This is a genomic window from Paraclostridium sp. AKS73, assembly GCF_025671395.1.
In the GTDB taxonomy this organism is placed as follows: Bacteria; Bacillota; Clostridia; order Peptostreptococcales; family Peptostreptococcaceae; genus Paraclostridium; species Paraclostridium benzoelyticum.
On record NZ_JAIXHU010000024.1, the window covers coordinates 1 to 46,867 of the forward strand.

General features: G+C 26.8%; 54 protein-coding genes, 6 pseudogenes and 3 other annotated features. Of the genes and pseudogenes, 36 read left to right on the forward strand and 24 right to left on the reverse strand.

From position 1 onward, the window contains the following. Positions 1 to 129: 129 nt before the first annotated feature. Complete coding sequence (locus LEQ07_RS12830; RefSeq protein WP_025163037.1) at positions 130 to 378, reverse strand: DUF1659 domain-containing protein; 249 nt, start codon at positions 376 to 378, stop codon at positions 130 to 132. A 176-nt stretch (positions 379 to 554) separates the two neighbouring features. Here LEQ07_RS12830 and LEQ07_RS12835 point away from each other — a divergent pair, with 176 nt between their 5' ends. From LEQ07_RS12835 to LEQ07_RS12920, 18 genes and pseudogenes are all read left to right on the forward strand, one after another. Beyond that, on the forward strand, positions 555 to 854 hold the full coding sequence (locus LEQ07_RS12835; RefSeq protein ID WP_263330941.1) for a hypothetical protein: 300 nt from the start codon (positions 555 to 557) through the stop codon (positions 852 to 854). Positions 855 to 1,084: 230 nt separating this feature from the next. Then, on the forward strand, positions 1,085 to 1,732 hold the full coding sequence (locus LEQ07_RS12840; protein ID WP_263330942.1) for a hypothetical protein: 648 nt from the start codon (positions 1,085 to 1,087) through the stop codon (positions 1,730 to 1,732). A 61-nt stretch (positions 1,733 to 1,793) separates the two neighbouring features. Next, positions 1,794 to 2,210 carry a hypothetical protein gene (locus LEQ07_RS12845; RefSeq protein WP_234249272.1) on the forward strand — a complete coding sequence of 139 codons (417 nt, stop codon included), beginning with the start codon at positions 1,794 to 1,796 and terminating at the stop codon, positions 2,208 to 2,210. Positions 2,211 to 2,348: 138 nt separating this feature from the next. Continuing rightward, positions 2,349 to 2,852, forward strand: coding sequence for a GNAT family N-acetyltransferase (locus LEQ07_RS12850; RefSeq protein WP_263330943.1), 504 nt, complete (start codon positions 2,349 to 2,351; stop codon positions 2,850 to 2,852). 512 nt (positions 2,853 to 3,364) lie between these two features. Then, positions 3,365 to 3,987 (forward strand): annotated as a pseudogene (gene catA, locus LEQ07_RS12855) (type A chloramphenicol O-acetyltransferase). 230 nt (positions 3,988 to 4,217) lie between these two features. Then, positions 4,218 to 4,532 (forward strand): DUF6442 family protein, encoded by a 315-nt coding sequence (locus LEQ07_RS12860; RefSeq protein ID WP_150887169.1) that lies wholly within the window; start codon positions 4,218 to 4,220, stop codon positions 4,530 to 4,532. A 6-nt stretch (positions 4,533 to 4,538) separates the two neighbouring features. Further along, positions 4,539 to 4,748, forward strand: coding sequence for a helix-turn-helix transcriptional regulator (locus LEQ07_RS12865; RefSeq protein WP_150887168.1), 210 nt, complete (start codon positions 4,539 to 4,541; stop codon positions 4,746 to 4,748). Positions 4,749 to 4,952: 204 nt separating this feature from the next. Further along, on the forward strand, positions 4,953 to 5,210 hold the full coding sequence (locus tag LEQ07_RS12870) for an NUDIX hydrolase (protein ID WP_332843177.1): 258 nt from the start codon (positions 4,953 to 4,955) through the stop codon (positions 5,208 to 5,210). A 293-nt stretch (positions 5,211 to 5,503) separates the two neighbouring features. Next, a complete protein-coding gene (locus LEQ07_RS12875) occupies positions 5,504 to 5,749 on the forward strand; it encodes a hypothetical protein (RefSeq protein WP_263330944.1) in 246 nt (81 codons plus the stop codon). 665 nt (positions 5,750 to 6,414) lie between these two features. Then, positions 6,415 to 6,612 carry a hypothetical protein gene (locus LEQ07_RS12880; protein WP_263330945.1) on the forward strand — a complete coding sequence of 66 codons (198 nt, stop codon included), beginning with the start codon at positions 6,415 to 6,417 and terminating at the stop codon, positions 6,610 to 6,612. Beyond that, positions 6,600 to 6,899: a GNAT family N-acetyltransferase gene (locus tag LEQ07_RS12885; protein WP_263331006.1), complete on the forward strand. Its 300-nt coding sequence runs from the start codon at positions 6,600 to 6,602 to the stop codon at positions 6,897 to 6,899. The genes LEQ07_RS12880 and LEQ07_RS12885 overlap by 13 nt, the downstream gene beginning before the upstream one ends. A 722-nt stretch (positions 6,900 to 7,621) precedes the next feature. Then, positions 7,622 to 8,758, forward strand: a complete 1,137-nt coding sequence (locus tag LEQ07_RS12890) for a replication initiation protein (RefSeq protein WP_263330946.1) — start codon at positions 7,622 to 7,624, stop codon at positions 8,756 to 8,758. Positions 8,759 to 9,568: 810 nt separating this feature from the next. Then, positions 9,569 to 9,936, forward strand: a pseudogene (locus LEQ07_RS21615) (replication initiation protein); the annotation flags it as partial. Next, a complete protein-coding gene (locus LEQ07_RS12900) occupies positions 9,919 to 10,665 on the forward strand; it encodes a replication initiation protein (protein ID WP_332843183.1) in 747 nt (248 codons plus the stop codon). The pseudogene LEQ07_RS21615 and the gene LEQ07_RS12900, both read left to right, overlap by 18 nt. A gap of 353 nt (positions 10,666 to 11,018) precedes the next feature. Further along, positions 11,019 to 11,195, forward strand: a complete 177-nt coding sequence (locus LEQ07_RS12905) for a hypothetical protein (protein WP_263330948.1) — start codon at positions 11,019 to 11,021, stop codon at positions 11,193 to 11,195. A 74-nt stretch (positions 11,196 to 11,269) separates the two neighbouring features. Beyond that, on the forward strand, positions 11,270 to 11,821 hold the full coding sequence (locus LEQ07_RS12910; RefSeq protein WP_263330949.1) for a Fic family protein: 552 nt from the start codon (positions 11,270 to 11,272) through the stop codon (positions 11,819 to 11,821). A gap of 76 nt (positions 11,822 to 11,897) precedes the next feature. Then, complete coding sequence (locus LEQ07_RS12915; protein ID WP_025162423.1) at positions 11,898 to 12,089, forward strand: hypothetical protein; 192 nt, start codon at positions 11,898 to 11,900, stop codon at positions 12,087 to 12,089. Between the two features lie 356 nt (positions 12,090 to 12,445). Next, complete coding sequence (locus LEQ07_RS12920; RefSeq protein ID WP_263330952.1) at positions 12,446 to 12,793, forward strand: four-helix bundle copper-binding protein; 348 nt, start codon at positions 12,446 to 12,448, stop codon at positions 12,791 to 12,793. An 85-nt stretch (positions 12,794 to 12,878) separates the two neighbouring features. On the opposite strand, the gene LEQ07_RS12925 is transcribed toward LEQ07_RS12920, so the two are convergent. Further along, positions 12,879 to 13,121 carry a hypothetical protein gene (locus tag LEQ07_RS12925; RefSeq protein WP_046822968.1) on the reverse strand — a complete coding sequence of 81 codons (243 nt, stop codon included), beginning with the start codon at positions 13,119 to 13,121 and terminating at the stop codon, positions 12,879 to 12,881. A gap of 184 nt (positions 13,122 to 13,305) precedes the next feature. On the opposite strand from LEQ07_RS12925, the gene LEQ07_RS12930 reads away from it, so the two are divergent. From LEQ07_RS12930 to LEQ07_RS12940, 3 genes are read left to right on the forward strand one after another with little or no spacing between them, the layout of a single operon-like run. Beyond that, positions 13,306 to 13,473 (forward strand): FMN-binding protein, encoded by a 168-nt coding sequence (locus tag LEQ07_RS12930; protein WP_263330953.1) that lies wholly within the window; start codon positions 13,306 to 13,308, stop codon positions 13,471 to 13,473. Between the two features lie 44 nt (positions 13,474 to 13,517). After that, positions 13,518 to 15,023 carry a flavocytochrome c gene (locus LEQ07_RS12935; protein ID WP_263330954.1) on the forward strand — a complete coding sequence of 502 codons (1,506 nt, stop codon included), beginning with the start codon at positions 13,518 to 13,520 and terminating at the stop codon, positions 15,021 to 15,023. 32 nt (positions 15,024 to 15,055) lie between these two features. Beyond that, entirely contained in the window at positions 15,056 to 15,694 is a 639-nt protein-coding gene (locus tag LEQ07_RS12940; protein ID WP_263330956.1) for a nitroreductase family protein, read from the forward strand. A 36-nt stretch (positions 15,695 to 15,730) separates the two neighbouring features. Here the strand turns inward: LEQ07_RS12940 and LEQ07_RS12945 are convergent, their stop codons facing one another. After that, positions 15,731 to 16,180: a MarR family winged helix-turn-helix transcriptional regulator gene (locus tag LEQ07_RS12945; RefSeq protein WP_263330958.1), complete on the reverse strand. Its 450-nt coding sequence runs from the start codon at positions 16,178 to 16,180 to the stop codon at positions 15,731 to 15,733. 720 nt (positions 16,181 to 16,900) lie between these two features. Continuing rightward, positions 16,901 to 17,116: a binding site (T-box leader), on the forward strand. Positions 17,117 to 17,227: 111 nt separating this feature from the next. Here LEQ07_RS12945 and LEQ07_RS12950 point away from each other — a divergent pair. Both LEQ07_RS12950 and argH read left to right on the forward strand, forming a co-directional pair. Continuing rightward, on the forward strand, positions 17,228 to 18,418 hold the full coding sequence (locus LEQ07_RS12950) for an argininosuccinate synthase (RefSeq protein WP_263331008.1): 1,191 nt from the start codon (positions 17,228 to 17,230) through the stop codon (positions 18,416 to 18,418). A gap of 137 nt (positions 18,419 to 18,555) precedes the next feature. After that, on the forward strand, positions 18,556 to 19,872 hold the full coding sequence (gene argH, locus LEQ07_RS12955) for an argininosuccinate lyase (RefSeq protein WP_263330959.1): 1,317 nt from the start codon (positions 18,556 to 18,558) through the stop codon (positions 19,870 to 19,872). A 103-nt stretch (positions 19,873 to 19,975) separates the two neighbouring features. On the opposite strand, the gene LEQ07_RS12960 is transcribed toward argH, so the two are convergent. Then, positions 19,976 to 20,320: a hypothetical protein gene (locus LEQ07_RS12960; protein WP_263330960.1), complete on the reverse strand. Its 345-nt coding sequence runs from the start codon at positions 20,318 to 20,320 to the stop codon at positions 19,976 to 19,978. Positions 20,321 to 20,506: 186 nt separating this feature from the next. Here LEQ07_RS12960 and LEQ07_RS12965 point away from each other — a divergent pair, with 186 nt between their 5' ends. The 5 genes from LEQ07_RS12965 (at position 20,507) to LEQ07_RS12985 (ending at position 22,457) form a co-directional block, all read left to right on the forward strand. Then, positions 20,507 to 20,746 carry an ATP-binding cassette domain-containing protein gene (locus tag LEQ07_RS12965; RefSeq protein ID WP_263330961.1) on the forward strand — a complete coding sequence of 80 codons (240 nt, stop codon included), beginning with the start codon at positions 20,507 to 20,509 and terminating at the stop codon, positions 20,744 to 20,746. Beyond that, positions 20,743 to 21,309, forward strand: a complete 567-nt coding sequence (locus LEQ07_RS12970) for an ATP-binding cassette domain-containing protein (RefSeq protein WP_263331009.1) — start codon at positions 20,743 to 20,745, stop codon at positions 21,307 to 21,309. The genes LEQ07_RS12965 and LEQ07_RS12970 overlap by 4 nt, the downstream gene beginning before the upstream one ends. Then, entirely contained in the window at positions 21,303 to 21,464 is a 162-nt protein-coding gene (locus LEQ07_RS12975; protein WP_263330962.1) for a hypothetical protein, read from the forward strand. Before LEQ07_RS12970 ends, LEQ07_RS12975 begins: the two co-directional genes overlap by 7 nt. Positions 21,465 to 21,535: 71 nt before the next feature. Continuing rightward, complete coding sequence (locus LEQ07_RS12980; RefSeq protein WP_263330963.1) at positions 21,536 to 22,051, forward strand: hypothetical protein; 516 nt, start codon at positions 21,536 to 21,538, stop codon at positions 22,049 to 22,051. Between the two features lie 10 nt (positions 22,052 to 22,061). Next, complete coding sequence (locus LEQ07_RS12985; protein WP_263330964.1) at positions 22,062 to 22,457, forward strand: YxeA family protein; 396 nt, start codon at positions 22,062 to 22,064, stop codon at positions 22,455 to 22,457. Between the two features lie 152 nt (positions 22,458 to 22,609). Here the strand turns inward: LEQ07_RS12985 and LEQ07_RS12990 are convergent, their stop codons facing one another. Next, a complete protein-coding gene (locus LEQ07_RS12990; RefSeq protein WP_263330966.1) occupies positions 22,610 to 23,044 on the reverse strand; it encodes a hypothetical protein in 435 nt (144 codons plus the stop codon). A 234-nt stretch (positions 23,045 to 23,278) separates the two neighbouring features. On the opposite strand from LEQ07_RS12990, the gene LEQ07_RS12995 reads away from it, so the two are divergent. After that, positions 23,279 to 23,614, forward strand: coding sequence for a hypothetical protein (locus tag LEQ07_RS12995; RefSeq protein ID WP_263330968.1), 336 nt, complete (start codon positions 23,279 to 23,281; stop codon positions 23,612 to 23,614). A gap of 227 nt (positions 23,615 to 23,841) precedes the next feature. Here the strand turns inward: LEQ07_RS12995 and LEQ07_RS13000 are convergent, their stop codons facing one another. Both LEQ07_RS13000 and LEQ07_RS13005 read right to left on the reverse strand, forming a co-directional pair. Next, positions 23,842 to 24,588, reverse strand: a complete 747-nt coding sequence (locus LEQ07_RS13000) for a CPBP family glutamic-type intramembrane protease (protein ID WP_263330969.1) — start codon at positions 24,586 to 24,588, stop codon at positions 23,842 to 23,844. 299 nt (positions 24,589 to 24,887) lie between these two features. After that, positions 24,888 to 25,280: a DUF6608 family protein gene (locus LEQ07_RS13005; protein ID WP_263330971.1), complete on the reverse strand. Its 393-nt coding sequence runs from the start codon at positions 25,278 to 25,280 to the stop codon at positions 24,888 to 24,890. Positions 25,281 to 26,155: 875 nt separating this feature from the next. Between LEQ07_RS13005 and LEQ07_RS13010 the strand changes: the two genes are divergently transcribed. Further along, positions 26,156 to 26,734 (forward strand): helix-turn-helix domain-containing protein, encoded by a 579-nt coding sequence (locus LEQ07_RS13010; RefSeq protein WP_263330973.1) that lies wholly within the window; start codon positions 26,156 to 26,158, stop codon positions 26,732 to 26,734. A gap of 41 nt (positions 26,735 to 26,775) precedes the next feature. On the opposite strand, the gene LEQ07_RS13015 is transcribed toward LEQ07_RS13010, so the two are convergent. The 4 genes from LEQ07_RS13015 to LEQ07_RS13030 all read right to left on the reverse strand — a co-directional run bounded on the left by LEQ07_RS13015 (position 26,776) and on the right by LEQ07_RS13030 (position 28,592). After that, a complete protein-coding gene (locus LEQ07_RS13015) occupies positions 26,776 to 27,066 on the reverse strand; it encodes a DUF4177 domain-containing protein (protein WP_263330974.1) in 291 nt (96 codons plus the stop codon). 188 nt (positions 27,067 to 27,254) lie between these two features. After that, positions 27,255 to 27,458, reverse strand: coding sequence for a helix-turn-helix transcriptional regulator (locus tag LEQ07_RS13020; protein ID WP_234249286.1), 204 nt, complete (start codon positions 27,456 to 27,458; stop codon positions 27,255 to 27,257). A gap of 7 nt (positions 27,459 to 27,465) precedes the next feature. Next, entirely contained in the window at positions 27,466 to 27,831 is a 366-nt protein-coding gene (locus LEQ07_RS13025) for a DUF3796 domain-containing protein (protein WP_263330977.1), read from the reverse strand. Between the two features lie 296 nt (positions 27,832 to 28,127). Beyond that, positions 28,128 to 28,592 carry a GNAT family N-acetyltransferase gene (locus tag LEQ07_RS13030; RefSeq protein WP_263330979.1) on the reverse strand — a complete coding sequence of 155 codons (465 nt, stop codon included), beginning with the start codon at positions 28,590 to 28,592 and terminating at the stop codon, positions 28,128 to 28,130. Positions 28,593 to 28,754: 162 nt separating this feature from the next. Continuing rightward, positions 28,755 to 29,017, forward strand: a binding site (T-box leader). 60 nt (positions 29,018 to 29,077) lie between these two features. On the opposite strand from LEQ07_RS13030, the pseudogene metG reads away from it, so the two are divergent. Both metG and LEQ07_RS21620 read left to right on the forward strand, forming a co-directional pair. After that, a pseudogene (metG, locus tag LEQ07_RS13035) lies at positions 29,078 to 30,507 on the forward strand (methionine--tRNA ligase). Beyond that, positions 30,468 to 30,707 carry a hypothetical protein gene (locus LEQ07_RS21620; RefSeq protein ID WP_332843179.1) on the forward strand — a complete coding sequence of 80 codons (240 nt, stop codon included), beginning with the start codon at positions 30,468 to 30,470 and terminating at the stop codon, positions 30,705 to 30,707. The pseudogene metG and the gene LEQ07_RS21620 overlap by 40 nt, the downstream one beginning before the upstream one ends. Positions 30,708 to 30,788: 81 nt before the next feature. Here the strand turns inward: LEQ07_RS21620 and LEQ07_RS13040 are convergent, their stop codons facing one another. Next, positions 30,789 to 30,992, reverse strand: coding sequence for a hypothetical protein (locus LEQ07_RS13040; protein ID WP_263330980.1), 204 nt, complete (start codon positions 30,990 to 30,992; stop codon positions 30,789 to 30,791). Between the two features lie 285 nt (positions 30,993 to 31,277). Between LEQ07_RS13040 and LEQ07_RS13045 the strand changes: the two genes are divergently transcribed. Next, positions 31,278 to 31,727, forward strand: a complete 450-nt coding sequence (locus LEQ07_RS13045) for a VanZ family protein (protein ID WP_263331010.1) — start codon at positions 31,278 to 31,280, stop codon at positions 31,725 to 31,727. A gap of 136 nt (positions 31,728 to 31,863) precedes the next feature. Here the strand turns inward: LEQ07_RS13045 and LEQ07_RS13050 are convergent. After that, a pseudogene (locus LEQ07_RS13050) lies at positions 31,864 to 33,015 on the reverse strand (MFS transporter); the annotation flags it as partial. A 203-nt stretch (positions 33,016 to 33,218) separates the two neighbouring features. Between LEQ07_RS13050 and LEQ07_RS13060 the strand changes: the two are divergent. Then, entirely contained in the window at positions 33,219 to 33,779 is a 561-nt protein-coding gene (locus LEQ07_RS13060) for a hypothetical protein (protein ID WP_263330986.1), read from the forward strand. A gap of 209 nt (positions 33,780 to 33,988) precedes the next feature. Here the strand turns inward: LEQ07_RS13060 and LEQ07_RS13065 are convergent, their stop codons facing one another. Together LEQ07_RS13065 and LEQ07_RS13070 are read right to left on the reverse strand one after the other, a co-directional pair. Beyond that, complete coding sequence (locus LEQ07_RS13065) at positions 33,989 to 34,291, reverse strand: NfeD family protein (protein ID WP_263330987.1); 303 nt, start codon at positions 34,289 to 34,291, stop codon at positions 33,989 to 33,991. A 283-nt stretch (positions 34,292 to 34,574) separates the two neighbouring features. Continuing rightward, a complete protein-coding gene (locus LEQ07_RS13070) occupies positions 34,575 to 34,871 on the reverse strand; it encodes a hypothetical protein (RefSeq protein WP_263330990.1) in 297 nt (98 codons plus the stop codon). Between the two features lie 373 nt (positions 34,872 to 35,244). On the opposite strand from LEQ07_RS13070, the gene LEQ07_RS13075 reads away from it, so the two are divergent. Together LEQ07_RS13075 and LEQ07_RS13080 are read left to right on the forward strand one after the other, a co-directional pair. Then, a complete protein-coding gene (locus LEQ07_RS13075; protein WP_263330992.1) occupies positions 35,245 to 35,439 on the forward strand; it encodes a hypothetical protein in 195 nt (64 codons plus the stop codon). Then, positions 35,426 to 35,593 (forward strand): hypothetical protein, encoded by a 168-nt coding sequence (locus LEQ07_RS13080; protein ID WP_263330993.1) that lies wholly within the window; start codon positions 35,426 to 35,428, stop codon positions 35,591 to 35,593. The genes LEQ07_RS13075 and LEQ07_RS13080 overlap by 14 nt, the downstream gene beginning before the upstream one ends. A 65-nt stretch (positions 35,594 to 35,658) precedes the next feature. On the opposite strand, the gene LEQ07_RS13085 is transcribed toward LEQ07_RS13080, so the two are convergent. From LEQ07_RS13085 to LEQ07_RS13125, 9 genes and pseudogenes are all read right to left on the reverse strand, one after another. Further along, on the reverse strand, positions 35,659 to 36,192 hold the full coding sequence (locus tag LEQ07_RS13085) for a ClbS/DfsB family four-helix bundle protein (protein WP_332843184.1): 534 nt from the start codon (positions 36,190 to 36,192) through the stop codon (positions 35,659 to 35,661). A 1,403-nt stretch (positions 36,193 to 37,595) separates the two neighbouring features. After that, entirely contained in the window at positions 37,596 to 39,011 is a 1,416-nt protein-coding gene (gene nhaC / locus LEQ07_RS13090) for a Na+/H+ antiporter NhaC (RefSeq protein ID WP_263330998.1), read from the reverse strand. A gap of 203 nt (positions 39,012 to 39,214) precedes the next feature. After that, positions 39,215 to 39,455, reverse strand: a binding site (T-box leader). Between the two features lie 376 nt (positions 39,456 to 39,831). Then, positions 39,832 to 41,004, reverse strand: a complete 1,173-nt coding sequence (locus LEQ07_RS13095; protein ID WP_263331001.1) for a S41 family peptidase — start codon at positions 41,002 to 41,004, stop codon at positions 39,832 to 39,834. An 813-nt stretch (positions 41,005 to 41,817) separates the two neighbouring features. Next, positions 41,818 to 42,551 (reverse strand): annotated as a pseudogene (locus LEQ07_RS23075) (ABC transporter permease). Positions 42,552 to 42,858: 307 nt separating this feature from the next. Next, positions 42,859 to 43,281 (reverse strand): ABC transporter permease, encoded by a 423-nt coding sequence (locus LEQ07_RS21635; RefSeq protein ID WP_332843182.1) that lies wholly within the window; start codon positions 43,279 to 43,281, stop codon positions 42,859 to 42,861. Then, the gene (locus LEQ07_RS13110) at positions 43,274 to 44,197 is read right to left on the reverse strand and encodes an ABC transporter ATP-binding protein (protein ID WP_263331003.1); all 924 of its coding nucleotides are present in this window, start codon (positions 44,195 to 44,197) and stop codon (positions 43,274 to 43,276) included. The genes LEQ07_RS21635 and LEQ07_RS13110 overlap by 8 nt, the downstream gene beginning before the upstream one ends. 185 nt (positions 44,198 to 44,382) lie before the next feature. Then, positions 44,383 to 45,306 carry a sensor histidine kinase gene (locus LEQ07_RS13115; RefSeq protein ID WP_263331005.1) on the reverse strand — a complete coding sequence of 308 codons (924 nt, stop codon included), beginning with the start codon at positions 45,304 to 45,306 and terminating at the stop codon, positions 44,383 to 44,385. A 2-nt stretch (positions 45,307 to 45,308) separates the two neighbouring features. Next, positions 45,309 to 46,003, reverse strand: a pseudogene (locus LEQ07_RS13120) (response regulator transcription factor). Between the two features lie 435 nt (positions 46,004 to 46,438). After that, positions 46,439 to 46,741, reverse strand: a complete 303-nt coding sequence (locus LEQ07_RS13125) for a hypothetical protein (protein WP_046824130.1) — start codon at positions 46,739 to 46,741, stop codon at positions 46,439 to 46,441. Between the last annotated feature and the right edge of the window lie 126 nt (positions 46,742 to 46,867).

The window sequence follows — 46,867 nt, forward strand, 5'->3', positions numbered from 1 at the left end:
TCTGATACAAATAAGCTTACTTTTCTTCCAAGAGTTGTAGAGAAAACCATTAATAATCTAGTTTCTATATTTCTCATTTTTTAATCCCCTTTCTTATTTTTTAGCAACGGATAAAATCCGAAGCACATTTTAATTTTCTGGTGTTAATTCTGTGTTGTCTATTTTTACTACAGATAGTACGTCATGCTTTTGTAGACCATTTAATATCTCAGCTACATTGTAAACATCAACAACTTTTGCATCGTGTTTAATGTTTGAAAAACTTCTAGTTTTAACTATTGTTCTTCCATTTTCACCTAAACCACAATCATATTTGATTCTTAAAGCTGACATTTGAGCAACTTCTGAAGCGTTTGGAGCTAATTTCATATCTGGCATTTTCATTCCTCCTTTTAAAATTAATTTAACTTAAGTGTAATTTAGACAAATGATTAAGTCCCAAAAGATATTTGAGAATTATATAGGTAAAAAATTTTTCTGAAAAAAGTTTTTGAGTGCATTTATGTTTTATAATTTATAATCATAAATAAAACAATGAATTAAGGAGACATCTAATGAGTAAATATACTGACCAACAAATAGAGGATACTTTAAAAATTATAAAATCTACAATTATTAACTGTGAAAAAATACAACCTAAATTCAAAGAAGGTTCGCCACAACTATCTCTTTCTAGAAATCGTATAAAAGCTTTATCTATTTCACAGTCTTTAATTACAAATCAAAATAATGATTATACACAAGATGAACTTTTAAAAGCAGTAATTCAAATAACATCTATTATCAATAAAAGCAAAAAAGCTATGCTTAATTCAAAAGAAGGAACAGGAACATATACTCGTCTAAAAAAATAATTGATGCAATGACAATTTCATTGTCATATATTCAAGATGCGATCAAATAGAGGTAGTTAATAAAAATGGAGAGATAAATAAGTGCATATAATTTGGGTTCACATATTTATAAAAATAAGCATCTTAGCTTATATCTTTTTAATTTACAAGTTTTTACATAATGATAAATAGAAATTTTAAAGTGGATTTAATTGAAAATATATAACAAACACTAAATAGGAGGGTACCTAATGAATATTATAAAAATAGATGGACTCCCAGGATGCTATCCTGAGCAAATAGAAGGAACAACAGAGTGGTATTTTTGTAAAGAGGGTGAAGATACATCTTGTGATTTATATGATGCTGAAGAAACAATTAAATCGGGTAAAACTTTTTCAGGCATGAATTGCCATTTGATTCATTTTCCAGATGGTACTGTTCATAGTCCATTTGAATCTAGTGAAAACGTATATATAGAACGTCCAGTTTGGGATAATGGTAATCTATTCTTTCTGAGTATTGATTTCTGTAAACAGATAATCCATATAACCTGTTATTTTCCTGATGAACAAAGACTTGAGACTATTGAAGAATTACAATTAAATGTAGTTGAGAATTGCTATAATCTTATGTTAAAAACATCTCCTCTAATGCTTTGTAGAGATTCAAATAATGGTATATACGAAATTGTATGGCCAGAGAATAAAAAAATAGAAATAGGTCAAACAGAGGGACTACTATTTCGTAATGGTGAAGATTTATACTTTTCTGAGTGGTATGAGGATCCTGATTATCATGAAAACGTAATAATACGAGACTTGAATACAGGAAAGATAAAGGATAAATTTGAGGGATATTTATGCAAATTGCCAAACGGAGTTTATTGGAAGATTTAAAATTTATACAGAATAATTTAAAGATGCATATACATTAAAAATATGTTTTAGGGAGGTTTTTATGAAAGAGATAGAACGTAAAAATATTATAGATTTACCATACAGTTTACATGATGCAAAAGTTAATAAAATTGAAATAACATCAGACAAAGTAATTCTTTATTTTAATGAAGGTTATTATAAAATAGATAATGATTGTAATCTAACAAAGGGTTTTATAGAGTTTAATAATGTTGATTTAGATTATTGTTCTGTATGTATATTTAATTTAGAAGGTAATTTGGGTAAGTTCTCAGGAGAGAAATTTAGTTTACAAGATTTTGTAGAAAAGTTTAATACTATAAATTTCGAGATTATTGATGAGACTTATGGATATAACCAATCAAAATTTTTTGGATACATATATGAAGGAGACATAACTAAAGAATTTATTATTGAAATATATCATTTTAGTAACATGAAATATGTCACAAAATAATAGGTTTAATTTTTAAAGTAATGATTTAAATCTATTTAAACTAGCTAAAGAAAAGGGATTTGAAAGTGCTTATGTAATTAATAATTATCGTAGTTAATTTTTAATTACATAAGTCTACATAGTTAGGGGGGATTTGTTTTGGATATATTAATTAGAAATATGATTGAATCGGATTCGTTAGAGTTTTATAAAGCTTTTAAATCTCAGGGGTGGAACAAGCCTGTTTCATTATTTGATCAGTACTATAGTGAACAACAATCTGGAAAACGTAAAGTTTTTGTTGCTGCTTGTAATAATCAAGTATTAGGGTATGCAACCCTTGTTCAAAATGCTGAAAATGGTCCCTTTGCAAATAAAAATACTCCAATCATTTATGATTTCAATGTACTTGAAAAATATCAACGTAACGGAGTTGGAACAGCTATACTTGAGTATATGGAAAATAAAGTTAAAGAATATTCTAATGAAATATGCTTAGGTGTTGGACTCCATTATGGATATGGTTCTGCTCAAAGATTGTACGCAAAGAGAGGGTATATTCCTGATGGAAGTGGTGTTTGGTACAATGATAAAGTTTTAGAACAATATTGTGATTGTAAAAATGATGATGATCTAAACCTGTATCTATCTAAGAAGTTATAATAAATAAGCTATATTAGCTATCTTCGTAATTAATAAATGTTGTCGTACAAACTTTGATAAATTCACTTCATGATGGCTTCAAGGGATGGTAAATTCCTTTGAATTGTGCATCAAAAAAATATAATGAATGTTGTGTATAATATAATCAAGTTGGCAATTGTTACATACTATTAGGGAATATAGGAGGAATACGAATGAATAAAAAGGGGAAATTGTTTCTTATAACTACAATATTAATTTGCGTAGCCTCTATCCAAATCAGTTTAAATGGTTTGCACGATAATAAATTGACAAGTAGTTCATGGTTCACTTTATTAGGGGGGTTATTTATATCTATTGTTATTTTCCAATAAATAAAAAAGATGAAAACAGTTACTATGCAATGGGTAATCTAGTAATAATTGTAACAATAGTAGTTTGTTATATGATTCCTCAATTGATTAGGTACATATAATTAATTTATTACCAACTAAGTATATAAAATTATATAAATTAGAAAGGAAAAGTTATTAATGAGCTTTAAAATCATAAATAAAGAAACTTGGGATAGAAAAGAGTATTTTGAACATTACTTTTCTGACGTTCCCTGCACATACAGCATGACTGTTAAATTAGATATTACAAAAATTAAAAATTCAAATAAGAAAATATATCCAACAATGTTATATTTCATTACAAAAGTAGTTAATAATCATAGTGAATTTAGAACTGCTTTTAATATGGATGGAGAGTTAGGTGTTTTTGATGAAATGATTCCTTGTTATACAGTATTTAATCAAGATACCGAAACCTTTACTAATATTTGGACAGAGTACTCTGATGATTATGATGCCTTTTGTAAGTCATATGAAAAGATATAGAACTCTTCAGTTCAGTAAAAGGCATGATTGCAAAACCGAATATACCTACAAATAATTTTCCAGTGTCAATGATTCCATGGACAACATTTGAGGGATTCAACTTAAATTTACAAAAAGGATATAATTATTTATTGCCTATTTTTACAATGGGCAAGTATTCTGAAGTAAATGGACAATATCTGATGCCGTTAGCAATACAGGTTCATCATGCAGTATGCGATGGTTTCCATGTATGCCGTTTTGTAAATGAATTACAAAAGTTAATAGAAGAATAAGTTAAATTTAATATGTTTTAAAATATTGAATTTACATAACAAACAGTACATGAAATTAAAATTATATTTTCATGTACTGTTTGTTTATAAATAAGTTTAATTAAAATACTTTTTATTACAAAACTTTTACATACTCTTATATAAAAACCATTGACAATAAAACTTGGCATTAAGTATAATTTAATTACCAAGTAAACTTGGCATAAAATAAAGTCAAAAGAGGGGATATAGTGAATAATAAAGAAGAAATATTAAAAAGAAGCCGTAACTCAAAACGAGATGAGGGCATGGAGTTTGTTGAGAATAAAGGTCGCACAATAGGTTTTAGGGCTCTTTGTGTTATATTTATTTTCATAGTATTATTTAATTTATTTATGGGTAAAAGAAGTGATGAAGTATCTGCATTATTTTGGGCTTACTTAGCATTTGAATCTATCCCTAAGTACAAATTCACACATGAAAAAGCATATCTTGTAACAACAATATTTGGTATAATTGCTTCTCTTGCATCATTATTGAATTTTATTTTAACATCATTGAGGTAGAAAAATATGAATGAAGAACTAGTATTAAAAAATAATTTAAAACAAGAACGTGCTAATAAAAAATTATCTCAAAGTCAACTTGCAGAAATGGTGGGAGTTTCCCGCAATACTATTAGCTCTATTGAAACTGGGCAATTCAATCCTACTGCAAAACTAGCATTGATTCTTTGCATAGCACTTGATAAAAAGTTTGAGGAATTGTTTTATTTTGAGTAAATCTATAGATAAGTGATATAAAAAGCTGTACATGAAATTAAAATTACATGTACAGCTTTTTAATTTAAATTAAGTTAAATTAATCAAAGAAAAGGAGTTTGAAAATACATATATAATTTAAATATAAATGCCTATAAAGGATTCTTTTGGACATTCCTTAAAACATATTTAGGTACAATTGTATCTATTCTGAGAGGTGAACATATGGAAATCTGGGATTTATATGATAAAGACAGAATTAAAACTGGTGAAACAATGGTAAGGGGTAACCAATTTAAAGAAAACACTTATCATCTAGTAGTTCATGTATGCATTTTTAATTTAGAAGGCAAAATGCTAATTCAACAAAGGCAGCCATTTAAAGATGGATGGCCAAACATGTGGGACATTACTGTTGGAGGTAGTGCTGTATCAGGGGATACAAGCCAATTGGCAGCAGAGCGTGAAGTTTATGAGAACTAGCAAAAACTCACATACTAGATAAGTTAAATTCTATATATAGATATATAATTTTGATCTAATAATTATTCAGTTAAACATGTTTAGGAAAAGAAATTTAAGTCAATTATTTAATAAAACTAGAAAAGATCTTAGAGATTTTTAAATTAAATAAATTGAGATTATAAGAAAGTTTATGAATTAAAGTTAATTTTTTAGGTATTAATATTAAAAAAGGGTGATTATATGGTAGTTAAAAATATAAGAATAGATTTAATCTATAAAACATTAACAATATTGTGATGGTGCATGATAGTTTGGTAAATATACTGGATGTCGATAGCAGGCTTTTATATGCCCTTATTTCAAATTTTGAAGATGGTATTGATACAAAATACATATATGAGCTTATGGAGCCTAAAGGATGGACAAGAGAGGTTTTAGATAATAATATAAATTTACTTTTAGATTTAAATTTTATAGAAGATGTCGGAGAAAATATAGATCTAAATAAAATCAAAACAGAATTTGAAAGTTTTAAAAAACAATTATTTAGGATTTGATATTAGACACATAAAAATATGTGTCTTTTTTTATGCTTATGAAAATTACTCTTACTAAAAAATAATCAATTTGATTTTTTTTAATTTAAATGTATTATTATAACCTAAATAAAATTTTAGATTTTTAACAAATAGTAATAAAAAGAGCTCTTTAATCTATTTTTAGATTATGGAGCTCTTTTTATATGCACTATGTTAATTAGCTAATTAACAAACTCTTTATTAAAATTGAATTTTTATTGATTTTCACGTACTAATTTAACTTTAAACATTGTTACATAGCTAGTTAAAAAAATATTTATCTATATAAAAATTAATTATTTTAAAACTCTAATTAAATATGTTTTTCTATAGTTCTTTCAATACAAAATTTATTGTTGATTTGCAACTTCTAACTCACTACTTACTAATGCAGCCCCTACAGCTAATATAAATGGAGCTATGATTAAACTTCCTAATAATATTGTCATGTGTAACTCCTCCTCTTGATCTGTTTTATTTGATAAATTCATTATACCTGGTTCATCTTAAAATAGCCTGACACTAAGCTTAAACATTTCTTACATTTTTGAGAGGTGCTATTAAGTTTTAAAATTCATATCCAATATGGATTTTTCCTAATTGGTAGTATACAATTTATTGAAAATTACATTAGGGGGATTTCTATGAATTTAAATCCAGTTAAGTTTAATGAAGAATTAGCTAAAGAAATAACTACATGGAAATACGAAGGGGATTGTAGTATATACAATTTGCCTTCATGGGATGAGGTTATTAAAAAACAAATATCATTATGTAAAAAGAGAAAAGAGAAAATTTCATTGGATATGCAGACAGTAATAATAATCTTATTGGATTTGTAAATTTACTAGATGAGGGAAAATCTGTATTCTTTGGTATAGGTGTTAAACCAGAATATTGTGGGATTGGAATAGGCAAACAAATAGTTAATATGGCTTTAGATGAATGTAAAAGAAGATATCCTAGTAAACCAATTGTATTAGAAGTTCGAAGTTGGAATAAAAGGGCTATTAGATGCTATGAATCTCAAGGTTTTAAAGTGATTGATATAAAAGATCAAGAAACTTATTTGGGCACCGGTGAATTTTTCATTATGGAGTATATAAAAAATAAGATGGAATACTTATGAAGAAACGCCCTTAAAATCCATTTATTTGGATTCTAAGGGCATTTTATCTAAAATACATAATCTAGTTAGCTTATACAAAATAATCGCCTTTTAAACGTAATTTTTAATTATTTTGTATATATCTACTTTTTAATCGTATTTTTTGCTGAAACAACAAACGTATAAATAACAGTAAAAATTATCACTATAATTGCAGCTGTAAAAGTCCATTGTATTTGAAATGTAATACATACTTGTTAATAATGGACCCTTTTGTTTAAATGCAAATAATGAGTAAATAAAAAATATAACTGCCATAATTAAACATATAATTCCTTCTATCATATCTATCCCCCCCTTTATTATTCTAATTTATTTTGAAAAGAGTTTTAATGCTTATTTTACTTTATGAAAAAATAGAAAAGAAAAATGACCTTTACTAGTCTTTACTAGTATTTAAGAAAGTATTTAATAGTATTTATAGTATTTAGACATATATGTAAGTATTGGGATTGCTTAAGTTGAGGACTCTAAATATGACAAATGGGAAGCGAACTATGACATTTGGGAAGTTTAATATGACAAATAGGAAGTTCAACTATGACATTTGGGAAACTTAGTATGACAAATGGGAAGTTAATTATGACATTTAGGAAGTCTAACTATGACATTTTTAAAATAATTGTCATAGTTAAGTGATTATAGTATTATTTATAATATAATCAAAATATAAGAGGTGGAAAATGGATAAAGAAGAGTTAAGGAGTCATTTTGGAACGGATGAAGATATAAAAGTGTTAATGAAACACAATTCTTTGGTTAAAGCTAAGTACAACTTAACATTGGTTCAAAATAGAGTGTTTGAACTTTTATTATATAAATTTCAAAAGGAAAAAGATGGTATTTTAAGTTGTGAAATTCATAGGAATGAACTTAGAAATTTAATAGGCAAAGAGAAAGATAAAACTATAAAAGGAGTAAGTGATTTATTGGAATCACTTAGATTAAAGGAAATCTTAATTGCTGAAAAGATAAAAGATAAGGATAAATATAAATGGCATAGATTCGGGCTTATAAATGGTTCAACTTATGATGAAGATAGAGATACTTTTATAGTAAAGGCTACAGAAGAAATATATACTTTAATCCAAAATTATTATGACAAAAGGGAAGGACACACACCGATTAATTTAATTGTTAAACTTGGAATGAATAATTACTATGCTCAAAGGTTATATGATTTACTAAGGGTTTGGAGTGGAACTAAACAAGTTATAAACTATGAAGTATCGGAGTTAAAAGATCTTCTTCAAATAGATGAGAAATATAATTTATATGGAGATTTTAAGAGAAGGGTTATACTTCCAGCAATAAAGGAACTTAATAAAACTGGATATTTTGAAATAGAGATAAAAGAAAACAAAGTAGGTAGAAAAGTTGAATCTATTGATTTCTACGTTAAAGATTTAGACAAGAGGAAATATTTTAATAAAGATGAAATTATAAAAGAAATTCCTAGTATAGTACTTGAAGACGTTGCTCTTACTTCTAGTGATGATGAGTGTGTCACTACAGAAGATAGTCTTTTAAAAGAAAAAACTAAAAAACTTGAGCACTTTGTTCCTGATGAAACTATATTTACTAAGGGGACTTTAAGAAGTTTTAAGAAAGATTTTAAAGATATTGATTTTAAGAATGAATATATGGAAAGAGCTTTCGATGATGCAGTTATGATAACTCTTGATAGAGATGATGTTGAGACTATTAAAGCAACTTCATACAAGTTTTTCAAAGGAACTTTGGATAATAAGATTGTTGAATATAAGCTAGAAGAAAAAGAGGATCTAGATCACAAAAAAGAAATGGATACATTTTGGTAGAGGAATTAAATAATTATATAAATATGAAAAGGCAGAGAAATCTGTCTTTTTGTTTAATGCCCCAAATTTATGAGTGTATGTTTACGACATATATGAATTGAATTTTAAAAGCGACAAATTAGGGATTTACTTTATTAAAATAGTACAAATATAAAATATAACTTGAACTTATGTTAAGTAACGCAACAAAAATTCCTAAATTTTAATTAAATAACGAGGTATTTATATTTTTTTTAAAGCGACAAATTAGGGATCTATTTATTAATAAGACAAGTGGGAAGTTTAAAAATGAAACTGTAATAACCATTTGGTTAATTTGTAAAGCTATTATGATTTATTATCAAATAAGTTTAGTAGGAAAAAATTAATACATTCCATTCGTATTTTTAAAAGCGACAAATCAGGGATTTATTTTTAATAGGACAGATTAGAACAGAAAAAAGACCTTTACTAGTCTTTACTTAGTATTTATAAAAGTATTTAATAGTATTTAATAGTATTTAGACATAGCTCAACACATTGAAAACACTAAGGATAAGAAGTTTAAAAGCGACAAATTAGGGATTTATTACGACGTATTAGGGATTTAAAGCGACAAATCAGGGACATAACTACGACTTATTAGGGAGTAAAGACGACAAATCAGGGATTTATTACGACTTATTAGGGAGTATAAAAACGACAAAATTAAAATCGTTGACGTAGTAAAAACCATTTGTTACTCTATAACTAGAATTAGTTTAAAGGGGGATAGTAAACGTGAATCTGATAGAAGAATTAGAAAGTAATCGTATATTGATGAAAAACAATATGCTGGTGAAAGCTAGGTATAGCTTAAGTTTAATTGAAAACAGAGTATTTTTATCTATGTTGTATAAACTTCAAAAAAAATCAGATGGAGTGTTAACTTGCTCAATTAGTCACTCTGAATTTAAAGACATAATTAAATTCAAGCAAAAAACACAGTTAAAGGGGTTTTAGAAGTATTAGAAGATCTAAGAAAGAAACCTATATACTTCAAGGAAGAAAAGAAAAATAAAAAAGGTAATTTATGGGGAGCATATGGATTTATAAATGGATATGAGTATGACGACGAATTAGGGATATTCAATATTGAAGCATCAGAGAAAATACATAACTTATTAAAAGAATACTTAAAAATGGGATATACACCTGTTAATGTGCAGATTTGGCTATCTCTAAATAATTCTTATGCTCAACGATTTTATGATTTATTAAGACTTTGGAGTGGGACAAAAGATACTATAAACTATAAATTGGATGAAATTAAAGAACTATTAATGCTAGAGGATAAATATAGTAAATACAATGATTTTAAGAGAAGAGTAATACTTCCAGCGATAAAAGAGCTTAATGAGACTGGATATTTTGAAATAGAGATAAAAGAAAATAAAGTAGGACGAAAAGTTGATTCTATTGATTTTTACATTAAAGATTTAGACAAGCGTAAGTACTTTACAAAGGATGAAATTATAAAAGAAATTCCGGGTATAGAGCTAGAAGAAGTTGCGATTACTTATGATGAAAATGATTGTGAAAATAAAGAAGAAATCATCATAAATGACAAGGTAATTATTGAGCCAGAAATTATATCTGATACAAAAGAGAATAAGATGGAAATCTTTATTCCCGATGAAAGTATATTTACTAAAGGCACTTTAAGAAGAGTTAAAATGGACTTTAAAGATATTGATTTTAAGAATAAATATATGGAAAAGGCGTTTGAAGATGCAGTTATGATAACTCTTGATAAAGATGATGTTGAAACTATTAAAGCAACTTCATATAAGTTTTTTAAAGGAACTTTAGACAATAAGATTGTTGAATATAAATTAGAAGAAAAAGAAGATATAGATCACAAAAGAGAGATGGATATGTTTTGGTAGAAAAATTACTACAATATAGATATTTCAAGTATTAAGATACAAATGATAAAACAAATTTAATATATATTTGTAAAACAAATGTTAAATGAAATTGAATAACAAATTGTTTTACAAATTAAAGTTGAATTTCATTTATAATTTATTTAACAATTTCACATTTAAAGAAACTATAATTTCATAGTAAATGATTTGATATTTTTAGAATTCTTAAATAAACTTAAGTTTGGCATATTTAAATTTATTTACAATCATCGAAGGTATGGCTAGACTTAAAATTAAATCTTATTATATAAGCTATATACAGGATAATGGAAATAATAAATAATTAACCTAGTGAAAGTAGGTATTAAAATATGTACACAAAACCATCATATACAAAGCTGACAGAAGATAGAATTGATAAATTTGAAAAGAAAAATAACTGGGAAGTTGCGATAGGATTAAACGAAGTAGATAATTTAAAACCTTCGAAATATCTTATTCAACTAATGGAAGATTCAATAGAAGGTAAAAAACATATAAAGAAGTAGAAAATGCTCTGTACTCTTACTACAAATAACTTGATCCTAATGATGAAGCAATTATTCAGACTGAAGAATGTGATTTGGTATCTGTTAGAATACTTCAATTATTAGAAAATGGAAGTTTTAAATTTAGTCCAATAACATTAAAAGGTATTCATAGAGCTTTATTTAAAGATTTATTTAAAGGTGAACTAGAAAAGTCTGTTGGAGAGTTTAGAGATTATAATATAAGTAAAAAAGAGCTGATACTTGGTGGAGATAGCGTAATGTATGGAGACTACAATGATTTAATGGATATACTAGCTTATGACTTTAAAGAGGAAAGTAAAAAAAGTGCTAATGTATCAGTGAGTAGATTAGCAAGGTTTATATCTTCAATATGGCAAGTACACCCGTTTTGTGAAGGGAATACAATAACAACAGCAGTGTTTATTATAAAGTACCTGAGAAGTTTAGGATATAACTTAAATAATGATTTATTTAAAAAGAATTCATTATATTTTAGAAATGCTTTAGTGTTATCTAATTATTCAGATGTAAACAGAAATATTAGACCAGATTTTAAGTACTTGGAGTCATTCTTTGAAAAGTTATTAATAGATACTAAGATAGAATTAGAGCAAATGAAATAAATTTAAACTGAATATAGTAAAGGGAAAATACTATAAATAATTATTAATAAGAAGAATTATATTTGGAGGGGAAATTATGAATTGTTTAAGGTGCAATAGTGAAATGAAGTTTTTAAAGGAGTATAGATTTGAGTCTAGGGAAAATGATAGGGGATTATTTAAAACTTTGTTTGATGTTGAAGAGCATTTAATATTTAATATACATGTGTGCCCTGAATGTAAGCACACAGAATTTATATACAAAGGTAGCGTTGAAAGATTTGATTAGGATTCGAAGTAATTTTTTTATCAAAATTATTTTTATTTATAAATAGTATTTAATATAAGGCATAGTTATACAATATAGTAATTTAAATTGATTAAGTAGAAATTGTATAACGAATTATTTATCAATTTTAAAAACAAATACAAAAAGGAATTGTATAACAAATTGTTATGCAATTCCTTTTTGTATTTTAAACTAGTTAAATAACAATGAGAAGTTACATTTTAATGCTTATTTTTAGGATTTATTCATAGAATATGTTCGATAAATTATAATTTATATAGGGAAAAGTTATGTATTAAAATTAGACAATCGCAAATAATATCTGTGGAAATAATAAAATATTAGGAGGCTTACCAATGGGTATAGTAACAAATAAAACAGATAAACATCAATCATGTATAGATTCATGTCAAAAATGCGCTCAAGCTTGTTATGAATGTTTTAACGAATGTTTAAATGAATCAAATCTTAATGAAAGAAAAAACTGTGTTAGTACATTAGTTGAATGTGCTATGATGTGTCAAATATCAGTATCTATGATGTCAATGAGTGGTCAATTTGCTAAAGAACATTGTGAGTTATGTGCTAAGATTTGTGAAAAATGTGAGAAAGAATGTAATATGTTTAAAGATGATCATTGCCAAAAATGCGCAGATATGTGTAGAAAATGTGCAGACGAATGTAGAAAAATGGCTAATATGTAATTGGTAAAAAATCCATTCTGATATTGCAGAATGGATTTTTTTGTGTATTTTGCAAATATTATTAAATAAATAGTTTAATATATAGTTATTTGCGGTTTATAGCATATATAGCTATTTCTTCTTTAGTTAGTTGAAGAACTATTTCCGGTATTATTTGAATAGGTATCATAACTTCAAACCCATACTCTGAATATTGAATAGTATCTATCAAATCTATATTCTCTATAACTTGTCTTATTTCTCGTAACTTAATTCCACCTATTTCAAAATAAACAGATACTTTGGTATCACTATAATCTAAAGGTGTACCTTTAATATTCTCATTCATATGTATTCTCCTTTTTGATATTATAAAAAGTAATATTATTATTAATTCTAATATATTATCTATGATAATTATACTCTAAAAACTTTTTTAAAAATATTTTTGAAAAAAGTTTGACATAAAACTAAATACGATATAAAATTAGTTTGACATAAAACTAATATCACGCTGTATTTAGGAGGATAAAATGAATTATATAGACGGAATTTATTCAGGCATTGGTAGAGGATATGCAGGAGATATAAAGCTTAACGTTATAATAGCAGACTCTAAAATAAAAGATATAGAGGTTATAGATCATAACGAAACGAAAGTAATATCTGATCCAGCATTTGAACATGTTATAAAAACATAATAGAAAAAAATACTATATTAGTTCCAAATGTATCAGGGTGTTCTATGACAAGCAGAGGAATAAGAGATTCCGTTAAGGATGCATTAATTAAAGCTGGAGCTAATAAAGAAGAATTAGAGGCTTTAACACTAGATGCAGAACTATTAGAAAAAATAATTAGTGGAAAAACTAGAAGATTAAAAGATATAGAAGAATATGACGTTGTAATTGTAGGCGGAGGTGGCGCAGGACTTAGTGCAGCTATTGAAGCAAGATCAAATGGAGCTCATGTTGTATTATTGGAAAAGATGAATAACTTAGGTGGAAATACGTTGGTATCAATGGGCGGAGTTAATATTCCACAAAATGATGAGCAAAAACAAAAGAATATAATTGACTCAAAAGAGAGTTATCGTGAAGATATATTAGTTGGAGGAGACAACAAATCTAATATAGATCAAGTTGATATATTAGTTGAAAATGCTTTAACAACATATAGATGGCTGAAAGATTTTGTAAATGTAGAATTTAAAGAAGATAAACTTATACATTTCGGTGGGCATAAAGTACCTAGGGCTTCTGTATTTAAAGGAAAATATGCTATAGAACTTATACAAAAATTAAGAGAAAAGGCTCAAGATTTAGGAGTAGATATAATAACTGGTGTTGAGTGTAAAAACTTAATTTGTGAAGATGATAGAATTACTGGAGTAAATAGTTTATTTAATAATAGAGAAATAGTATTTAAGGCAAGATACGGTGTTGTATTAGCAACAGGTGGATTTAGTGGAAATGTTGAAATGAGAAAAAAATATGACCCTAGTTTAGATGAAAGATACAAAACTACTAACGTTAGTGGAGTAACAGGACAAGGTCATGAGATGTGTGAGGAAGTTGATGCTAAGTTTATAGATATGAACTACATTCAAACATTCCCTATAAGTAATCCTATAACAGGAGAGTTATCTCATGTAGGAGGAGCTAGGTTTGATGGTGCAATACTTGTAAATAAAGAAGGTAATAGATTTGTTGAAGAATTAGAAAGAAGAGATGTTGTATCTGAAGGCATACTTAATCAAACTTCAAATAGAGCATATTTAATATGGTCTAAAGAAGTAGAATCTATAAATGAAGGTGTATCTGCAAATAGTGGTGAAGTTAAGAGGTTAGAAAAAGACAACCTATTTGGGAAATTTGAAACTATAGAAGATGCTTGTGATTTCTTTAGTATAAATTATACTAACCTAAAAGAAACAATAAATAAATACAACTCATATGTAGATAATAAAAAAGATGACGATTTTAATAGAAGAGGGCAACTAATATCAATTAAAGAAGGCCCATACTATGTACAGATAGTAGCACCAGCAGTCCATCACACAATGGGTGGTGTTAAAATAAATGATAAAAATCAAGTACTAAGAAATGATGAAAGTGTTATAAAAGGGCTATATGCAGCAGGTGAAATAGTTGGAGGGACTCATGGAACTAATAGACTTGGTGGAAATGCTATAACAGAAATATTAGTATTTGGAAAAAGATGTGGAAAAAGTATAGTAAATAATAAGTAATTTAAATTTATAAAAACTAAAGGAGACACAATATGAATGTTTTAGAAGCAATATATGCTCGTAAAAGTGTAAGAAAATATACAGATGATATAGTACCTAAGGAAGATATACTAAAAATGTTAGAAGCAGCAACACAAGCTCCTTCTCCAAAACACCAACAAAATTGGAACTTTGTAGTACTTACTAATCGTGATTTAATAAATAAAATGGCTGATATAGTAACAGAAAGTCATGAGAAGTTAGGTGAAATTGCAAAAACTGAAAAAGATAGAGATAAGCATATGAGTGTAATAAAATATTATACATGCTTTAGAAATGCTCCAGTAGTTGTAATGGTTTATGGTTCAGAGTATAAAATGATAGAGTATAAAATATTAAAAGAAAATAATGCACCACAAGAAGTTTTAGATATGTTAGTATCTCCACAATCGGCGGCACAAGGAATAGGTGCTGCAGTTGAAAACTTCTTATTAGCAGCAACAGATATGGGATATGCAACTTGCTATATGACAGGGCCAACACATGCTAAGGCTCAGATAGAAGAGTTAATAGGATTTGATAAACCTGGATTTGAGTTAATGTCTATGATATCTTTAGGTGTACCTAAAGAACATACAGCTCCAAAACCACCTCGTAAACCTCTTGAAGAAGTAGTGACATTTATAGATTAAATAAAAAAGAGCCTCAGTTTATAATGAGGCTCTTCTTTATTTATATTTTTCATTTTCAACTTTAAAATTAGAACTAAGTTTTCTAAGAAGTCTTAGAAATTCTTTTTTTTCTTCATCTGTAAAGTCTTTATAAGCCGTTTCTTTAACTTGAGATGATATAAAGTTAAATTTACCTTCAATATCTCTAGCTTTTTCAGTTAAACTTATATAAGTAACTCGTCTATCTGCAGTAGATTGTTCTTTTTTTAGATAACCTAAATTTATAAGCTTATTTACTAATGAAGTTACTGTGGACTTATCTTTACCAATTTTTTTAGCTATTTCTTTCATAGTAAGTTTTTTATCACTTTCATAAAGTGCAGTCAATATATTACCATGTGTAGGTATCAAGTCATTTAAGTTATTTTCTTTTAATTTATTTTCAATAAATTTTATCATATTAGCTTTAGTTCTACTAATGAAATAAACAATGTATTTATCGTTCATTATATCCTCCAATACTAGCGAAGTTAATATATTTATCTATATATCATAACATATTTTAAGATTAATATATAACTATAAAAATATATGTTTTGTAGGATAATATTGGATTAAAGAATTATAAAATATAGATAAAGTATGTATATAAACTTATGGAGACTAAGAGGATTTTGATTGAACTTAATAAACTATAAATAGATGAATTATCATCTGTTTTATGTTAAAAATAGGATAACTGTAAAATATAAATACAGTTATATTTTTTAGCTAAAATTAGTTTAAATAAGTTTTTTAAAGTAGAATTATATAATAAATGTATTTAAATTATAAGGCAATAATATATAGATGATAAAGTAGAATTTATTATGGATTTTATAGTAATTTCAATTATTTAATTATAAATTGTACAACAAATTTAATATGTAATTTAATAACAAATTAAAAATGAAATGCAATAACAAATTGTAAAACAAATATTAAATTAATTTGTTTACAATTTGTTATTGCATTTTTACAAATAAAAAGAGTTCTTTTTTATGAGAAATATACCCAAATATAACTATTCAAAAAAACGATTAGTAAATTAATAAAATATACAATAAATATTATTAAGACTAATTTAATATTGCTTTTAATATATCTAAAATATAGATAAGATTTACTGTGAAAAATATGTTGACATGGATTTAAATCTATGCTAGCATTAATCTCAAAATAAATACCTAAAATTCAGTGAAGAAGAGAGTAGTTTAAATGTATTTTATAGAGAGCCAAGGATGGTGGGAGCTTGGTAAAGAAGTTTAAATGAAGAGAGCTTTGGAGAAGGCTATTTGAACATTTTATTGATTAGTAAAGTAGTTGGTTTAATCTGCCTTAAAGATATGAGATAATAAGTTTACTTATTAATTAGAGTGGTACCGCGATAATTTCGCCTCTTAGTATTTTACTAAGAGGCTTTTTTAATATCCGAAATTATCAGAAGATATAGATTATTTAGGCCTATTAAAATATACCTTCTTAAATTATATTAGGAGGAAGTTTAAAATGAAAATTAAAGAAAAAGTTATACTAGCGTATTCTGGAGGATTAGATACATCAATAATAATACCTTGGTTAAAAGAAAATTACGATATCGATGTAATAGCAGTATGTGCAAATGTAGGGCAAGAAGAAAATATGGATGAAATTTATGAAAAAGCTTTAAAAAGTGGTGCAAGTAAAGCTTATATAGAAGATTTAAGTGAAGAATTTGTAACACAAGCAATATTTAAAGCTATAAAGGCTGAGGCAAAATATGAAAATAAATATTTACTTGGAACATCTTTAGCTCGACCTATAATTGCTAAAAGATTAGTAGAAATAGCTCATAAAGAAAATGCAAAATATATATGCCATGGTTGCACAGGAAAAGGAAATGATCAAGTAAGATTTGAAGCCTCAATATCAGCCATTGATCCAAGTATAGAAGTTATAGCTCCATGGAGATTATGGGATATAAAATCTAGAGAAGATGCAATAGACTATGCTAATGAAAATAATATAGAAGTTTCAGCAACCAAAGAAAAAATTTACTCTGTAGATGCAAATCTATTCCATATATCAACAGAAGGTGGAGATATAGAAAATTTAAAGAATGAGCATAAAGAAGATTTAGTATATAAAAAGTGTAAGCCAATTGAAAAGGCATCTGATATAGCAGAATATGTGGAGATTTATTTCGAAAAGGGGGAACCAAAGAAAGTAAATAATGAGCAACTTTCTCCTGTAGAAATAATAAAAACATTAAATGATATAGGGGCAAAGCATGGTGTAGGAGTTATAGACATATTAGAAAATAGATTAGTAGGAATGAAATCAAGAGGAATATATGAAACTCCAGGGGGGACTATACTATATGAGGCTCATAACATATTAGAAAGTGCTACGCTAGATAAAGACACAATACATTATAAGCAAGTAATAGCTCACAAGTATTCAGAACTTATATATAACGGAATGTGGTTTAGTAAATTAAAAGAATCAATAGATGCTTTTATAGAAGAAACTCAAGAAAATATAACAGGAACTGTAAATATAAAGCTATACAAAGGTAATATAAAACCTGCTGGTATATTTACGGAAAATGCATTATATGATGAATCTATATCTTCATTTGGAGATAGTGAATTATATGATCATAAAGATGCAGGTGGGTTTATAAATTTATTTACACTTCCTTTAAAAATAAAAGCATTAAAATAAAATAAGCATAGATAAAATTATATATTAACTGTTTAAAACATAATTCATAAAATTCGGGTTTATTAAACAAATATAAATTCTATGAAAAAGAGAGTAGATATAAAAACAAATATTAGATACATTACGAGGTGAAGTTTATGAAACTATGGGGTGGGCGTTTTAGAAAAGAAGAAAATAAGCTTATGGAAGAGTTTAACAAATCATTTGATTACGATAAAGTATTGTATCAAAAGGATATAGAAGGAAGTATTGCTCATGTATATATGCAAGTTAAGTGCAATCTTTTAACAGAAGAAGAAGGCATAGCTATAACTGATGGGTTGGTAAAAATCCATCAAGATATATATAATAAAAAACTACTATTAGAAGGTAGCTATGAGGATATACACAGTTTTATAGAAATAAACTTAATACAAAGAATCGGTGAAGTAGGAAAAAAACTACACACAGCTCGTAGCAGAAATGATCAAGTAGCAACAGATATGAGACTATTTGCTAAAGAAAGTACTATAGAAATAATAGATTTAATAAAAAACTTTAAGAAAACTTTAAAAGAAGTTGCTTACAAAAATTGTGTAATCATGCCAGGATATACTCATTTACAAAGAGCCCAAGTTGTAACATTTAAACATCATTTAATGGCTTATTATAGCATGTTTGATAGAGATGAAAAAAGACTTACTAACGCTTTAGAAATATTAGATGAATGTCCTTTAGGATGTGGAGCATTAGCAGGAACTACTCATAATATTGATAGAGAAACTACTAAGGAAAAATTAGGATTCAGTAGAGTTGTAGAAAACTATATGGATGGTGTAAGTGATAGAGATTATCTACTTGAGCTTATGAGTGATTTTTCTATAATAATGATGCATTTAAGTAGATTAAGTGAAGAACTTATATTATGGAGTAGTCAAGAATTTAAATTTATAGAAATTGATGATTTATATACAACAGGTAGCAGTATAATGCCACAAAAGAAAAATCCTGATGGTGCTGAGTTAATAAGAGGAAAAACGGGCCGTGTTTATGGAAGTTTATTTGGATTATTTACGGTTATGAAAGGTTTACCACTTGCTTATAACAAGGATATGCAAGAAGATAAAGAAGGCTTCTTTGATAGTATAAACACTGTACAAATGTGTATTTCTATTATGGAAAGAATGATTGCTACTTTAAAAGTAAATGAAGAAAACATGAAAAAAGCTGTTAAGCATGGATTTTTAAATGCTACTGAAGTTGCAGATTACTTAGTTAAAGAAGGAGTTGCGTTTAGGGATGCTCATGGAATTGTGGGAAGTATAGTTATTTATTGTGAGGACAACAACAAGGCTATTGAAGATTTAGAAATAGATGAACTTTTAAAGTTTAGTGATGTATTTAAAAAAGATATTTATGATTTTATAGATTATGAAAATATATTAAATAAAGGATCTAAAAATAATTTATTATAGATAAACTCTCTATTTAATTACATATTTCAAAAAAATATAAAGCATTAGTAAGGCTATAATACACTATAGCATTATTAATGCTTTAAGTTATTTCAGAAGAAATTTAAGCGTTGTTTTTTAACAGCTCTTTTAATTTTACGATATCATTATCACTAGCTTTATCCTCAAACTTTAGTCTTCTAGAATTTTGCACATCTGTTTCCTTAGAGTCTAACATAGCTAATAAAATAGTATCAGGATCTGGAATTACTATATTATTAACTTTGAATTCCTGCTCTTTTTCAGTAAGTTTTTCTCCTTTAATTTCTTTTTCAGTTATAGTTTTGCTTAAAATTATTTGCTCAATCGCTTTTAATATAGGATCCTTATCTTCTTTTTTTGATGAATTATAAAAAGTGTTGTTTGGTGAAGTTAAAAAATTATTATTTCTGATTAGATTTGTAATCATGATTGCCTATCCTCCTAAGTCTTATTATAAATATATTCGTAAAAAATTAGGAAAACTTTAGGAAACCTACTGATTTTTATGTAAATTAAAAAAAGTAAGGTTTATTTAAGCTTGGGTTTATTTTTAGTTAAGAATGAATGTATAAAATAGAGTTAAATAAAGCACGGATAAAGAAAAGGAGAGAATATGATAAAGTTAAAAAATATTAATAAATATTATGGCAAATTTCATGTCACTAAAAACTTAAGTTTAAGTGTAAATAGTGGTGAAATCTATGGGCTTGTAGGAAAAAATGGAGCAGGTAAGACAACAATTTTTAAAGTTATATTAGGATTATCAGAATTTAGTAGTGGAGAATTATCAATAAAAGGTAGTAAAGATAAAAATGAATTGCTTGCAAATAGGAAAAAAATAGGGTTTTCATAGGGAAAAACTTCTTTGATTATTTAGATGCTAGAGAGAACCTAAACTATTATAGACAATTAAAAGGAATCAAGGATAAAGGAGAAATTGATAGAGTATTAAAAATAGTAAACTTACATGAAACAAAAGCAAAATATAAAAACTTTTCTATGGGAATGAAGCAAAGATTAGGAATAGCAAATGCGATACTGGGTAGCCCAGAAATACTAATATTAGACGAACCTACAAATGGACTAGACCCACAGGGAATAGCGGACATTAGAAACTTAATAAAGAAATTAAATGAAGAGTACAAAATGACAATAATAGTATCTTCTCATATTCTTGGAGAATTAGAACATACTGCAAATAGATTTGGTATTGTTCACGAAGGAAAAATACTTAAAGAAATAGATAAAAACAATTTGGAAAGTGAAGCAGATACTATAGAGATTAAAGTAAGTGATATTGAGAAAACAAAGAAAATTTTAAAGGAAAATAAAATAGAAATTTTACAAGAAAAATCATCTACAAAGACGTTAGAAGATTACTACTTTGAATTAGTAGAGGGGGCGAAGAAATGTTAAATTATTTAATAGCAGATTTAAACAGAATAAGTCGTAAAAAATCTTTAATATACACGGTAGCAACTTTTTTAGGGCTATTCCTTACAATGGTATTTATAATATATACTCCAAATTTAGATGGAGGAGGATATATTTCAAAAACAGATTTATTTTAGGATTCTATCATTTAGTAGTAGGGATACCAATATTTTTATCAATATACTCAGATGATTTTAAAAGTAAAGCAATGCAAATAGCTATAGGATATGGGATTGATAGAAATAAAATTATATTAACAAAAGCAATAGAAACAGTAATATTATCAGTAATTTCAGGTGTATTGTTAGGTGTACTTGTAACAGTTGTACCAAAGATTTTAGGACTTACTCTTACGCACGAACAGTTTTTACAACTGACTCTTGGCGCAGGAATAGGAGTACTAAAGATTATTGTATATGTAGGTATATCTACAATATTAGTTTATTTTTATCAAAATGCAATGTATGGAACAATATCATTTGTATTGCTAGGATCAGGAACAGTAGGGATGATATTAAATCTTATACTTGCTCAACAGTTTGTAGTAGATTTAGTAGGAAATTTAAATGAACACATGTTTACAACGTTGTTAGCTATAGAAAAACTAAACTATATAACAAAAGGAAGTTTTAACATAACTTCAATAATAGAAATTATACTATACATGGTAATACCAGTAATAGTTTCAATGATTATATTTAGAAAAAAAGAACTTGAATTTTAGGAGGAAGAATATGAAAAAAACATTAGGAATTTTAATAGTCGTATCAATAATTGTAGGTGGAGCACTTTGGGCAAAAGGATATTATAATAATAGATATGTGGCATCAGAAACTTATTATACACAAGTACCAACAGATGAAGTAAATAAAGATTCTTGGTTAGTAAATAGTGAAGGTGAAAAACAAGAAAAAGGAAAAGAGTATAAATTAATTGGATATGACAAAGAAGGAAATAAAAGAGAAGTAGATTTTACTAAAAGAGGGACTGCAAAGGATTATTATGCACCAGGGACTTACATCAAGATAAGTGCTAGTAAAACAATTTCTCTTGGGGAAACTACAATTAATAAAGAGGATGTACCTGCAAAAGCTTTAGAAAAGATAGAAAAAGAAGGAACTAGAAAATAAAAGTCAAATACAGTTATTTCAATTATTTGAATATAAATTGTTGAACAGATTGTATAAGAAACTGAATTACAAACTTAAAAAGGAATTGTTTAACAAATTGTTATACAATTCTTTTTGCTTTGAGTTATGAATTTCAGGTGTTTTTAAAATGTTTATTTTAATAAGTTTTCTACAGCTTTTTTATCTTCATCACTAAATACTTGTTCAAAGTATGTTGGTGTTTTACTTAGATTTTTCATTTGTATCGGCCTACCTTCGTTTAGCTTTTCTATTAGTTTTTCCATAGGAAGGTTAAATGAATCATCTTTTTCTAGTTCGATTTTTAATTCTTCTCTGTCACCTTTTAACACATACTTTCCATAACCTAAAGGCTCATATTCACCTTTATTTATTTCTATATTATTGATGTATGATACAAATGTATTATCATCACTTTGAAAAGAAAATTGTATAGAATACCCGTTTTTCATTTCGCTTTGGTAGAAACCTTCTAGTGATGGATTTGTTAATTTGTTTGAACATCCTATCATTAATAATGTAACTAGTATAGATATAGTTATTATTAATTTCTTTTTAATTTTAGTCACCCTCTATAAATAAATTGGATATAAGTTCTAATAAGTATACTATAATATAATTATTAGAACTTATAATATTCATTAAGTATAAGTAAAATACCTTGTTTTAAGTTATTTAAATAAATATAATTTTGATAGCTACTGTAGTTAGATATGTTGGGATTATTTTATGAAAAAGGAGTATAAATGGTAAAAGAATAATTAAAATAAATTACAAATTCATTAAATTTGAAGGGGAAATTTATGAGTACTTATATTATAGTAAGCGCAGTTTTTGTTCCTATATACTTGATTTATAATTATAGATGCTATAAAAGAAATCAAGTATCTTACTGGATAACACAAGGTATGTTGTGGGAAGATTCATTAAAAGTAATAGATAGTAGTTACTATGATTTTCAATACAAGAGTTGTATAAAATCTTGTATTTTATTATTTATTATAATTATTTTAGGGACTCTACTTGATTGGGAGGCTACCTTTTTACTAGTATTTTTAATATCATTTCATGGGACCGTTTCAATGACAAATCACTTTGCTTTTAAGAAAAACTATTTATTAAAAAGTAAAGATGATTAAGGATAAGTATGTTAATTAGCTAGTTAACATACTTAATAATTTAAAAGAAACTAGAGAAATGGTTATAAATTATTAAATAAATAAAGTTTTAATAACGTAGAAAAGAGTGTAATTGTTAGAATTAAGTAATTTAAACAATTACACTCTTTTTGATATAACTATTCCCTAAACCGAAATTTTAGGACTAGTTATACTAAGAGATTTTATTATTTTTTAAATAGAGTTAACTATATACCAAAAGTACAAAAACGAATAATATCAACTATTGAATGAGCACCAATTGCAGATATTAAATTTAATTTTCTTAACATTGATGCAAAAGGTAACCCAAATAATACCGATAACATTACAACACTTGGAAGATTAAATGTACTAAGATTGAAATGTATCAATGTATGTGGAAGAATCATTATCAAATAACATAATAGATTTTGAATCTTTGAAAATTTAGAATCATTAGTAATATAAACACACATAGCAAAGAAGAATAATCTAAAAAATATTTCTTCAAATATTCCAGCACGTAAAGCATTAAATACGTATTGTATTTTAAAACCTGGATTTATTGGTATGCTGCCTATTGCAAAAAATACATTTATTGCACCAAGTATCATCCCAACTCCCAATATTAAGATTACTGATACTAATATGCTTTTTTTATTATTATCGAAAATATGAACAGCATTTTTACTTTTCTTGAAGATTCCAATAGATGCAATAAAAGGGATAATAGTGGAAATTCCCATTATAGGACTTGATGGCATACACAAAATACCGAAAATAATACCTAAAATAAAATCTTTAGATGTAGTAGATTTATTTTTAATAATCAGGTATATTGCTATTAAATTAATTGTAATAAACCAAACAAAGGTTGCTTCTAATACGCTAGCAGTAAACCAAACCCCAATAAAGAATATGAGAAGTAATGTTAATTTAATAGTATTATTACTTTTAGTTCCTTTATGTTTCATTGTTTTTCCCTATAATTAAATCATCATTAATTATTATTGTATCTTAGTTATTTATAAATTTTAGGATATAAGTAAAAGTATTTTTAAAATAAACTTAAACTATTCTCTAAAAACTTGTTTAAAGAGCAGTAGTATAAATGCCTGTAAAATCCATTTATTTGGATTCTACTGGCTTTAACTTTATTCTAAATAGAAACTAGCACCTAAACGGAAATTTTAAGACTTGTTGTTTTAATACATCCAAACTATACATCATATGTTTTTTGAACACTAAAAAGAGCATTATCCATTAATGCTCCTTAATTTTCAATATGTATACTCTTTTTTTTGATTTTATTAACTATATTTATAACAACGTACACAACAATATATGCTATGGTATCATTCAAAAATACATCCCGATAAGCATTTGGATGTAGATTGCTCCAAAAACCGCTTATAAAAACATACAAAAGTGCAATTGATATGAACACAGAATAAGGTGCAATAAATCTAAATAACTTATTTCTAAATTCTAACTGTGTCATTAAAATTAAAACTAATGATCCAATTAACGTTAAAACTCCTCTATCTAAAATATGTTCATTTGTATCTGTTAGCCTACCCATTAACAACTGCAATGAACTACTCAATATAGTTGCTACTGTAAATACTATACAAAATAGTTGTGCTATCTTTTTCAATATATTCATTTAATACTCCCCCTTTACAAACTCCTATTTATCTATATTGTATTAAAATAAGGTTTATTTTACAACTTGTACACTAAAACAGATATTTTTGGGGTTATTCCTAAAAGAAACTATACTCTAAAAACTTGTTTGAAGAGTTGTATCAAAAATAATTTTAAAATACATTTATTTGGATTCTAAGGGTAACTAGTATTAAGTAATAGTTATATATACATAATTTCTATTGACTAAAAATTTTACTAAAAAAGCTATACTTAAATTTTTTGAATTTTGATAAATCATGATTTTTAGAATAGATTCCTATTATTATTAAACCAATACCAATACCAATACCAAAAAGTAATCCCTTTGTAAAATCACTTACTGTTCCAAAAGTGTTTAAAAAAGAGAACTTGAGTTAATTAATAGACCTAGAAAAATATAAATATTATTATTTTTCATCATTTTCACTCCTTATATATTTAATAAACCTAAAATTATTTTAACATATAAACTTAAAATGAATTTAAATGTGTACTGAAATGACTTTATTTCGGAGTGAAAGTTTAAGGATTGTTAGGCGAATTTAGATTTGAGTTACTAATTTATAGATTTTAGTTCATTTTAAAATTAAAGGTTATAATCTATGTTATGATATTAATAATTTTTTTAACAAAATTATTAGAGTTAAACTTAGGAGGTTTCGTATATCTCTAAAGTTTTTAGAAACATACTTTTATTTTTAATAGGAACAAAGTTAATGCTATTAGAATCTTATAATTACACACTTTGAGAGGTGTCAAAAGCTTTTACATACTAAAAATAGGTAATATCAAAGACGTTTGATAGCCAAAATTAATTTAAGGTTATAGGATAATAGTACAGGAGGTAATTAGATGGAGATTGGCAAACAAATAAAGAAATATAGAACAGATAGAAAGCTTTCACAAGAGGCATTAGCTGAGAGGATATTTGTATCTCGCCAAACTATTTCAAATTGGGAGAATGATAGAAATTATCCAGATATGAAAAGCTTATTGTTATTAAGTTCTCTTTTTAATGTATCTCTTGATATATTAGTTAAAGGAGACCTTGAAGAAATGAAAAAGGAAATAAAAAAAGAAGAGATTTCTAAATTTGAAAAGGATGGTAAGATTTTTACTATACTTCTTATAGCAGATATTATATTAGTTGTTCCACTTATGAAGGTTTTTGGGAAAAATATGGGATTTTTAATATTTATTTTAATATGGTTAGTATCAATGTATTATGCAAGTAAAGTTGAGAGACATAAAAAGAATCATGATGTAAAAACCTACAAAGAGTTAAATGCATTTTTAGAGGGAAGAACGCTAGAGGGTAATGAGAAATATATTGAGTATGGAAAAAGACCGTATCAGTCATGGGCAATAGCATTAGGGGTTGGATTAATTACTGCAATTGTAGCTTTTATTATGGCTATTATACTATTTTAAAGTATCATAATTTAAAAGGATTATAAAATTTGAGAAAGATTTTATAATCCTTTTTTTATGTAAAATAAAGTTGTATTTATAATTGACTTACAAAACATAAATGAAGTATTTAATTTATTTCTTTTTTCAAAAATAATTTGATAGAAATATGGAGCTGCTACACCTGGAGCTGAAAATCCTGTATTTTCATTTGAAGGAATGACAATTTGCTTTAATCTCCATCCATTTTTAGATTCATCATGAATAATAGACTTACATGCTTCAAAAGTATCTCCGGATTTAACTTTAAAACCTTTCTTTAATGGTACTTCTATAAATTTATACTCATACATACAAAAATCTCCCTTAATTAATGTGACTTATTTATATCTATATATTACATATATATCACATTGGTTTTTATAGTATGACTAAAATTTAAAGTAAATAACTAATACTTAAAAACTTGTTTAAAGATTAGGATTAAAAATGCCCTTAGAATTCATTTATTTGTATTCTAAGGGCATTAACTTAGTGATTGTTAAAGTTCAAAAATGAATAGATTCTCAATTGGGGTATCTAATTCCCTAGATATTCTCACAGCTAGTTCAAGTGAAGGATTATATTTAGCATTTTCTAAACGAGCTATGGTTTCTCTTCTAACATTAACTTTGATAGCCAACTCTTCCTGTGTTAGTTCTTTTAATTGTCGATATTTTTTTAAATTACTTATATAATTTGTCATAATATTTTTAGTCCTCTAAATCAAATTTGTAAGTTAAATATGCCCATAAATTTACAGATATTGCAAAAGTAAGTGATAGTATAATTAATTGGATTTTATAAAGTAATTCAAAGTCTAAAGAAAATTGACCAATAAAAAGACTTAATAAAAATGCTATTGAAAAACATATCCTAAAAGAAATTGAACCTGCTTTATATCTATCTGCAATTAATCGTTCATCTTCAGTTAATCCTAGTTTAAACCACCAAAAATAAGCAAAACAACCAAAGAAAGCAAAGTTTAGAAAGAATATAGGGTCATTATTTACCCCTGAAAATCCTAAAAACCCTAGAAATCCTAGGAAATATGAATGTTTGTGTATTGTTTCTTTCATAATAAATCCCCTTTTAATGTGATATATTTGTATCTTTATAGTACAAATATATCACATTTATTTTTGAATTGATACCTAAAATGTAAAGTAAATTAGTTTATAGCAATTTCTAAACTTGGTTAAAGATTTGTAGTAAAGATGCCCTTAAAATATAGTTATTTAGATTTTAAGGGCATTAACTTTATCTTAATATAACTAGAAGTAAAATTTTAAGACTTGTTGTTTTAATATAAGAAACTGCACATAAAATCATATGTTTTATTGAACAGTTTTTTTAATTTATGACCACTTTCTAATTAAATATTTTTTATCATTATTAAACATATATTTATTTCATCCCAAAGTTCTTTTATTTCTTCCAATGGGTAAAAGCCAACACTTTTATAGAACCTCCTTGTATCTGCATAGTACTTATTTGGATTTGATGGTCCTAGTGTTTTAACTTGAAGAAATTTAGTACCTTTGCTGGATAATATGTTATTAGCAACCTCAACTAATGATTTTCCAACATGCTTACCTTGATATTCTTTTAATACTCCTATAACATATATTTCTGATGTGTACTCATTATTATGCTTTATACTTATAAATCCAATAGGTTTTTCTACGTCATAAGCTACATAAAATTTAGTATCTTTTACACCTTCTACATATTCAACTATAGACTCTTCAATATCAAACCACTCAGGCAGTTTTCTTAATATGCAATCAGCAACATTAGACTTAAGTTCAATATCATGTATTTCTATAATCTTAAACATAATTATCCCCCTAGCATTTTTATAATTCATATTGAAACATTTTCTAATTAAAGCATATCAGAACTTTTAATTTAATTGTTATTTGATCAAATATAATTTATTAGATGATTTTTTATACTAAAATAGCATATAATAATATAAAGACTATTATTTAGACTTATATTAAATGCAATGAAGAGGAAAGTAGCTTTAAGAATACTTTTACAGAGAGTTTCTATTTGGTGAGAGGAAGCAAAGGATATTAGAGTGAAAATGGCCTTGGAGCTGTGCACCGAGATTTTTTATAAAATTAAGGCTGCAACGGGTTCACCCGTTATAGTGATAGGGTATAACCATAGGTATATTATGGCGTACTTGAAGAGATGTATATTGTGAGATATACATGAATTAGGATGGTAACACGAAGTTTAACTCTCGTTCCTAAGATTAATTTCTTAGGGACGGGAGTTTTTTTATTATAAAAAATTATTTAGGAGGTATTGGATATGAATATTTTTATAGGAGGAGCGTGGCCATACGCTAATGGATCACTTCACATTGGTCATATAGTAGCCCTATTACCTGGAGATGTAATAGCTAGATACTATAGAAAAAAGGCGATAATGTTCTTTATGTATCAGGTAGTGATTGCCATGGAACGCCGATATCAATTAGAGCAAAGTCGGAAGGTGTGACTCCAAAGGAAGTAGCAAATAAGTATCATAGGGAATTTAAGTATTGTTTTGATAAATTGAATTTTTCATATGATTGTTATGGAAGAACTGATTGTGAGTTTCATAAAATAGAAGTCCAAAATATAATCACTTCTTTGTACAACAAGGGTTTGATTTACGAAAAAAATGTAGAACAGGTTTATTGTAATAGTTGCCAACAATTTTTACCCGATAGGTATGTTGAAGGTTTATGCCCTAAGTGTAAATCAACCGCAAGAGGAGATCAATGTGACCACTGTGGATCTTTGCTAGATCCGTTAGAATTATCAGATAGAAAATGTAAGTTATGTGATGATTCACCTACAATAAAAGAATCTAAGCATCTATACTTTGCTTTATCTAAATTTCAAGATGTTATAAAAGATAATTTAGAGGCAAATAAAGATACATGGAAAATAAATGCTGTAAATAATACAGAAAGATACCTTATTGAAGGGTTACATGATAGGGCCATATCAAGAGATATTTCTTTAGGTATAGATGTACCAATAGATGGATTTAAGGATAAGAAGGTGTATGTTTGGATAGATGCTGTACTTGGATATCTTACAATGAGTAAAAAATGGGCAAGAGATAATAACAAATCATATCAAGAGTTTTGGAATGATGATGCAGTTTCTTGTTATGTTCATGGTAAAGATAATATTCCGTTTCACTCGATAATACTACCAGCTTTATTAAATGGAATTGAATATACAAAATTAGTTGATAGAATTGTATCTAGCGAATATTTAACATTAGAAGGCAAAAAGATTTCAACTAGTAATAACTGGGCTGTATGGATTCCTGATATAGTAAAGCGTTATAATTCTGATTCATTAAGGTACTTTTTCTTAATAAACGCTCCAGAAAAACGAGATTCTGATTTTTCATGGAGGGAATTTGTAAATAGCAATAATGGAGAGTTACTAGGAGCCTACGGGAATTTAGTTAACAGAACTCTAGTGTTTATAAAAAAGTATTATAATAATAAAGTTACTAATGGTGAGATTGATAAAAATATTAAAGAAAGTATAAAGCAATTATATAATGAAGTAGGTGTTCTTATAGAAAAAGGAAATTTAAGAATTGCACTTGAGAATATTTTTGAAGTTATAAGGAGTGTAAATAAGTACTTTGATTCAAGTACACCTTGGATAACGGTAAAAGAGGATAATGAAAGATGCAAAACAGTATATATACTTGTATTTATGCTATTGTAAATCTAGCTAACTTATTAGAACCATTTTTACCAGAATCTTCGTTGAAAATAAAAGAATGGCTATCTATTAATCATAGTAAGTGGAGTGAAATAGAAAGAATAGAGTGTACTCTACCATATGAAATTTCTATATTATTTGAAAGACTAGATAAGAAAACAATAGAATTAGAAGAAGAAAATTTAAAAATAAAAACTCATTAGACTAGTTGTTAAAAACACGTTTAAAGGTATCTAGTAATAATGCCCTTAAAATCTATTTATTTAGATTTTAAGGGCATTAACTTACTTTTTATTTTCTCTAATTGCTTGTGTCAACTTCTTAATATTGCTATTTATACAAAATAATACAATTATAATTAATACATATTCCAGTCCACCTTTACTATTTAAAAGTGTACTATTTATATCATTCATAGTATTAGATAAATTATCTATTGAACTATGTATATAGCTAAGTTCTTCTTTTATTTGTTTAGTTTCATCCACACTCTCACTCTCCCAATATATTCTAAATAGATTATAATTTCAAAATATTAAAATGTCCATTAAAACAGATGTTTTTGTGATCATGGGTAAGAAATTTTAAGACTATTTATTTAAATTAGTATAGGTAAGTTAAATAAATTTTTTAATAGTATAAGAGTTTTTACTAGTTTTTTTATTTTATATAACTTACTATTAAATTTAGATAAAGTATTTAGGGGGGAGTTAAATGGAAATAAGTAAAAAAATAACACCTATAAGGTAACGAGTATTTTATTGATAATATATTTGTTTATACTAACCTTTGTAATAGTATTTAAAATGGGTGTAGCAGTTTCGGGGGAAAGAAGTATTAACTTAGTACCTTATGGAAGTTCTGTAATAGTAAATGGCAAGCTTTATACCAGAGAGTTAATAGAAAACGTAATTGCATTTATACCTTTAGGTTGTTATATAGGTATGTTAAAGTGGGATTGGAGTTTTATAAAAAAGATACTTCCTATATTTGGAGTAAGTTTGTTATTTGAAATAACACAATTTATATTTGGTTTAGGAGCATCTGATATAACAGATTTAATTAATAATACGCTAGGTGGAGCTATAGGTATTTTAATTTACTTTATACTTATTAAAATATTTAAATCAGATTTAAAACTGAATAAAGTTATTAATATATGCGCATCTTTAGCAACTATATGTCTTGTATTAATGTTAACTATTTTGATTATAACCAACTAATTCTTAAAAACTTGTTTTAAGATTAGGAGTAAAAATGGACTTATAATCCATTTATTCGGAGTATAAGTCCATTAATTTATAACTATAGACTCTAAAATTTAAGGCTTGTTAGGTAAAACTAATAATTTGTTTATTACATTTGTGAATTTTCTTGAATTTTTTCTTTAATTAATATTAATATAAGAATCGATGAGATAAGCATAAGAGTTCCATTCAAATAAAATGGAGCTTTAGGAGAAACTTTATCATAAAGAATCCCACCTATTAAAGGCCCTATCATTAATCCAAAATCACAAACAATACTATAAAGACTATACATTGCTCCCATTGATGATTTATCGGTCATATTTGTATAAATATTTTTTTCGGACAGACTATATAAAACACTGCCTAATGTAGATATAATCCATAACATCGATAATAATATAAGCGAATTAGCGCTTGGAGTAAAAATAGATACGACTCCGCAAATAATCAGACCTAACATCATCGAATATTTTTTACCGTAATTATCTGAAAAAATTCCTATTTTCTTTGAGAAAAAACTTTCAGCTAAAAGAGCTGGTAGAAATGCATATGCTAATAATAAAATATTATTTGTAAACTTATCTTGCATATAGATCATAATTATTGATCCTAACATTGATGATGATACATATGTTATAAATATTATTATTAATAATTTTTTTATTTTCTTTGATATATTTTTATTGAATTTATTGTTTACACTTATTTCTGTTTTTTTACTTTCAGGAACCTTAGTTTTCACCTCAAATACCGCATAAATAGAAGCAATAGAAAATATGATGAATAATACTTTCCATCCTTGTGTAAATCGCATAAAAGATAATATAGAAAAGGCTATAATACACCCATATAAATAACCTAGTGATTTATATGAATGTATACTTCCAAAGGCTTCTGAAAAGTTTTTTTCTTTGGTCGTATCTGAAATAATTGTATAGGTAGAAATAGTCATTGATGCAGTAGCTATACCTTGAAAATTCTAGCTATATATAGTGTTATTGCTGTGTTTGAAATCGAAAATATAGCATAGGATATTGCAAAAAAAATACAAGAAAATATCAATATAGGTTTTCTTCCAAAGTCATCTACAAGTTTACCTAAAATAGGTCTAGTTAATATTAAAATTAGTGATATTACAGAAAATAGGCCTGTTATTTCTACTGCATTCATATTAAGTTTTTTGCTATATATAGGAATTAAGAAGGACATTACTCCTAGTGGAAGAGATGTCAATAGCATTGGTTTTTTTAAGTGAGAACATTTATTATTCATTATTCACCTCCGAGATAATATAATTATATTACTATTGCATAAGAGTATTTCCTTTTTTTAACAAGTTCCAACTTATAATAATTATATATATAAAATAAAATTCAAGTGTATTTTGATAGTAAATTTATTTAAATAAAATAGAGTTAACGATAAAGAGATTCAGTATATAATTACCTTAAAAGGGGAGCACTTATGAGAAAACCTATATTGATTAGTTACTATTTGATTATATTTTCAATGTTTTTTATAGGATGTGACATTAATACAAATGAAAATCAACTTAAGTTAGTTAGAAATCATTCTTCTGAAAGAAGTATTAGTGGGATGGGACTAGATTATGACATTGAAAATTTAAACAAAGATAAATATGAGATTGATTTTTATGCTAAGGAATATAAAAAAGGTGAATTTATAAAAGATCATAGATTATATAACTTAATTTTAGATATTGGAAATAAGAAAGTGCCAGTAAGCGTATATCAGGAAGATAAAAATATAAAGCTTTTCATTGAGCCGAATTATCAAGATATAACATTGGATTTCTTTGAAGATTCAGATATGGGGATTGCATTATCAGGAATAGAAGTAGAAAAGATATTAAAATTTAATAAAGACACACCTATTGTGATATATAGTATTGCTGGTGAGGATAAATTGGTATCTAGCGTAGATATGGAAGGTGATTATAAGCTAGGATCAAATGAAAAAGATTTAGTTATATTTATGAAGATAACACAAATAACTAATCCTTAAAAACTTGATTAAATATAAAGATGATTCACCTGGGGATGAAAATTTTGTACCTTTGTTTGAAGGAATAACAATTTAATTGCAGCCATATTTACAATTTCTAATTTATAGTGGAGATTGATAAACCATATTAATATATAATGAACATAAAACTCGGATTAATCATTTATATAACTACATAACCTTCCTGAGCTATATAAATGATTAACTATTTACTTATTTTTAGCTAAGAGAGTAGCACCCACTAAGTCAGTTATTATTATTTCAGAGTCTTTTGGTATATCTTTGTCCCATGCAGTAATTTTAACCTCTTTACCATCTATAATAGCTTTTCCTTTGTGCCTTGCTTTGATTGAAGATGTTGAAACACCAGTATGGTTTAAATACTTTGCTCTTTTTGTATTTAGATATGAGTTCAACATACTTCTTTCTATTATCCATATAAGTAGTACTAAAGCTGATGTTACTATACCCCTTTTAAGACTTGTAGAAAATACAACTACTCCAACTAACATGTTTACAGATCCATTTATTATTCCGTTAATCTGATCTTTTGAGTCGTAAATAGTTATCCCTTTAAATTTTTCTATTGCTACAAAAACTATTCCATATATTATAAAAATAAACCTAAATAAAATCTAACTGCTTCCATATCGAAACCCATAATTACACCCCCTATATTTACTATGAACATCTATTTATATATATTCTTTATTTTATATAGTAGTATATAAACTGATTTATTGCACAGAAACTTCAAAAGATTAAACTTAATAATATTAAAATTATTATTATATTTTATATACCTGATTGGACTGCAATAAGATATAGTACAGCAATTGCTATATATATGGCTATTATTAAACTGTAATGAACTACCATATTTATTTTTTTCTTTATTACCCAGTATATTACTGATAAAAAGCAATATATCAAAAATAAACCTACTATCCTTTGAGGAATGTTATAGGGGCTACTATATAGATTTGGTTCATATAGATTGGGTTCAAAAAACTTTGAAGGTTCGGATATTATAAATATAAGTCCAAATTCTCCTATAATCCAATCTATTAGATTCCATATATGTTTATTCATTTCTAAACTTCCTCCATTCAAACTGAAATCTCAAAGTATGAAACCTTATTGTATAATTCCAGATTAAAATATATTTTGAATTATCCTTATTAAACTTTAAAAGAATAATTAAAATTATATAAAAATTAAAGTGAAAAGTATTGAAAATGGATTGAGATAGGTTTATTTGGGAGTTAAATATAAAAAATAGTATATTATATAAAAATTTACTTAAACAGAAATTAGTAAAAATGTTTATATAATCCACTTATTTGGATTATAGCTACTAGAGAGTAACTTAAATTCATAAACATAAATTTAAAGATTTGTTATATATGTACTTTTCTTTTTTTACTTATGTATATAACATAAATATTAAAGGGGGGGGATATTTATGGAATGTCAAAAATGTAAAATGGAAATGAAGATGGTAGATTTTAAAACTGAAACATTTGGAGTAAAACCATACATAAGGACAAAGAGAAAAGGTACATTTAAAGGTGAAAAGATAAGTGACGTTTTATGTTATGTATGTGCTAAATGCGGTCATATAGAGTTTATAGCAGCGAACCCAAATGAATTTAAGTAATGCTACATATGAATATCTACTAAATAAAGGACATGGATGTTATTTAGTAGGTGAAGATACAATAATTCTTGACGGTGAAAAGTATATGATAAATGAGTGGAATATAAACAACATTGTTCCAACACAACAAGTAATTTTAAAGTTACTGAAATAAAATAAACTATATTCTAAAAACTTATTTAAAGGTATATAGTGAAAAAGCCCTTAAAATCCATTCATTTAGATTCTAAGGGCTTTAGCTTGATATTGATGTAGCTTTTTCCACTTTCGTATTTTTGTCCTAAATGACTTGAAAGGTTCAACAGTATTTATATGAATCCACTTCCATAGTGGCCAATTTGAAGGTGTTGATGATGACCACCCTCTTCCTCCTTGTTGAAACAACTCCGTATCTGTATATGTATTTATTAATTGTATAATTTTCTTTTCAGTTTCTACAAACATATTACATAACTCTGCTAGAGTATATACATCATACTTTTTATAGAAATTTTCATATAAACCACCAAGATTATTCCATTTATAGTCTGGGGTTGGGGTTATAACAGTAATCCCCTGCTGCTCTTTACTTTCCCAATCAAGAATAAGATTCATCCACCCTAATTGATAAGCAATCATTTGAGCTGGAGTTTTATCTACTCCATCAATTAATTTATCTTTATCTTTTTCATTAATACAATTAAATTCTCCTATGAATAATTTTGAACGATTTGAAATTTCTAAAATTAACTCTTCTCTATTTTTATATTCCACCAATTTACAATGCCCCTTTTAAAATTCAAATTTACCTATAGTATATAGTAATTACTAACTTAATCTCAATTTGTTTTACTTTTTATAACTATTGATTGCAATTAAAACCTTTCAAAGAATTTCTATTGTATATATACATAGAGTTTAACAAAATAACCACTAAAACAGTTGTTTTTCAATCTATTAATTTCTATAGAGAACAAATATATTAATCCAATACTAAAAATTAAAACTCCAATTAAGATAAACGAGTGAATAGCTATATTTAATACAGTATATGTTTAATTTATAAAGTTCTGAATTGTTATTTTTGAGTTAGAATATTAAATATGGTATCTAGAACATTTTTAACTTTAAGTTCTGTTATAATTAAATAAACAAAGATTTAGGGGGGATTCAAAATAGAGTACACATTACTTGTGATTTCAGCAATTATAATACCATTAACTCTTTTTATATATAGTTTAATATCATATAAAAAGAAAATTATTATTTACACTAATAACAATGAGAATATAAATGTTAAAAAGGATTCTTATTATAGTTTGCAATTATTATTTTCAATAATTACTTGTATTTTACTAGTTTTTGAGAGTGTAATGGCTATTAACGGTATAGGTGTTTTTATATGTTACTACATAGCTACAATTTTCATAATGAATTATTTATTAAGAGTTATATCGGTTAAAATGAACTATTTAAGTGCTAATTAGTATTAGGTATTTCAAATATGAGACGCTTTTTAGATTATTAAAAGAAATAATAAGAAAAGTAGCTTATAAATTAGAGGAAAAACATTAAGTGATTAAATTTATATAAAATTAATCACTTAATGTTTTTCCATTTACTCAAAAAAGGTAAGCTGACATAATCATGATACTTGAATATATTAAAGGGGATTATATATAGGTAGAATCATAAAAAGTTTTTTAATAAATACCCTAAGTTAAAGGTGTATATTAAAAAAGCCATTAAAATCCATTTATTTGGGTTTTAAGAACTTTAATTTATATAAATCACATTTACTATTAGATATTTATTTGATTTACAATGTTAAGAAAAAATTAATTATTTACTAGATTTATAGTATACGCTGTTTTGGTGTAACAATAAAAGAAGTAATTACTAAAATCATGCTTAAAATCCAAGGTTTGAGTTCAAAATGATTAGATAGTAGATTAACTCCTGATATTATAAATAAACTATATTTAATTAAAAATAACATTGCATTTTTGGAAAAGTTTCTTATAAAAATCATTTTCAAACATAAATAAACCATTATAATCCCTAAAAAGCATAATAAAACTCCTAAAAAATCTTGAATTAAATAATAATAATGAAATTCCATATATAATTACTCCTTACTTTATAACACTTAAAAATAGTATTTATTAACCCTATTTTTAGATAATTGTACTTTCTAACTCTTGTTCTTCATAAGTTTTCATTGTAATTCCAGTAATACCATATATAAATGATATTATGGGAGTTATCCAACTTAAGAAACAATACGGTATAAATTCAAATGGGCTAACTCCCAATGTCTGACTAGAAAATATTGCATTTGAATTCCAAGGTATTAATGGTCCTCCTAATGTAGCAGTATCTTCTATTATTCTAGATAAATTTTCTGGCTTTAATTTAAATTCTTTATATAAAGGAGACATTATAGTTCCAACAAATACAGATGTAAACATCATAGAAGAACTAAATGCATTTGCAAAATAACTAACAACAAATGTAGATCCAACTAATTTAGCTCTAGAATTACCAATCCTATCTATAATAGGTTTTAACAATACTTCTAAAAATCCTGTTTTTTGTAGGATTCCAGCTACTATAAATACGATAAATACTAATAGTACGGTTTCAGCCATACTCATTATGCCACCACGATTTAATAGCTTATCTGCATAAGAGATTCCGGTTTCTATAGAATATCCATTAAGTACATAGTTTAATAAATCTCCAATTTTTTGTCCTTCTTGAATCACAGCTATAATACCTCCTAAAAGAGCAGATGCTAATATAGAGACTATTGGGGGCTTTTGAAGTAGTAATAATACAAGTAAAAATATTATAGGGATTAATGATACCAGCCCAATATTAAATGTAGAACTTAGAACTTCCTTTATTTGATTTATTTGATTATAGTCTATAACATTGTTAGCATATTTAAGTCCTATAACTGTATATAAAACTATACATATTAGATAAGCTGGAACAGTTGTAAACATCATATGTTTAATATGAGTAATTACATCCGTTTTACAAATAGCTGCAGCTAGGTTTGTGGAATCTGATAATGGAGACATCTTATCACCAAAGAATGCACCAGAGATTATAGCTCCAGCTGTAAGACCAGCAGGAATCCCCATACTATTTCCAATACTCATTAGAGCTATTCCAGAAGTTCCTAAAGTACCCCAAGATGTTCCAGTAGCTAATGAAGTAAGAGAACATAATATTAATGTTGTAAGTAAAAAGTACTTAGGTGTTATTATTGTAAGTCCACTGTAGACTATTGTTGGTATTGTGCCAGCAGCAATCCAAGTGGAAATTAAAACTCCTACAGAAAGTATAATTAAGTTAGATTGAAAAGCACTCTTTCCAACCTCAAATCCAAATTCTTCAACTTCACTATTAGTGTATCCTAACCTCATAGCTGCAGGCACTACTATTAGCCAAGATAATAAAAACATTACAGTTATAGATGCTTTAAATGCAACCATACCAACTGTAGTTAAGCTTATAATAGCAATCATTACCAACATTGCAAATTTAAATGTAGGTTTTCTTTTTTCTATATTTTCACTCATGATTTTATTTCCTTTCGATTTTCAATATATTTATTTTTAAATAGCTTTTTTAACTTTTCTTTTATCCATATCTGGATATTTTGCTTAAGAGTTATTACCTCGGTCTATTACCTAATCAAACTTGTATTTCATAAGTTTACTACCTCCTGTATCATAGAATTTAAAATTAGTTTTTAAATACAAAAAAACCTCGTCTCTAATTTAATAGAGAGAGGTATACTCGCGGTTCCACTCTAATTTAGATATAAATAAATATATCTACACTCGAAAATTCCAGCACTAACATGCCTAATCACTATAACGGGTGATCCCGGAGAACTCTACTGTTAATTCGAGTTTCTGCTCCAAAGTGCACTTCACATTTCTTCTAAATAGAAAACTCTCACCAATGTTTTCCTCTCTGTGATTTTCCAAAATGCTACTTTACTTTTTCAATGCATTTATAACCTACTAATTTGGTATGGATTAAAATAAATAATAATATAATCTTTTTAAGAAGTCAATCTTTTTTTATTTTTAAAATAAAAAAATTTAATTAAATTATTCGAATACTATATAGATATTTTTGATTTAATTATTATAAATACTTAGATTCACGATCAGTTATAACCTAAAAAAGTTAAGTTTGAGCCTACAAAATTGACTTTTAAAATCTAATGGATTATTTGCTAATTGAATTGTAAATGCAGTAAAAGATGCACTTAAACAGGCGATAATAAAATAAACTTTATTATCGCCTGTTTAAGTTACATAAGATTATAAATACAACAAAGTTATTTAATATTTGATATTATGAAACATATTTTCTCGAAAGATTTTTCTAATTTATTGATTCTAGACTTTTTACTTTATCAATACATTCATCTGACTTCAATATGTCTTTTGATGACGTATCTTCTACGTAATAATCTGGTTGAACTGGATTTTCTTCATCTACAATTCCATCTTTACTCATAAACATATTTGAAGATATTATGGCTATAAGGCCACTATGTTTTAAGTTAATGCATAGGGGATTAGAAACGCCACCATCTCCTAAAGTTTCACTTCCTACAAGCGTAGCAAATTTTGTGTCTCTACAAAAGATAGAAAAAGTTTCAGCCCCCGAGAAAACTTGATCATTTACTAACACATATATTTTCCCTTTGAATGGGTATTTAGCTTTACCATCTACTTTTAAATTTATTTCATCAAATCCTTTGAGATTATTTATATACCCTGGAGCAATTTTTCTTATATCACTTGGTAATTCAGATAGGGGCTTAAAATTAAAATCAAAGTTTTTAATATAGCTTTTCATATTATTCGATTCATTATTTAAAAGTAAATAACCTTTAGTGCTATAGGCTTTATCAGTTATTATTGAGACTAGACTTTTCCAATATTCATCTGATCCACCTAAATTATCTCTAATATCAATTATTAGGGAGTTATAGTTTTGTATGTTTTTCAAATAATCAGCAATTTTGTCCATATCTTCAGAAATTGAGCTACCAACTGGATTCATTTGAGGTATTTTTATATATCCCATTTTGTTTTTTTTAATATCTGAACATACAATGTTACTACTATTTTGTATGGAAGGCCCTCTTTTAGGCATATTTAGATACGCGTTATCTGTATTTTTATTAAATAAATTAGGGAAGAAGTCACTCATCTCACTTATAGACTTAATGCTATCGTATGTTGATTTATTACTTACAATATAAGAGTGATAGTTGTTTAGTTCTCCCATTATATTGTTTAATTCTTTAGAAAAAGAATTTAAATTACCTGTATTTTTTATACTTTTTTCATATCGATCATGATTTGCTAGCCATTGATTTTTTGTTATCTTACCCTCTAACCCAAAATATGGATATGTAACAGTAATTTCATTATATAATTGTTCAAAATCTTGAAGTTTTTCTTCAGTCGTTAAATCAGTTTTATTGCAAGCTACTAGTAAGAGAGTTGAGAAAACTAAGACAAGTAAATACTTTATTTTTTTCATTTCATGGGTCCTCCAAAATTGTATAGGATATAGGTATTACTAATAAAACTGCTAATTATGGCTGTGATATGACTAATAAAAATATCAAATTGTTATTTATTTTAATTTAAAATTAAAAATATAAAAATGTACATGTCTAACTAATTATATGTAATAGGTAAATAGTAAAAAGTAGAATCAATGGGAAAAGTATATAGTTTTTATTATAGCATTATATACAATAAAATAAGTTCAAATAAAATATAAACAAGTTTAAAATATAAGGACACTAAATTAGATCTCAAAAGAGTTTATACTTTGAGTATACTATTTTATATTGAAATAATAATTACAATTTTATTAGTTTAACGGAGTTAAGTAAAGATTTCTAAAAGGTAGCATATTGATAGCATTACTATAAATTAGGTTTCACGATAAAAATGCATAATGTCGAACTTTGCAATAATTTGAGTTATGAATTACATTGAAAGTCTGTTGTATACAATGTAATAATGTTAATTGTAAAATTTTAACATTGTATATTTCGCTTGGTGTTCGCTTTTATGAGATTTATAATGTTGGTGTAGAAAATAATTAAAAGCAAAATTAAAGTAAGGTAAGTGTATTCTTAGTTTACTATTATAAAAAGGGAGATTATATGAAAAGGAAAAAATAGATATATTAAACTGATAAGAAATAAGTTTTATATTATTTAAATTATATAACTGTTTTAAGTATTAGAATAAAGCATATTTTAGGCTGTATATATAATTATAATTACAGTATTCTTTTATTTTTATATCATTGATTTTAGCCATACGCTCAAGCGTATGGCTAATTCTTTTCACTATATCTGAAACCTTTGAGTATAAAAACAGAAAAGCAACCACATAGTAACAAGATTATAACACTTCCTATCCGACTTTGGGCAGTAGCTTCAGTGTAACCAGAAACCCCAAATACTGCAGCAATAGGATAAAATGTTTTTAGGGTGTTTGACATACTCATGAATAGTCCAGCAAAAGAGTACATTTCAGTTAATACTAATGCAATCCAATAGCCTTTTTTCATATATGATACCAAGGCAATAATAGGAGAGATAGCAAGGAATATTCCAACACCTTGAAGAAAATATATTTTCAAAAATATAAAACCATTCCTACCGATAAATCGGAAAAGTGTAATATTGCCTCAGTCAAAAATGCTATTGCAAATAGCAGTAAATAAATGAAAATGCTGAATAAAAAAGTAATAATCATTTTTGTAGCAATTAACTTTGTTTCATTTACAGGAATAAGTAGCAAAGATTTTATAGTATCCTCATCTTCTTCACGACAAATCATATAACTTCCCAAAAGAGAAATTACTGCGGGAAGAACAAAAAATGTTGCCAAAGGCTGAGCCATAGTCATATACCATCCTGCACTGTCTATATCACGTGACCCATTATACGCAACCCATCCCTGTATAAAAACAATAACAGCTACCATAACCGTTGCAAAAACTGCAATCCAAACAATATTTAAACGACGAATCTTTTGTATTTCAGACCAAAGTAATTTTCGCATTCTTTACACCTCACTTCTTTTCAATGTGATATTTGCAAAAAATATTGCAATAATATCCCAAACGCAAATACAAAGAAACGCTAAAGGAACATTAATTCCTTGTGGCCAAAAAATGCCTGGAATATCGTTATTTCGCATGACTATAACTTCCATACTAGTTAATGGGTGTAGATACGTATTTATAGGCATTATAAAAAATGCAAAAAAGGCATAAATCAATGTAATACAAATGGGGAGAATGTATCCTTTTTCGATGATGCTATTGCTAAAATCGGCAACATTGTAAAAGCAGTAAAAAAACCAGCCACTAAACATTTTTCAGCAAATAAAATACGTTCTCCCATTCAAATACAAGATATCCCGAAAGTACACTAACCATAACGGAAGCTACGAATGTAATTAGCATGAAACAAATGGAGTAAACTAAAACTATAAAAAATTTACTAAAAAAGTATCCCATTTTGCTGATAGGAACAATCCAAAGTTGTTTTAACATATCATACTGATTCTCTTCGTGCATAAGCATAGTACTAAGTATTCCCAAAATAACAGGTAAGATAATGATAAGAGTAAAACCAAGTGCTGACCATCTATAATACTTTCTCGGGTCAACACCTTTATCCACAAAAAATAGTGCGAAAAACGGCATAATTAGAGCGGCTAACAACATGAGCCAAATAAGTTTATTGCGACGTAGTTTAAGAAATTCTGTTTGAATAAGGTTAAGCAATACCTTCACCCCCTGTAATTTTCTTGAAGTAGTCCTCTAAGGTATCATGACACAGTACCGAACTAATAACAGTTATATTCTGCATTACAAGGGCTTTATTTATTTTACCTATATCCAGAGTAGTATCATAAAGTCGTAGGGTTTGATCATCTTGAACAGAATAATCTTTCAAGTTGAATTCTTGTTCTAAAATCAGTGTAGCTTTTGGAATATCTGAAACTTGCAACATGATATAGCTGCGGTTTTTCTTTTCAAGTTCCTCCATGCTACTTTCTTCTAAAAGAACACCGTGGTCAATAACTCCAATATCATCAGCCAATAATGAGATTTCCGAAAGAATGTGACTAGAAATAAGAATTGTTTTTCCATGCTCAACACTCAAATTTTTAATAAAATCTCTTACTTCTGCAATCCCAATAGGGTCAAGACCGTTTGTAGGTTCGTCCAAAATCAGTAGTTCGGGGTCGTGCATAATAGCGTTAGCAATACCAAGACGTTGCTTCATTCCCAGAGAATACTTACCGAACAACTTTTTGTCTTTATAAGGTAACCCTACTACTTTCAATGCATTTTCAACTGCATTCGGGCCAACTGTACCACGTAGCTTCGCAAAAATTTCTAAGTTTTCTGTTCCTGTTAAATTTGGATAAAAACCGGGTGTTTCGATAATAGCACCGATACGGGGATATACTCGTTTTTCTTGACCTTTGATATTTTGTCCGAATACATCCACTTCACCGGAAGTGATTGAAGTCAACCCTAAAATCATTTTCATGATAGTGGTTTTTCCTGCTCCGTTACGCCCTAATAATCCATAAATACGACCTTTTTTTACATGGAGGTTGACTGAATTAACTGCTGTCTGCTCTCCATATTTTTTAGTCAGTTGTTTAGTTTCAATTATAAGATCATTCATATAAAATCTCCTCTCTTTCAATACCTTTACTTTCCCAATATAATAACCGATATGACGGTAGAAACAATCACAATTAAATTATAATACATTTACCTTGCCATAACCTTGCCGTAAGCTTGTTCTTTCCTTGCTTTTATTATTTACAAAAAAAGCCCTGCATAATACAGAGCTTTCATCCCTTAGCTTTATAGAGATTTTGGAAAAATAATAGTAAATGTAGTAGATCCTTTTAAAACACTCTCCACGTCAATCGTCCCTTTATGAACAGCCACAAGTTCTTTCGTGATAGACAATCCAAGTCCTGCCCCTGTGGTCATTCGAGATTTATCCCCTCGATACATTCTTTCAAATATATGTGACAATTCATCACGCGGTATTCCTATACCATTATCAGAAACTTTTATCGTGACTTGATTTTCATTTTCATATAAATCAAAAACAAGTTTTGTGCCTTTACTATGAGCAATAACATTTTGAAAAAGATTATTCAAAATTCGAGTATAAGAATTTACATCAATTCGGGCTAGACATTCATTTTCGGGGATATTTATTTCATAATCGAAATTATTATTTTCTATAATAATAATCCAATCAGCGGCAATACTACGAGAAAGTTCGTTAATATCGCATACTTCAAAATGAAATATTTGTTCTCTTGCATCAAGTTTTACCCATTCAAAAAGTCGCTCTGTAAAATCTTTTAGATTATGTGCTTTACCTATTGCAACCTGTATATATTCGTCCTTTTCTTTCCCCGTGACAATATTTTTTTCTATCGCTTCCAAGTAACCTACAAGAGATGTTAATGGTGTTTTAACATCGTGAGAAAGACTTGTCATCAAGCGTTTGTATGCCTGTTCGGACTGTCTTTGATTTATTAGTGTTGCTTGCATACCTGTGGTAATTGCATTTAAGTCATAGCAAATCTGCCTTGTCATGTCATTTTCTCTTGTAAGTATTTTGTGATTTAAATTTCCCTCTTTAATGTCCGTTACCGCTTCTTGTATCACGCTGATCTGCTGTTTTGTTCTGTATAGTTTTAAACCCAGATAAAAAACAACAATCAGTAATATAGAGGATACGATTATAAGAAATTCAGTAAGTCCCATTTCTAAACCTCCCTATTAAAGCGATACCCCACACCTCTAACAGTTTGAATATAAAAAGCATTATCAGGATTTGGCTCAATTTTCTTTCTAAGTTTGCTTATAAATGACATAATATTACTATCATCAAAAGTGTATTCATCTTCCCACACTTGCGTGTAAATCTGCTTTTTTGTATAGACACGTCCTTTATTACTCGCTAAAAATGATAGCAAGTCAAATTCTTTACCTGTCAAGTCAATTTGTTTATCGTTTACACAAACAATACGATTATCTATATCTATTATCATTCCTTTGAGGATTAAATGGTGTTTATCTGGTATGTTGTTGAATTTGGTAAATCGGCGTATAAGAGAATCTACCCGTGCAGTCAATTCATTTATACTAAATGGTTTTGTCAAGTAATCATCTGCACCCGTTCGAAGACCAATTATTTTATCTTCTTCGCTATTTTTTGCAGTTAGCATTAAAACAGGTACATTGCTTACTTCTCTTATTTTTTTAAGATACTAAATCCATCTAAATCAGGTAGCATAACATCAAGAATAATAAGAGAAAGATTGTCTTTCTTTTCATCCACAACTTTAAGTCCTTCACTTCCACTAAACTCTACTAGAGTCGATATTTCTTCATTATCCAAACACTTCTTTATAAGAGAACAGAGCTCTTTATCATCATCAATCATCAGTACTGTATTCATTTTTTCTCACTTTCCTTCTTTTTTAAAATCTTTCGGCAGTGATTTCTTAGCATATTTATATATCGTTCAATTTCTTTCTAATTTATAAACACCGTAAATTCGATTTTCATCACAAAGCTGTTTAGTATTCTTTCTGCGCTTCATAACTTTTTAGATACTTATTTCACTGATATGTAGACCCTTGTATTTTATACTAAATTATAGCTACGTATATATAATTTAATCTCTTCTTTTAATTATTTTTGCTTATTAATTTATAATTGTTTCTTTATTTAAATATATATAATTATTATTTTATTTTCAATCTAAAGTTTAGTTTACTATTGTAACTTAATGGTATAAAATGATGAAATCAATATAGTTAACAAGCTATATAACAATATTGAGAGATAAAGTTAGAGACGTTAGTATAAGTCAATCTTAAGGGCCTTAACTTTATTTTGAATAAACAAATTTTATAGTTACTCTAATCAAATTTATAGATATAACTCCGACTAAAATTAGTATAAGTTTGGTTAATAATGTTGACTCAATTATAATTAATAGCCAAATAAGTAATCCAATCAAAATATATGATATACTTATTGATTTACGCAAATAAGATCTCTCCTTTTGAGAAAGTTTTTGCAAGCAAACTTCTGGTATTTCAGCAAACTTAAAATTATCTTTTACTAGAATTTGATATGCACTAATAAATAGAAATATACAGATTAACATAGTTAATATAAAACTAAACATAATATTCCCCCCTACGTTAATTAAAGTATATCAAAAATTATTCAATAAAGAGTTCATTAACATATTTTAAAAATACATTTAAAAGTAAATATATATCTATAATGAAAAATATTTTGAATATTTATA

Excerpts from the sequence above, each read along its gene's own strand:
- LEQ07_RS12830 (WP_025163037.1), bottom strand. The coding sequence starts at position 378 with ATGCCAGATATGAAATTAGCTCCAAACGCTTCAGAAGTTGCTCAAATG.
- LEQ07_RS12835 (WP_263330941.1), top strand. The coding sequence starts at position 555 with ATGAGTAAATATACTGACCAACAAATAGAGGATACTTTAAAAATTATA.
- LEQ07_RS12840 (WP_263330942.1), top strand. The coding sequence starts at position 1,085 with ATGAATATTATAAAAATAGATGGACTCCCAGGATGCTATCCTGAGCAA.
- LEQ07_RS12845 (WP_234249272.1), top strand. The coding sequence starts at position 1,794 with ATGAAAGAGATAGAACGTAAAAATATTATAGATTTACCATACAGTTTA.
- LEQ07_RS12865 (WP_150887168.1), top strand. The coding sequence starts at position 4,539 with ATGAATGAAGAACTAGTATTAAAAAATAATTTAAAACAAGAACGTGCT.
- LEQ07_RS12870 (WP_332843177.1), top strand. The coding sequence starts at position 4,953 with ATGGAAATCTGGGATTTATATGATAAAGACAGAATTAAAACTGGTGAA.
- LEQ07_RS12880 (WP_263330945.1), top strand. The coding sequence starts at position 6,415 with ATGAATTTAAATCCAGTTAAGTTTAATGAAGAATTAGCTAAAGAAATA.
- LEQ07_RS12890 (WP_263330946.1), top strand. The coding sequence starts at position 7,622 with ATGGATAAAGAAGAGTTAAGGAGTCATTTTGGAACGGATGAAGATATA.
- LEQ07_RS12900 (WP_332843183.1), top strand. The coding sequence starts at position 9,919 with ATGGGATATACACCTGTTAATGTGCAGATTTGGCTATCTCTAAATAAT.
- LEQ07_RS12905 (WP_263330948.1), top strand. The coding sequence starts at position 11,019 with ATGTACACAAAACCATCATATACAAAGCTGACAGAAGATAGAATTGAT.
- LEQ07_RS12915 (WP_025162423.1), top strand. The coding sequence starts at position 11,898 with ATGAATTGTTTAAGGTGCAATAGTGAAATGAAGTTTTTAAAGGAGTAT.
- LEQ07_RS12920 (WP_263330952.1), top strand. The coding sequence starts at position 12,446 with ATGGGTATAGTAACAAATAAAACAGATAAACATCAATCATGTATAGAT.
- LEQ07_RS12925 (WP_046822968.1), bottom strand. The coding sequence starts at position 13,121 with ATGAATGAGAATATTAAAGGTACACCTTTAGATTATAGTGATACCAAA.
- LEQ07_RS12930 (WP_263330953.1), top strand. The coding sequence starts at position 13,306 with ATGAATTATATAGACGGAATTTATTCAGGCATTGGTAGAGGATATGCA.
- LEQ07_RS12935 (WP_263330954.1), top strand. The coding sequence starts at position 13,518 with ATGACAAGCAGAGGAATAAGAGATTCCGTTAAGGATGCATTAATTAAA.
- LEQ07_RS12940 (WP_263330956.1), top strand. The coding sequence starts at position 15,056 with ATGAATGTTTTAGAAGCAATATATGCTCGTAAAAGTGTAAGAAAATAT.
- LEQ07_RS12945 (WP_263330958.1), bottom strand. The coding sequence starts at position 16,180 with ATGAACGATAAATACATTGTTTATTTCATTAGTAGAACTAAAGCTAAT.
- argH (WP_263330959.1), top strand. The coding sequence starts at position 18,556 with ATGAAACTATGGGGTGGGCGTTTTAGAAAAGAAGAAAATAAGCTTATG.
- LEQ07_RS12960 (WP_263330960.1), bottom strand. The coding sequence starts at position 20,320 with ATGATTACAAATCTAATCAGAAATAATAATTTTTTAACTTCACCAAAC.
- LEQ07_RS12965 (WP_263330961.1), top strand. The coding sequence starts at position 20,507 with ATGATAAAGTTAAAAAATATTAATAAATATTATGGCAAATTTCATGTC.
- LEQ07_RS12975 (WP_263330962.1), top strand. The coding sequence starts at position 21,303 with ATGTTAAATTATTTAATAGCAGATTTAAACAGAATAAGTCGTAAAAAA.
- LEQ07_RS12980 (WP_263330963.1), top strand. The coding sequence starts at position 21,536 with ATGCAAATAGCTATAGGATATGGGATTGATAGAAATAAAATTATATTA.
- LEQ07_RS12985 (WP_263330964.1), top strand. The coding sequence starts at position 22,062 with ATGAAAAAAACATTAGGAATTTTAATAGTCGTATCAATAATTGTAGGT.
- LEQ07_RS12995 (WP_263330968.1), top strand. The coding sequence starts at position 23,279 with ATGAGTACTTATATTATAGTAAGCGCAGTTTTTGTTCCTATATACTTG.
- LEQ07_RS13000 (WP_263330969.1), bottom strand. The coding sequence starts at position 24,588 with ATGAAACATAAAGGAACTAAAAGTAATAATACTATTAAATTAACATTA.
- LEQ07_RS13005 (WP_263330971.1), bottom strand. The coding sequence starts at position 25,280 with ATGAATATATTGAAAAAGATAGCACAACTATTTTGTATAGTATTTACA.
- LEQ07_RS13010 (WP_263330973.1), top strand. The coding sequence starts at position 26,156 with ATGGAGATTGGCAAACAAATAAAGAAATATAGAACAGATAGAAAGCTT.
- LEQ07_RS13015 (WP_263330974.1), bottom strand. The coding sequence starts at position 27,066 with ATGTATGAGTATAAATTTATAGAAGTACCATTAAAGAAAGGTTTTAAA.
- LEQ07_RS13020 (WP_234249286.1), bottom strand. The coding sequence starts at position 27,458 with ATGACAAATTATATAAGTAATTTAAAAAAATATCGACAATTAAAAGAA.
- LEQ07_RS13025 (WP_263330977.1), bottom strand. The coding sequence starts at position 27,831 with ATGAAAGAAACAATACACAAACATTCATATTTCCTAGGATTTCTAGGG.
- LEQ07_RS13030 (WP_263330979.1), bottom strand. The coding sequence starts at position 28,592 with ATGTTTAAGATTATAGAAATACATGATATTGAACTTAAGTCTAATGTT.
- LEQ07_RS21620 (WP_332843179.1), top strand. The coding sequence starts at position 30,468 with ATGCAAAACAGTATATATACTTGTATTTATGCTATTGTAAATCTAGCT.
- LEQ07_RS13060 (WP_263330986.1), top strand. The coding sequence starts at position 33,219 with ATGAGAAAACCTATATTGATTAGTTACTATTTGATTATATTTTCAATG.
- LEQ07_RS13065 (WP_263330987.1), bottom strand. The coding sequence starts at position 34,291 with ATGTTAGTTGGAGTAGTTGTATTTTCTACAAGTCTTAAAAGGGGTATA.
- LEQ07_RS13070 (WP_263330990.1), bottom strand. The coding sequence starts at position 34,871 with ATGAATAAACATATATGGAATCTAATAGATTGGATTATAGGAGAATTT.
- LEQ07_RS13075 (WP_263330992.1), top strand. The coding sequence starts at position 35,245 with ATGGAATGTCAAAAATGTAAAATGGAAATGAAGATGGTAGATTTTAAA.
- LEQ07_RS13080 (WP_263330993.1), top strand. The coding sequence starts at position 35,426 with ATGAATTTAAGTAATGCTACATATGAATATCTACTAAATAAAGGACAT.
- nhaC (WP_263330998.1), bottom strand. The coding sequence starts at position 39,011 with ATGAGTGAAAATATAGAAAAAAGAAAACCTACATTTAAATTTGCAATG.
- LEQ07_RS13095 (WP_263331001.1), bottom strand. The coding sequence starts at position 41,004 with ATGAAAAAAATAAAGTATTTACTTGTCTTAGTTTTCTCAACTCTCTTA.
- LEQ07_RS13110 (WP_263331003.1), bottom strand. The coding sequence starts at position 44,197 with ATGAATGATCTTATAATTGAAACTAAACAACTGACTAAAAAATATGGA.
- LEQ07_RS13115 (WP_263331005.1), bottom strand. The coding sequence starts at position 45,306 with ATGGGACTTACTGAATTTCTTATAATCGTATCCTCTATATTACTGATT.
- LEQ07_RS13125 (WP_046824130.1), bottom strand. The coding sequence starts at position 46,741 with ATGTTTAGTTTTATATTAACTATGTTAATCTGTATATTTCTATTTATT.